Source organism: Natronoarchaeum philippinense (assembly GCF_900215575.1).
Lineage (GTDB): Archaea > Halobacteriota > Halobacteria > Halobacteriales > Natronoarchaeaceae > Natronoarchaeum > Natronoarchaeum philippinense.
Window position 1 is genome coordinate 651,209 of sequence record NZ_OBEJ01000002.1, and the last position, 55,519, is coordinate 706,727.

A 55,519-nucleotide genomic window follows, 5' to 3' on the forward strand; every position below is an offset into this window, starting at 1 on the left:
TCGAGGTCGATCTCCTCGGGTTCGATCGAGCGGTCGATCACTCGCTCCGCTGTCTCGGCGTCCTCGTCCTCGTCCTCGCCGTTTTCGTTCTCCAGATCGGCGAGGCTGTATTTCCACTCGTCGGCCGCCCCGTCGTCGCGGTCGGGCTCCCCGTCGTCGCGGTCGGGCTCCCCGTCGTCGCGGTCGGGCTCCCCGTCGTCGCTCGGCGCTGCCATGGCTACGGGTTGTACCCACAGGGCAAAAAACGATCCGACCCGCCGATCAGTGGGGTCGCTCGGGCGTCCCGTCGAGCGAGCGCTCGGCGCGCTCGCGCGCCGAAACCACGTCGCCGGCGTAGACGACGCCGCGCTGGGCGTCGATCGTCACGGTGTCGCCGTCGTCGACGCCGTCGCCGACGGCCGCGCCGCTGACCATCGGGATGTCGAGTTCGCGCGCGACCAGCGCGGGGTAGCCGGTCATCCCCGGTCGGGCGTCGACGATGCCGCCGAGCGTTTCGGCGTCTCCGGTGAACTCGCCGTCGAACGACTCGTCGAGCGCGAGAATCGCCCCTTCGGGAACGTCAGAGAGGTCGCCGTCGTCCGATCGGACGATCGGACCGGAGGTCCGCCCCTCGACGACAACGCGGCCCGCCGCGACCGAGTCGGCCGCGACGTGGACCTTGAGCATGTTGGTCGTGCTGGTGCCTTCGAGTTCGGTCATCATCCCCGAGAGGACGACGACGGTGTCGCCGCTTTCGGCGGCGTCGGAGTCGAGGGCGGCCTGCACCGCGTTCTCGATGACGGCGTCGGTTCCCTCGTCGGTGAAGGGCGCGTAGACGGGTTGGACGCCCCACGACAGCACCATCTGGCGGCGCACGCGGTCGTTCGGCGTCGCCGCGATGACCGGCGCGTTGGGCCGGAACTTCGCGGTCTTGAGCGCGGTGTACCCCGATTCGCTGGCGGCGACGACCGCGCTCGCGCCGATGTCGCGGGCGAGATAGCGCGCCGACCGGGCCAGCGCGTCGGTTCGGGAGTCGTCGGCCGCGGGGACGCGCTCGTCGCGCACCTCTCGGTACTCGCCGCTGCGCTCGACCTCGCGGACGATCCGGTCCATCGCCTCGACGACGCGGACGGGGTGCTCGCCGATCGCCGTCTCGCCCGACAGCATCACCGCGTCGGTGCCGTCAAGGACGGCGTTGGCCACGTCGGAGGCCTCCGCGCGCGTCGGCCGGCGCTCGTGAACCATCGAGTCGAGCATCTCGGTCGCCGTGATGACCGGCACGCCGGCGTCGCGGCACTTCCGGATGATCTTCTTCTGGACGATCGGCACCTCCTCCATCGGGCACTCGACGCCGAGGTCGCCCCGCGCGACCATGACGCCGTAGGCGGCGTCGATGATCTCGTCGAGGTTGTCGACCGCGCCCGCGCGCTCGATCTTGGCGATGATCGGGATATCGGCGCCGGCTTCCTCCAACACCTGATTGACCTCGTAGACGTCCTCGGCGTCGCGGACGAAACTCGCCGCGACGAAGTCGACGTTCTTCTCGGCGGCCAGTTGGAGGTCCTTGCGGTCTTTCTCGGTGACGACGTCGAGGTCCAGATCGACGCCGGGGATGTTGACGCCCTTGCGTCCCGAGAGCGGGCCGCCGTCCTCGACGCGGGCGAGCACGGCGTCCTCGCGCACCTCGGTGACGGTCGTCTCGATCCGCCCGTCGTCGAGCAGGATGCGGTCGCCCTCGGCGACGCCGGAGATCGAGACCGAGAGGCCGACCTCTTCAGGCGTAGCGTCCTCACCCTCGACGAACCGGATCTCGGAGCCGGCTTCGAGGTCGATCGGTTCGTCGAGCGGTGCGGTCCGGATCTCGGGGCCCTTCATGTCGAGCATCGCGGCGAGCGGCTCGTCTGCGGCTTCGTCGACCGCCTGAATGCGGTCGATCAGCTCCCCCCGGCTCTCGCGGTCTCCGTGGCTCGCGTTGAGCCGCGCGACCGACATCCCCGCGTCCGCCAGATCCCGAATCGTACGCCGCGAGTCCGAAGCCGGACCGAGCGTACAGACTATCTTCGCGTTTCTCATGGCCGGGTGTACGGCCGACCCACTCAAAAAACGTCCTGTTACCGGCTGAGCGTGGTACGTTTGCACAACGTACGTCGAAGAATCGTGACGAATCGGTGCCGAGCGAGCACAGCGACGAACGTCGGCGCCGCGACGCCGAGCAACGGCACTGACCGGGGCTTTCTTGCCCGACGGCGTCCCATCCACTCGCATGACCGACGACCCGAGCGTCCTCTCGTCGCTGCCGGACGCGCCGCTGACCCGCGACGTGATCGACTCGCTGACCGACGCCGACGCCGTGCGCCACGCCTCGCCGGTGCTGGTGCGAGGCCCCGGCGGTCCCGACGGGCCCAACGAGGACCACGCCGAGGACGTGTTGCTCGCCACCGGCGAGCGGATCTGGTATCTCTCGCTGGAGCCCGACGAGGGCTGGTCCGTCGAGCACGACGCGACCTACGAGGACGGCGAGTTCGAGGACGCGCTCGACGACGTTCGCTACGAGGCCTCGAAGCACGCCGAGGCGAAGTATCAGGAAGAAACCGAGTTCGAGATCTGAATCGGGCTATCCTGACGGCGCCTCGAAGAACGCGGCGATGAACTTGCGTTCGACTGCACGCAGATGCTTGAGCAGTGCCGACGCCGAGATGTCGTGTTGCTCGGCCAGTTCCTCCGCGGTGGTCTCCCGTGGCCACTCGTAGTATCCCGATTCGTGGGCAGCCGTCAGCACCTCTTGCTGGCGGTCGGTGAGACGGGTCTCGATCTCTCGGCGGAGCTGGCGCTGGTTGAACATCGGCGTCACGTGCGGTTGCGTGGCTTTGGACTCGAGGGTGGCGTCGGGATGGGCGTCGAGAAACTCCCCGACGATCTCGCCGGCGTCCTCGCCGGCCGGGATTTCCGCGCTGAGATAGCCCTCGCCCCCCTCGCCGTAGACCCGCCGCGGCAGGGCGCCGCGCTCGCTCAGGAAGACTGCGGGGCAATCACTCGACACGTCGAACTCGAAGAGGCCGCCGGAGTCGTACGTTTCGAGCAGAGTCGGCTCGGCCGACTCGTGCTCCCGAGCGAGATCGAGAATCCGGTCGGGATCGGCGCCGTCGACGGCGAAGAACTCGGCGTACGACTCCGAGCCGCGGGGGATGATCTCCTCTAACGAGATCCGACAGCCCTCGATTGCCGAGGCGCCGACGAAGGGGTACTCCGCGCTCGACATGGAAAATTCCACGCGAGTGATCGGTTCGGCCGCCGGCTGCTGTCGTTTCCCTGCCATCGCTGAATCGATCGTTCCCGATCGGGTTAAAATCCTAGCCATGCACGGTTTCCCCCGGCGTCCCCAACCGCACCCATGAACGATCCCGCGCCGACCACGTCGGACGATTCGGCGCTTCTGTGGCGCCCGATCGGCGCCGACGAGCCGTGCAGCACGGCGGTCGTGGACGCCGTTGCTGCCGCCTCGAACACCGACCAAACCGATCTGCGACCGCTCTACGAGACGATCGATCCGGACATGCTGGACTCGCTGTTTGGCTCCGATGGATCGGACGGCACCGTCCGCTTCGAGTACGAGAACTACGGCGTCGTCGTGCAAGCCAACGAGCGCATCGAACTGTACGAGCGATCCGACTGGACGCCGTCGCCGTGACGCGTCGTTACCGGACTTTCGTCCCCGGCTCGGCGTCCTCGTGAGTCGTCAGCAGGTCGGCCTGCTCGCCGGCGGCCAGCACCATGCCGTTCGATTCGACGCCGAACAGCTCGGCCGATTCTAAGTTCGCCAGCACGACGACGTTCGTTCCGGGCAGCTCCTCGACGTCGTGGAGCTGCTTGAGGCCGGCGACGATCTGTCGCTGCTCGACGCCGATGTCGACCTCTAGGCGGACGAGGTCGTCGGCGCCCTCGATCCCCTCGGCGCTCTCGATGCGACCGACCCGCATGTCGATGTCTTGGAACTCCTCGAAGCCGATGCGCTCCTCGGCGATGGCTTCGAAGTCAGCCGCCGCGGCGTCGTCGGCGTCGCCCGCAGCGTCGGCGTCACCGTCGTCGGCGCCGGCGTCTTCGTCGTCCTCGGCGGCCTCGATGCGCTCGGCGAGCTTCTCGTTGAGGGCTTCGACGCGCTCGTCCTCGATCTTCTCGAACAGTTCGACGGGCTCGTCGAACTCGGCCGGCGGCGCCTCCAGCGCGTGCTCGATCAGGGCGTCGCCGACCTGCCCGTCCTCGCCGAGTTGCGCCCAGACCTGCTGGGCCTTCTCGGGCGCGATCGGCTCGAACAGCACGGCGACGGCCTTGGCGATCTGAACGCAGTCGCGGATCACCTGCTCGGCCGCGTCGGGGTCGTCGTCGACGAGGTTCCACGGCTCGTTGCGCTGGATGTACTCGTTGCCGAACTTCGAGAGTTCGGTCACGGCGGCGGCGACCTCGCGCAGCGAGTACTCGTTGACGCCGACGCGGAACTGCTCGATGGCGTCTTGGATCCGCTCGCGGACCTCGTCGGACACGTCGGCGTCCGGCGTCCCCTCGTAGTTGCGGTAGGCAAACAGCGTGCTCCGATACAGGAAGTTGCCGACGTTGCCGACCAACTCGCCGTTGACCTTCTCTTGGAAGGCGTCCCACGAGAAGTCAACGTCCTGCTGGAGGCCGCCGGTCGTCGTCAGATAGTATCGCAGGAGGTCGGGATGGAACCCTTCGTCGAGGTACTCCTTCGCCCAGATCGCACGATTCCGGCTGGTCGAGAGGCCCTTCCCGTTGATCGTGATAAAGCCGGTCGCGGCGATCGCTCGGGGCGCGTTGTAGTCTGCGGCTTCGAGCATCGCCGGCCAGAAGATTGCGTGGTGCTGGATGATGTCCCGGCCGATGAAGTGGACGATCTCGCCGCTGTCTTTCCAGACCTCCTCCCAGTCGTACTCGTCGGCGCCGACGCGCTCGGAGTACTGCTTGGAACTGGAGATGTACTCGATCGGGGCGTCGACCCAGACGTACAGCACGAGGTCGTCCTCCGATTCGGCGCCGTCTTCTTCGGCGGCTTCGCCGCCTCCGTTTCGCTGCTCCTCCGGAGCAGCGCTGCCGGGATAGTCGATCCCCCAGTCCATGTCGCGGGTGATACACCAGTCCTGCAGACCGTCCTCGATCCACTGGCGGGGCTGGTTGCGCGCGTTCGAGGTTCCTTCGAGACCGTCGAGGAACTCGGTGAGGTAGTCCGACAACTCGGACACCTCGAAGAACTTGTGGCTGCGCTCGCGGTACTCGGCAGGGTTACCCGTCACCGAGCTCGTCGGGTCCTCGACCTCACCGGGTTCGAGGTGGCGCTGACAGCCCTCGTCGCACTCGTCGCCACGGGCCTTCTCGCCGCAGTAGGGGCAGGTGCCGACGACGTACCGGTCGGGCAGGTACTGATCGGCGTCGGGGTCGTACGCGACTTGGATCTCTTTCTCGTAGACGTACCCCTCCTCGTCGAGTGTTCTGACGATCTCCCGGGTGAGTTCGGTGTTGGTCTCGTCGTGGGTATGGCCGTAGTTGTCGAACTCGACGTTGAACTTCGGGAACGTCGCCTCGTACTGCTCGTGCCACTCTAGGGCGAACGTCTCGGGATCGACGCCCTCCTGCTCGGCGTTGACCGCCACCGGCGTGCCGTGCATGTCCGACCCGCAGACGTAGGCGGTCTGCTGGCCGAGCGACCGCAGCGAGCGGTTGTACGCGTCGGCGCCGATATACCCCCGCAGGTGACCGATGTGCAGGTCGCCGTTGGCGTAGGGCAACCCACAGGTCACCACGGCGGGGTCCTCCGTGGGGAACTCCTCGTGGCTCATACTATCGCTTGGTCGCTAGCGGGAGTAAAAGCCGCTGGTTTCGGTCGTGGCCGTGCCGGGACGTTGACGGCCGAGCCCCGATCAGGCGTCGTCCGGACGCGCGGTGACGCCGTCGGTCGGACGTGCGGTGACGCCGTCTCCCGGCCGTTATCGCTCGACTGCCACGGGCGCGCCGGCCGCCGCGCTCTCGTAGAGCGCGTCGATCACGCGCATGTTTGCGATGGCCTCGGTGCCGCCGGTTCGGGGCTCCTCGTCGGCGTCGACCGCCGCTTCGAGGTGGTCGACCTCCAGCCGGTACTGGTCTACGGCGTCGAACGTCTCGACGCCGTGGCGGCCGTCGATCTCGTACTCCAGTTCGACCGGCTCGTCGACCGGCGCGTCGAAGGCGTCGCGGACCTCGATCCAGCCGTCGACCGCCTCGACGCGGTAGCGCTGGACGAGCTGCGTGTCGAAGCCACAGGCGACGCGCGCGGACGCCCCCGAATCGTACTCCAGCACGCCCGCGAGTTCGGTGTCGACGCCGCTGTCACGTGAATCGTCGGTGTGGGCGTACGCGCGCTCGGGCTCGCCGAGGAACAGCCGCGCCGCCGAGACGGCATAGCAGCCCACGTCCATCAGGCTCCCGCCGGCCAAGTCGGGATCGAGTCGCACGTCGTCGGGGCGGCCGTACAGCGGGAACTTGAACGACGCGTTCACGGAGCGAATCTCGCCGAGTTCCTCGCGGGCGAGTTCGACCGCGCGCTCGGTTCGAGGGTGATACTGATACATGAACGCCTCCATCAGCGTGACGCCGCGGTCCTCGCAGTAGTCGACGACCTCGCGGGCTTCCTCGGCATCGACGGCCAGGGGCTTCTCGCAGAGCACGTCGTGGCCCGCGTCGGCCGCCTTCTTGGTCCACTCGGCGTGGAGGCCGTTCGGGAGGGGATTGTACACCGCGTCGATGCCGTCGTCAGCGAGCAGGTCCTCGTAGGAGCCATAGCTCCGCGGAATGCCGAACTCGTCGGCGACGGCCCGCGCGCGGTCGGCGTCGCGCGAACTGATCGCAGCCACGTCGTGGTCGCTGCCCTCCAGCGCGGGGATGAGCGACCCGCGGGCGATGTCGGCGGTGCTGATAATTCCGATGTCCATGCGACTGTGGTCGGGACGGGGGCGGAAAAACGGTCAGGTTGCGGAATTAGATGACGCCGCCGGGTCAGTAGGCCGAGTGCGCCGTTGGATCGGCAGATCGAGGGCGCCGACGATCGGCCGGCTCAGGCTGCCGGTCGGGAGACCGACTCGGTGTCGGTTTCGGAGACATCCACGCCGTCGCGGCGGCCCCACGCGCGTCCGATCACGTAATACGCCGCGACACCCGCGTAGAAGCCCACGAACGCCGCGACGAGCGGGGCGACCGCGGGGATGCCGCCGAACACGCCCGAGACGACGCCGCCGGCGAGAACGAAACCGGCGCCGATCAGCCAGGCGGTCGCGTACGACCCGCTGGTCAACACGGGGCGAAGCGTTCCGACATCGAAGCCGTCTGCGATCCGTCCCTCCTCCGCGACGTTGGCCAGCGCGGCCGGCGTCACGTACGCCGCGAACGCTGCCAGTCCGAGCCAGAGCAGTCCCCCGACGATCAGGACGACGGTGCCGATCACGCTGGCGTCGGCCGAGAGCGCGGCGGCGCCGCCGACGATCACGACGGCACCGGCGGCCGTCAGGAGAGCGTAGGCCACTGCGACGACCGTTCCGCGGACGCCCTCGCGGAACATGTCGCCCCAGTCCTCGAAGACCGGGGCGCGCTCGGAGCCGTGAGCGACCGATCGGATCACGCGCATTGCGTAGCCGACCAGCACGATCGCCGGGACGACCAGCACGCTCGTGAGCGCGAGCAGGCCGCCGATCAGGAGTGTTCGTACCGCCTCGTCGTTGCTGTAGGGATATCTGAGTGCGTCTGAAATCATGGGTTTCCGGAACGTCGGCGTCCAGACTGCAGGAAAGAACGGCGGCCCGCGTCGACTGGTTCCAAATACAATTACGCTCGCAGAGAACATAGCCCTACGCGCCGCATGCGTACGCATACTCCCGATACGCCCGTCACTCGACGGTGCTCGGAGTCCGGGCCAGCGCGTCGATGTCGGCGACGAACGACTCCAGCATCTCGCGGGTGACGTGGGGCATACAGACCACGCGCAGTTCGCCGGCGCCCGTCCGGGAGATGCGCCACCCCTCCTCGCGCAGGCGAGCGAACAGCGACCGGGGCACGTCGGCGGCCACGAGCGGGAGCGTCGGCTCGACGACATCGTAGCCCCGCTCGTCGAGCGCGTCGGCCAGCCACTCGGCGTTGTTCTGCGCCCGGACGTACTGCTCGCGGTAGCCCGCCGGCCAGAGAGCTTCCAGCGCGGCGACGGTGCTGGCGACGCCGGCACCGCTTCGCGTTCCGGTCAGCGTCGCCTGCTCGGTCGATTCGAGATACGGCGTGTCGACCGCCAGCGCGTCGAGCACGTCGGGTGAGCGGGCCAGCAGGCCGCCGGCGGGGATCGCCGCCCGACCCATCTTGTGCGGGTCGATCGTCAGCGTGTCGACGCCGACGTGATCGAAGTGCCACTCCTCGTCGGTAAACGGCAGCACGAAGCCGCCCCACGCCGCGTCGACGTGGAACAGCGCTCCAGCGTCGTCGGCCACGTCCGAGAGGGCCGCGAGCGGATCGACGCGGCCGTACTCGGTCGACCCGGCGACGCCGACGACCAGCGCGGTGTCCTCGTCGGCCAGCTCGGTCATGGCGTCGACGCGCGCCCGGTAGTCGCTGTCGACCGGCGCCGTCCGGAGCTCGACGCCGAGGATACCGGCTGCCTTCCGGAAACTGAAGTGGGCGCTCTCGGGCGCGACGACGTTCGGCGCGTCGGTCGCCGCCAGATCACGCGCGGCGCGGACGGCCTGAATGTTGGCCTCGGTCCCCCCGCTTGCGATGTACCCGTGTGGCTCGTCCAGTCCCGCGATCTCGCCCAGCGCGTCGACGGCGTCCCCCTCGAGTTCGGCGACGGTCTGGTAGGTCCCCGGATCGCCCGGGTTGGTCGCCAAGAACGTCTCGGCGGCCTCGCGCGCCGCCGGGTGCGGCTCGGTACACATAGAAGAGAGCACCCGGCTGAAATCCTGCGGCTCGGCTCGCATAGCCAAAATGTGGACGGTCAGGCGTTTAGGGATTGCGTTCTCCGAAGGGCGACAACGAGCATTCCGTTGTCGATCGCGTCCTCCGAGCGCTGGATGGGGGGACACGAACGAGTTTCGTATATCGAGTATTGGTTTATTTTGGCGAGTGCGCAATCCTATCGGTAGCCAATGGAAGCAGCAAAACCGCAAGAAGGGGACGCGGCGTCGTCGCTTACGGCGACAGACGCTGGCGATCCGGCGAGACGCTCACGCGGTTCGCGCCTCGCTGGCTCTCAACGTCTTCGTCAGGGACTCAGACGTTGACGATCTCGCGGGAACGCCGTCAGTTCGCTACGCTCGTGACGAGCTCCCGCTCAACTGTCAGCGCCGTCTCAGGGAGACAGTCGCTGTCGGTCTCGCGGGAAGAGAACGGCCTCCCGGATGTTGTCGAGGTCGAGCATCGTCATGACGACGCGCTCGACGCCGTAGGCCCACCCGGCGTGGGGCGGCATGCCGTACTTGAACATCTTGGTGTAGTACTCGAACTGGCTGGGATCGAGGCCCTGCTGTTCGAAGCCTTCGACGAGGTTGTCGTAGCGGTGTTCACGCTGACCGCCCGAGACCAGTTCCATGCGCGGGTGCATCAGGTCGAAGCCCTTCGAGAGCTCGGGGTCGTCGTCGTAGTCCTGAATGTAGAACGGCTTGATCTCGCTGGGCCAGTCGGTGATGAAGTAGTGGCCGCCGATCTCGTCGCCCAGCGCCTTCTCGGCTTCCGTCGAGAGGTCGTCGCCCCAGACGAGCTGTTCGTCGAGTTCGCCGGTTGCGTTGATGCGCTCGATGGCCTCCTCGTAGGTGAGTCGCGGGAAGTCCTCCGCGGGCGCGCTGAAGTCGTCGTAGCCCAGCAGTTCGAGCTCCTCTTGGCAGTTCTCCTCGACGGCCTGATAGGCGGCGTGGAGCGTGCCTTCACACACGTCCATCGCCTCCTCGTGGTCGATGAAGGCCGACTCGAAGTCGATCATCGTCGCCTCGTTGAGGTGGCGGGGCGTGTTGTGCTCCTCGGCGCGGAAGATCGGGCCGACCTCGAAGACGCGTTCGAGTCCGGAGCCGACCATCAGCTGCTTGAACAGCTGGGGGCTCTGGTTCATGAACGCTTCCTCGCCGAAGTAGGTGACCGGGAACAGCTCGGTGCCGCCCTCGGTGCCCGTAGCGACGATTTTGGGCGTGTTGATCTCGGTGCTGCCGACCGATCGGAAGTACTCGCGGACGGCGCGCAGGATCTCGGCGCGGATCTCGAAGATCGCTTTCACTTCGGGCTTGCGAACGTCCAGCGTCCGGTTGTCGAGACGGGTCGGAAGCTCGGCGTCGACCTTTCCGGAGGGGTCGAGGGGCAGTTCGGGATCTGCCGGGGCAACGACCTCCACGTCGGTCGGGACGATCTCGACATCGGTGGGTGCGCGGGGCTCTTCTTCCACGTCGCCGGTGACTTCGACGACGCTCTCGCGGGAGATGTCGAGGCCGGTTTCGACGAGGTCGTCGTCCATCTCGTCTTTCTCGAACTTGACCTGGATCTTACCGGACTGGTCCCGGACGATCAGGAAGGCGATGCCGCCGAGGTCGCGGATCTCGTGGGCCCAGCCGGCGACGGTGACGGTGTCGCCCGGCTCGGCGTCCGCGGTGTAGGTTCGGTCCTGCATACCTGCGGTTTCAGACGGCCGCGCCTTAAACTGCGTCGGTTCGCTACAGCCTTGCTCTCGACCGGGAACGCGTCGTGGTTCTGTCGCGTTTGGCTCGAGACGGACGGTCTGGGCCACCAGCGGTCCGATTGTGTCGTCTGGGTGTGGCACTGATGATGAGAGGTGTAACGGGCGTATAAATCATATAATGCGATATAGAATCTATGATGCGTAGAAGAACAACGACGAGAACATAGCGCTCGACGACTATCCGATGGCATCGCTGCTGAGAGGAAGCTCTGACGCGAATCTCGAAGCGGCGGTTAGGCGGTCAAAACCCGGTGAATGCGTAACAACGCGGTGAGTCCGGCGACGGTGGCGACGAGCGTGATGCCGGTTCCCGCTGCGTTTTCGGTCAGCCCGGCGGCCATCAGTGCATGGACGCCAACGTCGACGCCGGCCAGCACCACGGCTGTGAGGGCAAACAGCGACGCTGCGACCGCTTCTCGGTGAACCGCTCGCTGCGAACTCGACATTACTGATTGGTATGGAGGGATCCATCATAATCATTGTTGTGTGTTGGCACACCAACTAGGCGTTCGCCATCGAGCGCGGCGTCAATCGCCAGCCGACGCCTCGGGGCGATACGAGCGGCTGATCGCCTTCCAGCGCCCGGTCGCAAAGCGATAGTAGGTGACGACTGCGGGCACCAGCGTCTCGACGACGAGTGCGAGATACAGCGCTTCGATGCCAAGCGGCGTCACGGCGCCGATAACGGGGATCGGGACCGACGCCGCTCCGGCGTACGCGATCGGAAGTGTGAACGCGTACAGTCCGAGCAGTTGGGCGTAAAACGGCCAGCGCGTGTCGCCGCTGGCGCGCAGGGGGCCGGTCGCGCCGCCGCTGACGCCGCGAAACACGACGCTGATACAGGCGACGGCGATGAACGCCGTGGTGAGCGGTTTGACTTCGGGGTCGCTGACGAACAAGCTCCCGATCGGATCGGCCAGCACCAGCACGGCCCCCGCGATGGCGAGATACACCGCGACGCTAAACGAGATGATCTCGTGGCCGAGCCGTCCGGCGTCGTCCTCGTCGCCGGCACCCAGTTCCTGTCCAACGAGGCTAGAGGATGCCAGCGAGAACCCCCAGTTGGGCGTGTCCATCAGCGCGCGGACGCGGCGGGCGACGACGAACGCGGCGACGACGTTCTGGCCGAACAGGCCGACGATCGCCAGCATCGGGAACTGGGCCATCGTCGCGGCGCTGTTGGTGAAGACGAGCGGGACGCCGATCTCGACGACATCCCGGACCTCGTCGAGCGTCGCGTGGGGGCCCGAAAGATCGACAGTCACGGGGAACGCGCCGACGAGAGGGAGGCTGCCGGCCGAAAAGCCCCAGACGAAGGCGCCGAACACGGCGACGTTTGCGACGACGGTCCCGACCGCGGCGCCGACGACGCCCATCCCGGCGCCGAAGATCAGGATGGCGTTGAGACCGACGTTGATGACGGCGCCGCCGGCCCGGAGCACCATCGGCGTCCACGCGTCGTCGGCGCCGACGAGCGTGCGACTCCCGACGAGATTCAGTCCCGCGAACGGTACGCCGAGCGCGACGACGCGCAGGTACGTCGCGCCGTACTCGATCGGCGTCGATCCCGAGCCGATGAGCGAGATCAGCTCGTGCGGTGCGAGCGCGAACAGCACGGCCACGGGCGTCGTCACGGCAAGAACGACCACTGCGCTGGTCTTGACCGCAAGCGAGAGCCGATCGTAAGCGTCGGCGCCGTAGCGCTGGGAGACGAGGCTGATCGTCGCGCCGGCGAACCCGCCGCCGAGTGCGAACGCCATCCCCCAGAAGGGGCTGGCGTAGCCCACGCCCGCAATGGCGCCCGAGCCGAGCGCGAGACCGACCATGGCCACGTCGGCCGCGGACTTGGACATCCGCGCGATGCCCGTGACGATCCGGGGCCACGCGAGATCCGTGGTACGCTCGGCTCTTCGGGCGTCGATCAGCCCCGCCCGCGCGAGCAGGCGCCCGATCGACAGCAAGAGCCAGCGCACCGGATTCGGCAATCGGCTCGTCGCAGAAGGCACGCCACTCGGTACTCGTTCGTCCCGTTTAGGCCTTCAGATCGCGGAAGCCATCGAGAGGCGTTGTCAAGCGTCTCTCCGGCGTTTGCGTTCGATCGTTCGAGAGAGAAAGCAACCTGTTGGTCAGGCGTCTTTTGCGCCACGAACCGTCTCCTCGACGGCGTCGACGCCCTCGGCGTGGACCAGATCGCCGACGACGACGACATCGGCGTGCTCGCCCATCTGGTGTGCGGAGTCGTAGTCGTGGACGCCGCCGCCGTAAAACAGCGCGGCGTCGTCGGTCGCGTCGGCAGCGGCCTCGACGACCGCGGGGTCGCCGAGCGTGCCCGAATACTCGATGTAGACGATTTCCTGACCGAACATCTCCTCGGCGACCTCGGCGTAGGCCGCCACGTCGTCGGGGCTCAGATCGCAGTCGGCTTCGGTGTAGGTTGCGACGCTGGCCTCGGGGTTCATCACGACGTAGGCTTCGGTCGTGATCCGGTCCCACGGCAGGTCGTCTTCCATGCGCGCCCACTCCTTGTGAGCGCCGACGGTCCAGAACGGATCGCCCGCGTTGAGTACCGTCGGGATGAGGTACCCGTCGAGCGCCTCGTCGTTGACCGCGACTTCGGGTGCGCTTGGTTCGAGGTACAGCGGCACGTCGTGTGTCGCGCAGGCGTCGATGACCCGTTGCATCTTGTCGGTCGTCATCCCGGTCGTCCCGCCGATCTCGATGGCGTCCGTCCCCGTCTCGCAGACGTCTTCGAACGTCTCGCCCTCGACGAGCGTCTTGTCGGGGTCGATCTTCACGATATGGTCCCACTCGGCCCAGCGAGTCGTCATACCCGAAGCAATCTAAAGGACCGACTAAAACCCCTTCGGAACTGGCGTTCGGTTGGAGGTAAATTTATAACTGTAGGCGATCCTTTGACAGAAAACAGAGATGACCTTCGAGCAGTTCATCGGCACCGTAGCGGGGCGGGATCTTACCCTGCGAGTAGTCAACCGCACCGAACTCGATCCGGTATACGGTATGCTCGAAGATGCGTTTGGGGGTCAAGACGTCGTGGTCGAAGAAGTCGAGGACGAATCCGAACTCGAAAACGAGGTACAACTCGTCGAGTCCGGCGACGCGCTTGCGGTCTCGTCGCTCACTGAGGTGCGCGACAGCGTCCTCACGGTGAACTCCGACCTGTATATCACCGGTTCGCGCCCGCTCGAAGATGTCGACACGCCCGACGTGATCGCCGAACTCGGCGATACGACGTTCACCGTCGACGGCCACCAGAAGTACCTCCTGATTCAACTCTCGCGGGAGATCGAGGCGATGGCGCTTGCGGGCGGCGAAGGGACGGTCCACACCGGGTTTCAGTATCTGTCCCGAATCGACGACGAGCGCGGGACGCTGGCTGCCTACGAGACGCTCGGCGATTCGGACCTCGAAGTCCACGTCTATGGTGTTCCCGACGCCGATCCGTTCGTCCGGCCGGGCGTCGAACTCCACGGCATCGACGACGAGGAAATTCGTGACTCGTGGTTCGTTACCTACACCAGCGATCGCGACGATATCCGCGAGGCCGCGCTGGTCGCCTACGAGCGCGAACAGAACGTCTGGGACGGCTTCTGGACGTTCGAGCCGGAACTGGTCGCAGAAGTCGAGGAGTACATCGAGTCGGAATTCCTCTGAGCGACCAATCCGACGGTGTCCGACGCCGCAACGTCACTCCGCCAGTTCGATCTCGTCGTCACCGTTGGGCACCGCACAGATGAACGCCCCTGCTTCCTCGCCCTCGTTGCGATACCAGTGAACGGTTCCGGCCGGGATCAGCAGCGAGTCGCCCGCACTAACCTCGTGTTCCTCGTCGCCGATTCCCACAACGTACTCGCCCGAGAGCACGTACTGCTCGTGTTCGACCGCGTTGGTGTGTTTCGGCACCTCGGCACCGGCGTCAAGCTCGAATCGTCGGACGGCGAAGTTCGGCGCCGCTTCGTCCTCACCGATCAGCACGCCCTTCGATAACCCCTCCGCCGCGTCGACTGTTTCGTACTCGATCTCCTCGGCGCGTCGGATCGTCGGATCGGGATCGCTCATACCCGAGTACAGACGCCGGGGCGCCCTAAAGCTGACTCCGCAGCGGCCTCCGGCGGCGCGGTCGCGCGGTGCTGTGCGGTAGCGGAGCGGTACCGGTGCAAAAGCGGATCAAGCAGTTGTACCGCGCACGAGCGAGCGCCCGGCAGGGCGCGAGGGAGGGCGCGGATTTTTGGCCGAGATTTTTGCCGTGAGCGGTGGCGGAGCGAGGGCTTGCGGGCCCGAGCGACGCCACCCGAACGGGAAAAAGGTCGTGGATTAGGCTTTCGCCTGCCACTTCCGGATCCGGTCCTCGCTGACGCCGTCGACGTCGCCGGCGACCGCCTCGGCTTCGGCGTCCGCGAGGTCGTCGATGCTCTCGATGCCGGCGTCGGCGAGCTTCTCGGCGGTCTTGGCGCCGATGCCGTCGAGCGCTTCGAGGTCGCTGCCCGAGTCGCTCTCGCGGGCCTGATACTCGCGGTAGTTGCAGATCGGACAGCCCAGTTCCCACGGCTCGTCGCCGTTGTGGACGATCAGTTCGGGCAGGCCGTGTTCCTCGCAGTGCTCGTCGGTGACTTCGATCTCGCCGCGGCGGGGCAGGGGCAGCGAGTAGTCACAATCGGGATAGCGCGTACAGCCGACGAGTCGGGAGCCGTTGCGCAGTTGCTTGATTGCGAGTTCACCGCCGTGGTCGTCAGCACACTCCGGACACTCACCGAGGATCGGTCCCTCGCCGGCCTCGTCGGCCTTGCACTGGGGGCAGCCGTGGACGAACGTCTGGCGGCCGGCGAGCATCTTGACGTGGCGCAGGTCGTGTTCGTCACAGGTCTCGTCGAGGATCAGCGGTTTGCCTGTGCTTGGAAGCGGGAGGGTGTACTCGCAGTCGGGGTAGCCGTCGCAGCCGACGAAGGCCGACCCGCCGCGGGCGCGCCGGACGAGCAGGTCGTGGTCGGACTCGGGACAGGGCCCGAGCGTCTTGTCGGCCTTGAGCGACTTCTGGAGGTGGTCGCCGATCTCCTCGCGGGACTCGACCAGTTCCTCGAACACGCGGTCGAGCATTTCGCGGGATTCCTCGGTGACGTCGTCGAGCGTCGCCTCGCCCTCCGCGATGGCGGTCATGTCGGCTTCGAGCTCGCTCGTCATGTCCTCGCTGACGACGCGGTCGGCGTACTCCTCGGCGGCCTCGACGACCGCCATCGCAAGCCGCGTCGGTCGGGGCGGGTCGCCCTCGACGTAGCCTCGGTCGTAGAGCTTCTCGATGGTGTTGTGGCGGGTCGATTTGGTGCCGATGCCGAGCTTCTCCATCGTCTCGATGAGCCGCGACTGGCCGTACCGGCGAGGGGGCTGGGTCTCTTTTTGTTCCTCGCGGGCGTCGACGATCGGGAGCTGTTCGCCCTCCGCTACGTCGGGGACGTAGTTCTCGCTGGTGTTGAAGTACGGATACACGTCGTGGTAGCCCGCCTCGACGAGGCGCTTGCCGTTGGCTTTGAGCGTGAGCGCCTCGGTGTCGTTGGGCAGGTCGACCGACACCTCGCCGTCGAGTTCGGCGACGACCTTGAGGTGTTCCCAGACCGCCGGTTCGGCGACGGTCGCAAAGAACCGCCGCACGACGAGTTCGTAGACCTCCCACTCGTCGTCGGACAGCTCGCTCTTTTTGGGAATCTCGCCGGTCGGGTGGATCGGCGGGTGGTCGGTCGTCTCCTCGTCGCCCTCGGTGGGGTCGATCTCCTCGATCTCCAGCAGGGCTTCGGCGTCGTCGCCGAACGTGTAGTGGCCGACGAACTCGTCGAGCAGCGTCTCGGGATCGAGATCGTCGGGATAGACCGTGTTGTCGGTCCGCGGGTAGGTGATGTAGCCGGCGGTGTAGAGATCCTCGGCGACGCTCATTCCGCGCTGGGCGGAGTAGCCGAGCGCGCCCGCTGCCCGGATGAACTGCGTGGTGTTGAACGGCTCGGGCGGGCTGTCGGTCCGCGTGCGGCGGTTGACGCGCTCGACGGTCGTCGTCGCGTCAGTCGTCGCCAGCGACTCGTAGACGGCGTCGGCCAGTGTCTCGTCCCAGACGCGTTCGGCCTCGTTGCCGTCCTCGTCGCGGTAGAAGTACTGTGCCTCGAACGCGTCGTCGTCCTTCGCGAGGTCGGCGAACAGCTCCCAGTACTCGTCGGGATCGAACGCCTGAATCTCGCGCTCGCGCTCGACCAGCAAGCGCAGCGTCGGCGTCTGGACGCGCCCGACCGAGATGAAGTCGTCCCCGAGTTGGCGGGCCGACAGCGAGAGAAATCGCGTCAGTGCGGCGCCCCAGATCAGGTCGATCGTCTGGCGGGCCTCGCCGGCCGCCGCCAGATCGAAGTCCAACTCCTCGCGGTTGTCGAACGCGTCGGTGACCTCGCGCTCGGTGATCGAGGAGAAGCGGACGCGATCGATCGGTGCCTCCTCGTTGACGTCTCGGACGAGTTCGTAGGCCTCCTTGCCGATCAACTCGCCCTCGCGGTCGTAGTCAGTTGCGATGGTCACGCGGTCGGCGTCCCGCGCGAGCGAGCGCAGCGCCGCGACGATCGACTCTTGGGTGGGCGTCTTCTCGACGTCGGCGTCGATCAGCTCGACGGGTTCGACGTCGCGCCAGTCGCTGTACTCCTCGGGAAAGTCGACCCCGACGACGTGGCCGGAGAGGCCGATCACGCGCTTGCCGCCCCACCGGTAGACGTTGACGCCGTTCCGGCGGGTCGAACTCGCGGACTCGCCGCTCAGAATGTCGGCGATGCGTCGGGCCGCGTTGTCCTTCTCGGTGATGATGAGTTCCACAGGATACCACCTCCGACACCACACTGTCGGTTGTTATCTGGCGTAGGACAACCCGGCGGGTAAACCTTTCGGGGTATCGAACCGCGAGACTGCGGCGGGAGAACTGCCCCTGACGGGGGCGTTCCGGCACGATAGCGTCGAACAAAACGATGAGCGAACTATCGGAGACGAGTAGCGTTCAGACGCGATTTACTTCTCGGCAGGGAGTAACTGAACGACGCCGCCGCCGTCGATGAGAACGGTGAAGCCGGCGTACTCGAAGGAGATGCGCACCGATCCTTCGGGAGTTGCTCGGCAGATGCTATCGAGCGCCTCGGGGTCGATGGCGCCGTAGAGCGGGTCGAGTTCGAGGGGGTCGCAGTCGCGCTCTTGTGCGACCAGCGAGACGATCGCTTCGGTTGCGGAACCGTCCGCTGTCGGTTCGAAGATGGCTTTCGGGGCGTCGGTGTCGAGTTTGACACCGTCCCGATCCGCACGATCGGCATGATCTACGGAGTGCCGATGAAACTGTTCTTCATCCATACAGCGGGTGTAGACGGCGCTGCTACTTGAATGATTGGCACGCCGACACCCCCCTCGAGAGTGAGGGGCCGGCACACGGCAACTACTCGTGATCAACAACCGACTCGTCGTTGCCCGCGGCCATCTTTCGATGCTGGCTACAGTATCGCTCGCCCGGCACTGCATCCCGCGAACACCGACTGCCGGACGCCGTTGCCGCGACGCACTGATCTGGGGCCGGTGAGTCGGCGTCGGTCGACTGCGCTTGTTCGCGCTCGCCGCTGTCCCGATCGCTTGACTCGTTGGCTCGTTGCTCGTAGAACCGTCGAAAGCTCTCCTCCCACGACTCTGGATCGGGGCGGTCGCTCCGGTGTTCGACCGTGATGCCGGAGTACGAACAGCGCCGACAGCTCCACGTCTCGCTGTCCCCGAGGCTGTAGTGGATCAACCGTTCGCCGCATCGCGGACAGTCCATACCGGCTTCCCGTAGCGAACCCACAAAGGTTTATCTCCACGCTGCTGTCCCGAAACAACAGCTCGGCGGCGGGCGCTACTCCTCTAGCTCGGCCCGGAGCAGTTGGTTCACGTCGCCGGGGTCGGCCGATCCGCCGGTCTTTTGCATCACCTGCCCGACGAGGAAGTTGATCGCGCCGTCTTCGCCGTTCCGGTGGTCCTCGACGGCGTCCGGATGCTCCTCGATGGCCTCCTCGACGGCCTGCTGAACCTCGTCTTCGTCGGTCTTGCCGAGTCCTTCGGCTTCGACGATCTCGTCGGGCGCGCGCCCCTCGTCGAGCATCTCGCGGAGCACAGTCTCGCGGGCGTTCTTCGCGGTGATCTCGTCGGTTGCGACGAGTTCGACCAGCCGCGCGACCTCGTCGAAGCGGCCGTCGAGGTCAGTGATCTCCATGTCGCGGTAGTTGAGTTCCCCGAGCAGGTTGTCCGCGACCCACGTCGCGGCCAGATCGGGATCGAACGTCTCTGCGATGTCCTCGTAGAAATCCGCGACCTGCTTGGTCGAGGTGAGCTTGCTCGCGGCTTCCTCGCCGAGATCGTACTCCTGGGCGAAGCGCTCGCGGCGGGCGTCGGGGAGCTCCGGAATGGCGATTTTCTCCTTCCAGTCGGCCACCTGTAGGGGCGGGAGGTCGGCCTCACCGAAGTAGCGGTAGTCCTTTTCTTCCTCTTTCGAGCGCATCGAGACGGTGATGCCCTTGGTCTCGTCCCAGTGTCGCGTCTCTTGCTCGACGACGCGCCCGCGCTTGATGGCGTTTTTCTGCCGGGTGACCTCGTAGGCCAGCGCCTTCTCGGCGCCCTTGTGGCTGGAGATGTTCTTGACCTCCGTTCGGTTGGCCGCTTCGAGCGCTTCGGTGCTGAACTCGCCGGTGCCGCTGTCGACGTTCTCCTCGCTGCGCTCGACCAGCGAGATGTTGGCGTCGATGCGCAGGCTGCCGTCGCGGGTGCTCTCGAAGACGCCGAGATACTCAAGGACTTCCTCTAGCTTGGCGAGGAACGCGCGCACCTCGTCGGGACTGCGGAAGTCCGGCCGCGTGACAATCTCCAGTAGCGGGACGCCGGCGCGGTTGTAGTTGACCAGCGTGTAGTCGGCGGTGTCGATCGAGCCGCCGACGTGCTGGAGACTGCCGGGGTCCTCTTCGAGATGGGCGCGTTCGATGCCGATCTCGCGGCGCTCGCCCTCGACGCCGACTTCCAACCGGCCGTCCTGACAGATCGGCTCGTCGTACTGCGTGATCTGGAAGTTCTTGGGCAGGTCGGGGTAGTAGTAGTTCTTCCGGTGGAAGCGGGTCTCCTCGGGGATGTCGGCGTCGATCGCTTTGCCGACCTTGACGGCGGCTTCGACCGCCCCCTCGTTGAGCACCGGGAGCGCGCCGGGAAGCCCAAGACACACCGGACAGGTGTTGGTGTTGGGCTCGGCGTCGGTCTGGTCGGTCGAACAGCTACAGAAGATCTTCGTGTCGGTCTCGAGCTGGACGTGGACCTCCAGCCCGATCACGACGGCGAGGTCGGCGTCCTGCTGGGTCGCCTGCGCGGTCATTGCCGAGGCGTTCGGGACGGGCCCGCTAAAGACTAACGCAAGCGCGCGCACGCCAGTCGCCGCCGCGGTGTCGAGCACAACCTATTTGACTGCTCGACGGTTCCAGCCCGGTATGGTGGAGATTCCGTTCGGTCTGTCGCCGGACCAGCTACAGTCGATCGGCCTGCTGTTCGTCGGGACCGGCCTCGCACTGCTGTTGTTTTACTTCCGCGACAATGTGACGCACCTCTCGGCGATGATCGTCGTCTTCTTCGTGTTCTGTGGCGCGTCGATGATCGGCTACGGCTCGGCGCTGACGGCCGTCGAACGCAGCCAGTGGTGAGCGGCTACGCGAGTTACTGACAGAATTATTTTATTTGTCTGACGCACGTTTAAGGGTACAGAGCCACCCCTTGATTCATATGTCGAACGACCGAGTCGAGGAACTCGAAGCGACGGTGTCGGAACTGGAATCGACCGTCAGAGGGCTCACCGAAGAACTCGTCGAGACCAAAGAGCGGGTCCGGTTGCTCGAAGCCGAACTCGAACCCAGCGAGGGCGCCACGACCGGAACGCCCGCGACGGCACGGCGCGGCGCCGCCGGCCGATCGCAGGACGACGACCAGCCGGAATCGGAGGAAGCCGCACCCGAGGACGTGCAGGAGGCGGCAGCCGAAGCCGATAAGGGAGATGGGGACAACGGGGAGGACGAAACCGACGGCTCCGAACTCGGCGACGACATCATCGTCGCGTGATCGCCGGGGCCGACTGCGGGCGTCGCCCGGGAGATGACAACGCATGCATATAAAAGAGCTCGTTCTGGAGAACTTCAAGAGCTTCGGCCGCAAGACTCGAATTCCGTTCTACGAGGACTTCACCGTCGTTACCGGACCCAACGGGAGCGGGAAGTCAAACATCATCGACGCGGTGCTGTTCGCGCTGGGGCTGGCCCGCGCCCGAGGGATTCGCGCCCAGAAGCTGACTGACCTGATCTACAACCCCGGCTTCGACGACGGCGAGGAGGCCGCCGGGCCGAAAGAAGCCAGCGTCGAGGTCGTACTCGACAACGCCGATCGCACGCTCGACCGGGGCCAGATCGTCAACGCCGCCGGGAGCGAAGATGTCGGTGATATCGACGAGGTGACGATCCGCCGGCGCGTCAAAGAGACCGAGGACAACTACTACTCCTACTACTACCTCAACGGGCGCTCGGTGAACCTCTCGGCCATTCAGGACCTGCTCGCGCAGGCCGGCGTGACGCCGGAGGGGTACAACGTCGTCATGCAGGGCGACGTGACCGAGATCATCAACATGACGCCACACGAACGCCGGGAGATCATCGACCAGATCGCCGGCGTCGCCGAGTTCGATGCGAAAAAAGAGGACGCCTTCGAGGAGCTGGAAGCCGTCGAGGACCAGATCGACGAAGCGCAGTTGAAGATCGACGAGAAGCAGGCCCGACTCGACCAGCTCAGTGACGAGCGCGAGACCGCACTGGAGTACCAATCGCTCCGCGAGGAAAAAGAGGAGTACGAGGGGTATCTCAAGGCCGCCGAACTCGAAGACAAGCGCGAGGATCTCGCGGGCGTCCGCGAGACGATCGAGTCCCGATCCGAGGAGCTCGACGACCTCCAGCGCGATCTCGACGAGAAGCAAGGCGCCGTCGTCCGATTGGACGAAGACCTCGAAGATCTCAACGCCGAGATCGAGCGCAAGGGCGAAGACGAGCAGTTAGAGATCAAAAGCGAGATCGAGGGGATCAAAGGCGACATCGCGCGGCTCGAAGACAAGATCGAGTCGACCGAGGAGAAACGCGAGGCCGCCGAGAACGAGCGCCGCGAGGCGTTCGTGCAGGTCGACCGCAAGCAAGAGGAGATCGACGACCTCGAATCGTCGATCCGCGAGATCAAAGTCGAGAAGTCCTCGGTCAAAGCCGACATCCAGACCAAGGAGGCCGAACTGGCCGAGATCGAGCAACAGATCGACGACATCGACACCGAGTTCGACGAGCTGAAAGCCGAGCTTCAGGAGCGCAAGGCCGACCGCGAGGCCGTCAAAGAGGAACGCAACGACCTCCAGCGTGAGAAGGACCGACTGCTCGACGAGGCGCGGCGCCGCTCGAACGAGATCGCCGATCTCGAAGCCGAAATCGACGAGGCGCGCGAGCAGATTCCCGAACTGGAAGCCGATGTCGACGACTTGGAGAACGAACTGACGAAGGCGCGCGCGAACGCCGAGAACATCGAGGAGGTCGTCGACGATCTCAAATCCCAAAAACGCGCGCTCCAGTCCGACATCGACGACGTAGAAGACAAAATTCAGGCCAAACAACAGGAGTACGCCGAGCTGGAAGCCCGCGCCGACGAGAGCGGCGACAGTTCGTATGGCCGGTCGGTGACGACGATCCTCAACGCGAGCATCGACGGCGTCCACGGTACTGTCGGCCAGCTCGGCGGCGTCTCCCAGCGGTACGCGACCGCCTGCGAGACGGCGGCCGGCGGCCGGCTCGCCAACGTCGTCGTCGACGACGACAGCGTCGGCCAGACCTGTATCGAACATCTCAAGTCGCGCAACGCCGGCCGGGCCACGTTCCTGCCGATGACGGAGATGCACTCCCGGAGCCTGCCGTCGGCGCCCTCGGACCCGGGCGTGGTCGACTTCGCGTACAACCTCGTGGACTTCGATTCGAGCTACTCGGGCATCTTTTCGTACGTGCTCGGCGACACGCTCGTCGTCGAGGACATGGAGACCGCCCGCCAGTACATGGGCGACTACCGGATGGTGACGCTGGAGGGCGAACTCGTAGAGAAAAGCGGCGCCATGACCGGCGGTTCGACCAGCGGGTCGCGCTACTCCTTCTCGAAGTCCGGCAAGGGCCAACTCGAACGGGTCGCCGAAGAGATTCAGGAGCTACAGGACGAACGCGACTCGCTGCGCGAGGACCTACAGGGCGTCGAGGACCGCCTCGACGACGCCCGCGACCGCAAGACCGACGCGACCGATCAGGTGCGCTCGATCGAATCCGAGATCGAGAGTACCGAATCGGAGATCGAGTCGGTTCGCGAGAGCATCGGCGAGAAAGAAGATCGGCTCGACGAGCTGCGCGAGGAACGCGAATCCGTCGACGAGCGCATGAGCGAGATCGACGCCGAACTCGACGAGAAAGACGCCGCGCTCGACGAGATCGACGCCGATGTCGAGGAGCTAGAGACCGAACTGGCCGACTCGGAGATCCCCGAGCTGACCAGCGAGGCCGAAGCGATCGAAGACGAGATCGACGAACTCGAAGATCGGCTCGACGATCTCGACGCCGATCTCAACGAGTACCAGCTCGAAAAGCAGTACGCCGAGGAGTCGATCGAGGAGCTCCACGAGACGATCGAAGACGCCCAGAATCGCAAGGCCGACTGTGAAGAACAGATCGGGGAGCTCGAAGCTCAGATCGAGGACAAAGAGCAGTTACTGGACGAAAAGCGCCAAGAAGTGCTCGAACTCGAAGACGAGCTGGCGGAGCTCAAAGACGACCGCGAGGAGCTCAAAGCGGAACTGCGCGAAGCCAAGTCCGAGCGCGACCGCGCACAGGACGAGGTCAACCGCATCGAGAGCAAACTCGACGAACTACGCGACACCGAGGACCGGCTCGAATGGGAGATCGACGAGCTAGAGTCGACCGTCGGCGACTACGATCCCGAGGAAATTCCCGACCACGACGAGGTTCAAGAACGGGTAACCACGCTCGAAGCCGAGATGGAGGCCTTAGAGCCGGTCAACATGCTCGCAATCGAGGAGTACGACGAGGTCGAGGCCGACCTCGAAGAGCTGGAAGACGGTCGGGACACGCTCGTCGAGGAGCGCGACGGCATCCGTGACCGGATCGACTCCTACGAAGCCCAGAAGAAGGCGACGTTCATGGACGCCTACGAGGCGATCGACGACCAGTTCGAGGAGATCTTCGAGCGCCTCTCGAACGGCACCGGCACGCTCCACCTCGAAGACCCCGAAGATCCCTTCGAGGGCGGGATGACGATGAAGGCAGAGCCGGGCGACAAGCCGATCCAGCGACTCGACGCGATGTCCGGCGGGGAGAAGTCACTGACCGCGCTGGCGTTTATCTTCGCCATCCAGCGGTACAACCCCGCGCCGTTCTACGCCCTAGACGAGGTCGACGCCTTCCTCGACGCCGCCAACGCCGAGCGCGTCGGCGAGATGGTCGACGAACTCGCCGGCGAGGCCCAGTTCGTCGTGGTGTCACACCGGTCTGCGATGCTCGAACGCTCCGAGCGCGCCATCGGCGTCACGATGCAGGGCGACAACGTCAGCGCCGTCACCGGCATTCAGCTCGACGAGGGCGGAGGCGACGGCGAGGTGAGCGCGGATGACTGACGACGACATCCCGCTGGACATCGCCGGCCACGGGGACCGCGACCGAGATGGCGACGCCGAGACCGGCGGGGCCGGACTTCCCGGCACTCTTGGCGACGGCGCCGACGCGTCCGCCTCGTCAGATGCCGACGCGACAGCGTCGCGCGATGTCGCTGCGGCGTCGAGCGAAGACGACGACGAGGAGGTCGAACCCGTCGAGTTGCTGGTCGGACTCGCGGAGGACGGCGAGATCGACCCGTGGGACATCGACGTCGTGACGGTGACCGACAAGTATCTCGACCGGCTCGACGAGGCCGACCTGCGAACGTCGGGACGGGCGCTGTTCTACGCGAGCGTACTCCTGCGGATGAAAGGCGACGGCCTGCTCTCGGAGCAGTCCGACGAGCCACCGGAGCCAGAGCCGTGGGAACAGCCCTTCGTCGACGACGGCGGGGACGGCGGCGATGCCCCCGCCGGCCCCGATCCCGTCGCCGGGCTCGAAGCCGAGATGGAGCGCCGACTCGACCGCAAGAGCGTCCGGGGCAAGCCCGAGACGCTCGACGAACTCGTCCGCGAGCTCCGGGACGCCGAGCGCGATTCCCGGTGGAAAGAGTCCCGCGAGTACGACACGTCCGGTTCGCCACAGGGGTTCCGACGCGGCACCCAGACGCTGGATTACCACTCCGGCGACGACTTCCGGGCCGACGACGAGCCGACCGAGGACGAGGTCACGGGCAACGCCCACGAGGAAGACATCGAGACAGTCATCGAGGACGTCAATCGCGTCCTGCGCGAGCAGTACGACGCCGGCCGCCGAGAGGTGCTGTACGCCGAAATCGACGACGCCGGCGGCTCGCGGGTCGAGACGTATCTCGCGCTGCTCTTTTTGGCCAACCGCGACCACGTCCGTCTCGAACAGGACGAGCTGTTCGGCGACCTCTGGATACAGGACCCGAGTGCCGTCGAAGCCGAAGAGCCGGCGATCGCTGACTGACAGTCGAGGTTTCGATGCCGGACCGCCGATGGAATTATACTATAGTATGGCGTACGTTACCACATGACTCCAACGAAAATTCGTGAACGACTTCGGGAGTCCCGGGACAGCGTGAACCCGGCCGAGTACGTCTCCGCGCTGGAGTACGTGCGCGACGACGGGCGCGAGCGCTGACGATCCCAAACGACACCCATCCGCGCTTCGACCGGCAGTCAGTTCGACGCAGGAACCCGATCGAAGGGCCCCACGAGTCGCGGCTGTGGACGCGACGGGGCGACGAGGTGGATAGATCAAAGGGGCGTTTTAGCTTAGAGAAGATACCTAACTGTCATCTTCGTAGTGGCTGGTGATGCACCGACGACAACTCCTGACCGTCGCGGCGAGCAGTGCTGTTGTGGCCGCCGCCGGTTGCCTAGGAAGCGGTGACGAACCGGCTGACGAGAGCGACGACCCCGACGATACGAACCCCAACGAGTCAGACGACACGCCTCCGAACGGGTCGGATCCCGAGGAACCATCCGACGACGACCCCGTCGCGGAGCTGACCAACGGCTCCTTCGAGAACGACCTGAACGATTGGACCGTCGGCACCGACCTCCCCGAAGAGCCCGGCGACTCGACGGAGAAGGTCGGTCACGACGCCGAAGTCGTCACAAAGAACGCTTCGGAAGGGTCGGCGTCCGTCGAGTTTTTCCTCGACGGGAGCGCCGACGACGGCACCATCTGGGTCGCCCAGCGGGCCGACCTCTCGTCGACCGACGCGGTGCTGGTCGACGTGTACAACGACGAGAAGTCGTTCAACATCCTCACGCAGGTCGCGTTCTACGCCGGCGAGAAAGCCTCCGCTGATCTCGTCGAGGTAGACTTCAACCGCGAGAACTCCATCGAGGCCCACTCGGGGTGGAAGACGTTCAGCTACGACGTCAGCGACATCGACGGCGAGGCGACCGTTGCAGTCGGGATGAACATCATCTGGGAGACGGGCGTCCGGCACATGTTCGACAACGTACGCCTCGAAGCAAGCGAGGAGTAGCGGTCGGCAGCCACCGGGCGGTCCGACGGGACGCTACTCGACGAGACGCCAGCGATCGGCGTCGTCTGACGCCGGCTCGGCAGACGCGATCACGTCGCGCCGCTCCATCTCGTCGAGCACTTCGTCCAGACGGTCAGGCTGGGCGATCTCCATTTCGATGCGGTCCACGTCGTGGAACTCCGAGAGGTAGTGACGGATGTCGCCGCGGTCGAACGTCTCTTGGTCGGCCTTCTCCATGACGCCGGCGCTGAGTTCGATCATGTCCTCGATGAAGTTCCACGGGTAGACGACCCACGCCCACTCCTCCAGACGTTCGCCGACGAACTCCGGTTCGAACTCGCTGGTCTGGAGCAGTTGGAGCGTGGCGGTACGGACTTCTCCGGGATTGCGCTCGTTGACGTACTCGTGGGCGCGCCGGATCGACCCGCCGGTGTCGGCGATGTCGTCGATAATCAGCACGTCTTTGCCCTCGACGCTGCCCTCCGGCATCGGATAGCGAACTTGGGGCTCGTCGGCCTTCTGGCCGGTGCCGACGTAGTGTTCCATCTTCAGACTCGTCAGGTCGTCTAGGCCGAGAAAGTCACAGAGACAGCGCCCGGCGAACCAGCCGCCCCGCGCCAGCGCGACGACGACGTCGGGCTCGAACTCGGCGGCCTTGACCTGATCGCTGACATCCCGACAGAGGCTGTAGATGTAGTCCCAGTCGGAGATCGTACACTTGAACTCGTCCGGAAGGTCGGCCATAGGTAGACGACGGCGTTCGACCGCCTAAAGTGGTGCGTCTCGGCGTCACGGCCAGTGTGCTACTGCGTCAGCGGAATTGGAGGGCGTGACCCAATGCAGCGGCGAGCGTGGCAGCCGACGAAGCGGCGTCACGGCTTTCCGTCTGGTCTACGTCCGGGGGAGCATGAGCGATGCCAGCGAGATCGAGGTCGCCCTCGTCGACGCGTTCACCGACGAACCGCTGACCGGCAACCCTGCGGGCGTCGTCCCGGACGCCGAGGGACTGTCCGAGGACCAGATGCAAGCGATCGCCAGCGAGCTATCGGTCAGCGAGACGGCGTTCCTCCTGCCGAGCGGATCGGCCGATCGGCGGGTACGCTACTTCACGCCGAGCGCGGAGGTCGACCTCTGTGGGCACGCCACGATCGGCAGCCACGTCTATCTCGGCGAGCGCGGCGTCCTCCCGCCGGGCGAACACGAATTGGAGACGAACGTCGGCGTCCTCGACATCGAGGTCACCGACGAGGGCGTCGTCTGGATGCGACAGGACAGCCCGACGGTCCGCAACGTCGATCTGGACTACGATCGGGTCGCCGACGCGCTGGGGATCGACGGCGTCGCGCTGCGCGAACTCGAACGCGATCTGCCGTTTGCGGTCGCCTCGACCGGCTTGCCCGTCCTCGTCGTGCCGGCGACCTATCTCCGGCAGGTCACGAACGCCGACCCGGATCAGGCGGCGATCGAAGCGCTGTGCGACGAGGTCGGCGCGGCCGGGCTCTACCTGTTCACGTTCGACGCGCTGGCGCCCGACGCGACCCTTCACGGCCGGATGTTCGCGCCGAGCGTCGGCATCCCCGAGGATCCCGTCACCGGCACCGCCGCCGGCGCGACCGGGGCGTATCTGCGACAGACCGGCGCGTTCGGCAGCGACCTCCCCGAGGAGATGCGCTTCGAGCAGGGTCACGTGCTCGACCGCCCCGGAGAGATGCGCGTGCGCGTCGGCGATGAGATTCGCGTCGGCGGGACCGGCGTGACGAGCATGGAGGGGCGGCTGACCGTTCCCGAGATCGAGGAGGACGAAATCGTCGAAGCGTGACGCCGCCGCGGCCGTAGCGACAGCTACTGAGACGTGTTCGACGGCCGGCCGCCGGACTGGCCGCCGCGACTTCCATCGGCGGCGTCGTTGCTGGAGGCCGATCGGCCGGACGCGTTCGATTGGCTGGTTTCGGATACGCTCGTTCCGGACGCCGACCGATCGCTGCTGGACGCCGTTCCGTCACTGGATGCTGCTCCGTCGTCGACTCCCGAGCGGCCCGACGCCGCGGCGTCGTGGGCACTGACTTCGAGCGCCTCGGCGTGTTCCTCGCGGCTCAGACGACTGACCTGCCGGCGAGTCGTCTCGACATCGGCGTGGAGGTCCGAGAGCTGGTCGTCCAGCGCCGCCAGAATCTCGCTTTTGACCGTCTGCGTGTCGAACCGATCGGCCATCTCGCTCTCGGTCGCCTCGGTCAGGGTCTTGTAGAACGCCGCGGTCTTGCCGACCTGCCAGACGAACAGTCCCAGTAGCACGAGCGCGGCGCCGGGGATCGGTCGGGCGGCGCCGACCGCGCCCGAGAGCGTGCTCGCAGATGCGAACTCCATCGCCGAGGAGATGCTCAGGAGGTACGCGACGACCTCGTAGAGCCCGACCCAGACGCCCGCGAGCGCGATCGCGGCGCCGACGAGAAACGACAGCAGCGCGAGCCCGCGGTAGTACAGCGCCCATCGCAACGAGGTTGCCAGTTTCATGCTCGATGCAGTGGTGTTCGTGTCCGATAAATGTGGGTGCCGGTGCTGGATCGCGCAACGGCCACGACCGGCGCCGAGATCGCAACGATCCGGAACTGGAGAGACGGCGAGTTTACTCGAATATGTGTTCGGATTTTGCATGATTGTTCGCAAAGTTCTTAACCGGCGTCGTGGATCGGTCACACACAGATGGCAGTACTCTGGCTGGACGAGATCGGGGCCGACGACGTCGACATCGTCGGCGGAAAGGGTGCGTCGCTGGGGGAACTGACGGGCGCGGGCCTGCCGGTCCCGTCGGGATTTGTGGTCGAAGCGGCCGCCTATCGGTCGTTTCTCGAAGCGACCGGGATCGACGACGAACTGTTTTCGGTTGTCGATGTCGACGTGGAGGACTCGGCGGCGTTGTCGTCGGCCGCCGAGCGCGCGCAAGAGCTGATTCTGGACGCTCCGATACCGGCCGAGGTCGAAGCCGAAATCACCGAGGCCTACGAGTCGCTGGGCGACGGCGACGCGTTCGTCGCCGTTCGCTCCTCCGCGACCGCCGAAGACCTGCCCGACGCGAGTTTTGCGGGTCAACAGGAGACGTTCCTCAACGTCACTGGCGAGGACCTGCTCGACCGCGTCCGTGAGTGCTGGGCGTCGCTGTTCACCCAACGAGCGATTTACTACCGGCAGAAACAGGGGTTCGACCACAGCGTCGTCGACATCGCGGTCGTCGTCCAGCGGATGGTCGACGCCGAGCGCAGCGGCGTCATGTTCACCAGCCACCCCTCGACCGGCGACCCGCGCATGATCGTCGAAGCCGCGTGGGGGCTCGGCGAGGCCGTCGTCTCCGGGTCGGTGTCGCCGGACAACTACATCGTCGATCGGCAAAACGGGAGCGTCGAACAAGTCACCGTCGCCGACAAGAAAGTGATGCACGAGAAAGACGCCGAGACGGGCGAGACGGTCGAACGGCCCGTCCCCGAGGACCGCCGGGAGGAGCGCGTTCTCACCGACGAGCACCTGTCGGCGCTGATCGAACTCGGCGAGGCCGTCGAGGAGCACTACGGGACGCCCCAAGACGTCGAGTGGGCGATGGTCGAGGGCGAGATTCACATGCTCCAGTCGCGGCCGATCACGACGATCGACGACGCCGGCGGCGCCGACGATTCGGCGCCCGCCAGCGCGCTCGACGACATGAGTCTCGACGGGAAACAAGACAGCGCAGCCGACGGCGGCGCAGTCACCGAGCAGTCGGGCGGTGACGACGCCACCGGCGAACACCTGCTGTCGGGACTCGGCTCCAGTCCCGGCACGGTAAGCGGGGCGGTCCGGCTCGTTGGCAAACTCGACGAGCTGGACAAGGTCGGCGAGGGCGACGTGATCGTCACCGAGATGACGACGCCGGACATGGTGCCGGCGATGAAACGTGCCGCCGGAATCGTCACCGACGAAGGCGGAATGACCAGCCACGCCGCCATCGTCTCTCGTGAGCTGGGCGTCCCGGCGGTCGTCGGTACTGGCGGGGCGACGACGGCGCTCGACGACGGGCAGGTCGTGACGATCGACGGCGAGAAAGGCACCGTCGTGGAAGGTCGTGAAACGACCAGCGAGGAGCCCGAACCCGTCGAGGACGCGCGTCCGTCGACGCCGGTCAAGCCAATGACGGCCACCGAGGTCAAGGTCAACGTCTCGATCCCCGAGGCCGCCGAGCGCGCCGCGGCGACCGGCGCCGACGGCGTCGGCCTGCTCCGGATCGAGCACATGGTGCTGTCGCTGGACAAGACGCCCGAGCGCTACGTCAGCGAGCACGGCGAGCGCGCGTACATCGACGAACTGGTCGACGGCATCCGGACGGTGGCCGACGAGTTCTACCCGCGGCCGGTGCGGGTGCGCACGCTCGACGCCCCGACCGACGAGTTCCGCGAGTTAGAGGGCGGCGAGGACGAACCCGACGAGCACAACCCGATGCTCGGCTACCGCGGCATCCGCCGAAGCCTCGATCGCCCCGACGTGTTTGGGTACGAGCTCGCCGCGTTCCGTCGCCTGTTCGAGATGGGCTACGACAACATCGAGATCATGTTCCCGCTGGTCAACGACGCCGAGGACGTGCTGCGGGCCCGGCGGCTGATGGAAGACGCCGGCATCGACCCGGACAAGCGCTCGTGGGGCGTGATGATCGAGACGCCAGCCAGCGCGCTGGGCGTCGAGTCAATGGCCGAAGCCGGTATCGACTTCGCCTCGTTCGGGACGAACGATCTCACCCAGTACACGCTGGCGGTGGATCGCAACAACGGCGCCGTCGCGGATCGGTTCGACGAACTCCACCCGGCCGTGCTCGAACTGATCTCGACGACGATCGAGACCTGCCGCGAGCACGACATCGACACGAGCATCTGCGGACAGGCCGGCTCGAAGCCCGACATGGTCGACGCGCTGGTCAACGAAGGAATCACCTCGATCAGCGCCAACGTCGACGCAGTCCGCGACGTTCAGCACGAGGTCAAGCGCGTCGAGCAACGTTTGATGCTCGAATCGGTGCGCTGATCGGACGCCGCCATCACGCTTTTTACTGTGCCAGCCGGGTACACCCATGTGACCGACCACGAACCTAACGAGTACGTCATCGAACAGGTGGAACGCGAAGGCGAGTCGCTGCTGGTCGGCGAGTTCCTGCAGTACATCGAGCGCTACGACGACGACGCCGAACGCGGCGTCAGCGACGAGCTACTCGATGCCTACGTCGAGACGCTCAGAGAGGAGGACTTCTTCGTCCGCGGGCCGAGCAAGCCCCGCGAGCAGATCGACGAGCGCACGACCGACAGCGAGACGTGGGTCGAGCAGGACGCGTTCTACGAGGTCGGCGACGGTCACGTGAGCAACTTCCCGGAACACTGGCACGACCAACTCGGCGGCGAGGACGACCTTCGCGCGTTCGTCCGGGTAATGACCGAGGACATCGAGAGCGCCGAGGAGGGCACCGACAGAGGCGGGCAGGGAACGGGCGTCCCCGAACCGCTGCTACTCGACGCCGCCGCCATCATCGGCGCGTTCAGCCGAGAGGAGGCCACGGCCAAACTAGAGGCCGCACGCGATCGAGGCGAACTCGTCATGGACGCCGACATGAACCGGCAAGGACGCGTCAAGCTCCCCGAGTAACGGCATCGTCCGATCGGATGCTGTACGCTTATTTGTGTTCGACTGAAAAACCGCGCCGATGACTGCACGGAGACGGGATCGAGGGGGACGGCGATGAGCGAGGCGGCGACCGCGTTCGTTCCGGGTCACATCACGGGCTTTTTCACCGTCTGCGAGGACGACGACCCGACGAAGGCGGGATCACAGGGGGCCGGACTGGCGCTGTCCGACGGCGTCGACGTGACGGTGCGACCGACCGAGGAGCGGGCGGTGTATCTCAACGACACCAGCATCGGGGTCGAAGCGGTCGAGCGCGTCCTCGACGCGCTGTCGGTCGATGTGACTGTGACGGCCGAAACCGACCTCCCGCTGGGCTCTGGCTTTGGCGTCTCCGGGGCGCTCGCGCTGGGGACGGCGCTGGCCGCAAACGACGCGCTCGGACTGGCGCTTTCGGAAAACGAACTAGTCACGATCGCACACGGCGCCGAAGTCCAGTCCGGGACGGGACTGGGCGACGTGGTCGCGCAGGCTCGCGGCGGCGTGCCGATCCGGCTGGAACCGGGCGGACCACAGCACAATCTGCTCGACGCCGTTCCAGCGCGCGCACGCGTGGAATACATCACGTTTGGCGAACTGGAGACCGAAGCGGTACTGGGCGGTGAGACCGACCCGATCGACGAGGCCGGCGAGCGCGCTCTCTCGCGGCTCGTCGGCGAGCCGACGCTATCGAGTTTTATCTTCGCGTCGCGGCGATTCGCCCGCGAGGCTGAACTGTTGAGCGAACGAGTCGGTGAAGCGATCGAAGACGTCAGCGACGCCGGCGGACAGGCTTCGATGGCGATGCTCGGCGAGACGGTGTTCGCACTCGGGACGGGACTGTCTGACGCCGGCTACGATCCGGCGGTCTGTGCGACCCACCCGGCCGGCGCGATGTTGGAGTGACGCATATGAATCCTATTTATCCGCTACATCAAATCAAGTAATATAAGGTCATCTCCAGTCAGACTATGATCGGCTCTGAGAGTAATAAGCAGCCATAGACGCCGAGAGTACGGCACTGCATCGGTGTTCTGTCGGACCGACAAACGAGTTTCTGTGCAATTGCCTAGTTATCACGGATAATAATTGCCGGAAGGTTTTTTGATTGGTCACTGAAAGGGTGTATCCAATGGCTATTGATGACGCCGACCAGTCGGGTTCTGGACGATTCGACGGCGCCGATGAGTCGGCCTCTCCCGAGGACGAGGGGGAGTCGTCCGGGGGGTCGGCGCCCGCGAGCGTCGGGGGGTACACGTGGGCGGATTTTATGGAGGAGCACGGATACGGCCACGAGGTATCGACGCTGTATCCCGAACGCCCGGGCGGTGAACGGCTCGGACTCGAGGCCGGTCCCGACGACGAGAACGACGCCGAGCCGGACAAACCGTCCGGCGACGACTGGAACGACGTAGAGTTCGATCCGGTCCCGTATCTCGGATTCAATCCTGACGAGTTAGGCGGGGTGTTCGCGGCCCACGACGAGATCGCCGAGGATGTCGACCGAACGCTCTGGGAGTACATCGATCCCGTGCAGACGCCGTGTGTCAAAGGCGTCTACGAGTGGGAGCATTTCAAACAGGAGTTCTACTACGACGGACGAGGGACCGGCGTCAAAGCACCCCAAGAGGACGGCGAGACGGTTCCCTTCGAGCCCGACGAGCATCTCGGCTTCGAGCCCGACGAGGTCGAGAACAAACTGTTCGAGGGCAACTCCAAGGCCGAAGAACTGGCCGACCTCGTCGAGGAGCGGACGGTCAACGTTCGCGAAGAGATGGACGAAGACGAGTTCTTCTCGACGGTCGACGGCCACACGACGGTCGTCAATCGCTACGACCTCGAGAAGGCCGTCCCGATGGAAAAAAAGACCCACTTCCGCGAGGAGGAACGCTACTGGGTCAACAAGCCCTACGCTTTCGTCGCGCTGTTCCACTCCGAGAAGGAAAACGAGAAAAAGTACTACGTCGTCGAGCCGTACCTCAACGAGATCGAGATCGATCTGCAGGACTTTCTTACGGGGAAGCTACGAACGGCGATCAAGTACGCCGACGAGGAGATCGCAACGGCGGGCGACGAGCACGTCCGTAAGGATGTCATCGAGCGTGAGACCAAGAAACTCCTCCAGCGCTACGATCTCTTTACCGGCTCCAGCGGGGGCGGAACCGACGTGGTCGGCGAGATCAAGAAGCTGCTCGGACGGGAGGTCGACGACGGCGAAGAAGAGGACGGCTCACTCGGCGGCATCGAGGCTCGACCGGAGCCCGCGGTGTTGGAGGACGATCCCGAATCGCTCTCGGAATACCAAGTCGAAAAGCTTCTCTACCTGCTCAAGCGGGACTTCATCGGTTACGAGCGAATCGACGGCATCAAACACGACATCAACGTCGAGGACATCTCGTGTGACGGGTACAACTCGCCCGTCTTCGTCTACCACAGCGACTACGAGCAGATCATCACGAACATCTACCACGACGAGGAAGAACTCGACGACTTCGTCGTCAAACTCGCCCAGCGATCGGGGAAAGGCATCAGCAAGCGCCGGCCGCAGGTCGACGCCACGCTACCGGACGGATCGCGTTCCCAGTTGACCCTCGGACGCGAGGTGTCCGACCACGGGACGAACTACACGATCCGTCAGTTCAAGGACGTCCCCTTCACTCCGATCGACCTAGTCAACTGGAAGACGTTCTCGCTCGACGAGATGGCGTTCCTCTGGCTCTGCATCGAGAACCACAAGAGCCTGATCTTCGCCGGCGGGACGGCATCCGGGAAGACGACCAGCCTGAACGCGGTGTCGCTGTTCATTCCGAGCAACACGAAAATCGTCTCCATCGAGGACACCCGCGAGGTCGAGCTGCCCCAGCGTAACTGGATCGCAAGCGTCACCCGTCCCTCATTCTCTGACGACTCGCAGGGCGACGTCGACGAGTTCGATCTGCTGGAAGCCGCGCTCCGTCAGCGCCCCGACTACATCGTCATGGGCGAGATCCGCGGTGAGGAGGGTCGGACGCTGTTTCAGGTCATGTCGACCGGGCACACCACCTACACGACGTTCCACGCCGACTCCGTCGGCGAGGTGCTCAAGCGGTTCACGACTGCGCCGATCAACGTCTCGAAGACGATGTTCACGGCGCTGGATCTCGTCTCGATCCAGACCCAGACGCGCGTACAGGGCCACAAGGTCCGCCGGAACAAGGTGCTGACCGAGGTCAACCACTACGACGCCGAGAACGACGAGATCAACGTTCAGGACGTGTATCAGTGGCAGGCCGAGACCGACGAGTTCCTGAAGATGGGCGAGTCGAACACCTTAGACGAGATCAAGTTCGACCGCGGGTGGGGTCAAGAACGGCTCGACCGAGAACTCGAAAAGCGCCGGGTGATTCTCGCGTATCTCATCAAGAACGGGCTCAACGAGTACGCGCAGGTCGCCGCGACGATTCAGGCATTCATCAACGATCCCGAGACGATCCTGACGCTGATCGCCAACGGCGTCCTCGAAGAGAGCCTCGAAGACCTCCGGGAGATGGAGAGCGTCCTGATCGACGTGGATCCCGAGAAAGAGGAACTCGTCCCGCGTCCCGACCCCAACGAGGAAGGTCTCAACGAAGTGACCGACATCCTCGAACGTGCCGAGGAGTCGATCCTCCAAGAGTTCAAGGGCAAGACGCCGAGCGGGCTTGCAAGTGCGCTCGACGGCGTCGAGGCGGCCGCCGAACCGGAACTCGACGACGACGGCGGTAGCGAGGAGTTCGACTTCGGCGGCCCGATGCCGGAGGACGACGCGTTCGGTGTCGACGGCGACAGCATCTCCTTTGGCGACGAGGAAGAGGAGATCGAGGAGCCGGACTGGTTCTCCGGGGAGAGCGGCTTCTTCTTCGGCGACGAAGAGGGCGATGCCGACGCGTCGGCCGACGATGTCGCTCCCGAGGCCCGAGATGCGATCGACAACCTCGATACGGACACCGGCGACGACCCGGCGCCGAAGCTGGACGAAGAGACGGCGGCTGCCGACGCCCAGAGCGCCGAGACGCCCGCTATCGAAGCCCCGGACGATACCGGAGCGGAAACGACCGATACAGCGGAAGCTGCAACCGACACGGAGCGCCCGGAAACAGCCGACACGCCTGCTGAACAGATGGCTTCCGAGGGGGCGCCCGAACAGACAACCGCCGAGGAACCGACCGAAAGCGCTGCGGTGGACGCACCGGTCACGCAGGACGGGCCAGCCGAGGACGGAGACGCCGTCGGTGCAGACGCCGCAGCCACCGGAACGGATGCAGACGATACCGCGACGGCCACCGAAACAGAACGCACCGAGGCGACCACCGCCGACGCGGACACAGCGGCATCCTCCGAGGAGGCGGTCAGCCCGCCGGTACCGGACGACGATGCCAGCAGCGAGCAAGCACCAGCAGACGAACCGGCTGAGACGAGCGAAGCGGTCCCGGCGGCGGAGACAGACGAAGCCGAGCCGGCAATAGAGGTAGACGATACTGACTCCGCCGAGCCCGAATCACCCGACGCCTCGGATGCTACTGTGTCCGAGTCCGCCGAAGCGGACGAAGCCGGAACGCAACCGGCAGACGAGCAGCCCACCGAAACGGCCGATACCGGCACGGCCGACACCGACGATAACACCAGGTCGGTGTTCGGCGACCAGCCCGACGACGGCGGCGTCTTCAGCGACGATGCCGAGCCGGACGACGAAGGAGGCTCGCTGTTTGACGACGCCGACGACGGGTTCGGCGGCCCGACGACTGACGACTTCGAGACCGATTCGGACGATCCCTTCGACGGTGCCGCGCCAGCGGATTCGGAAACTGCCGACGAGGGAGTTTCGGCTACAGAGCCGACGCCGGACGCCGATGCGACGGCCGATACCGAGATGGTTCAAGAGGAGACTCCGGAGGCCGACGCTCCGGATATCGATGTGCCCGACCCCGGCGGCACTGAGACGCCGTCGGGCGAGTCCGAATCGGTGCAGCCAGACGCCGATGCCGTGGCTGCCGAGCCAGCGTCCGACACCGACGAGGAGACCGATGAACCAGAGATCGACCCAGCGTCCGAGCAGCCCGAAATCGACGCCGAGCCAAGCCAGTCGGAGGCCGACGAGCGACAGTCGGAGGCCGACGCGTCCGCGGACGACGAGGACGGTGACGCCGACGACGCGACGGCGTCGGTCTTCGACGAAATCGACGGCGACGAGGACGGGACTGTCTTCTCCGACATCGATGAGGACGACGAGGGCGACGACGGCGCCGACAAAGAGATCGAGGGCTTCGAGTACGTCGACTTCGAGCCCGAGGACGGTGATGACTAGCGATGAGTCTGGACACGGCCGGTAACGGTCCGGGCGGAAGCGGGTTCAGCACCGGCGACGGTCTCGGCGACGCCTTTTACCCGCTGTACGACCGGCTGTTCAGCGAGGACAGCGAGTTCGTCAAAGACGTCGAGCGAAAGCTCGCGGAGTCGCGGATGCCGGTTACCGTCGAGATGTATCTCTCGCGGGCGCTGGCGATCGGCGTCATCAGCGGCGGCGTGCTGTGGGCGCTGGGCATGCTGATCGGGTACGCGCTCGCCTCGATCGGGATCTTCAGTAGCACCGAGCCGCTGCTTGGGATGCCGGTCCCCAATCAGGCGGTGCTGGATCTGATCCAACTGGTCAAGATCCCCGCGCTGGTCATCGTGACCGGCCTCGTGTTCGGGGCGATCGGCTTCGGCATCGGCTTCGGAACGCTCGTCGCGGTGCCGTACTCCCGATCGTCGGCGCGGAAACGGGAGATCAACATGCTGTTGCCCGACGCCGTTTCCTTTATGTACGCGCTGTCGATCGGGGGACTCAACCAGCTCGAAATTCTCGAAGCGATGGCGCGGGCCGAAGACACGTACGGCGAGGTGGCCCGCGAGTTCCAGAGCATCGTTCAGGAGACCGAATACTTCGATACGGACTACCGCTCTGCGATCCGGAACCAGTCGATGAACACTCCGAGCGACGAGTTGAGCCAGTTCCTGACGGACATGCTGTCGATCGTCAACAGCGGCGGTGACATGCAGGATTTCCTCGACGACAAGAAAGAAAAGCACATGCGAACCGCCAAACAGCAACAGGAGCTCACGCTGGAGACCTTGGAGCTGTTCGGCGAGATGTACATGACGCTGTCGCTGTTCCCGCTGCTTTTGATCATCATTCTGGTGATCATGCAGATGATGGGCCAGAGCCGGACGGAGATGCTGTACGGCACCGTCTACGGGATGATTCCGCTGACGGGGCTTGGCTTCTTGGTGCTGGTCTCGACCGTCAAAGAAGACGAGGTCGGCGACGGGTTCTTGAACCCGAAGGGGTCGAGCCAGTGGGTGCAGGTGGACAACAACAGCGGCCTGCTCGATCTGGGACTGGTCGAGGAGTACACCGGCGAGTTCAGCGTGTTCGACCGAATCAAGAACCGCGAGGGGACCCGCGAGACGCTCAACGTCTTGCGACGACCACACATCTTCTTCCGGGACAACCCGTTGATGACGTTGGCGCTGACCGTCCCGGCGGCGCTGGTGATCATCTCGACGGCACTCGTCGCCGGGTCAGCGCCGACATCGTTGGCGGGGATGAAAGAAAATCCGGTCTGGGGGACGTTCGTGTACGTCTACCTGCCCTTGTACATCATTCTGATCCCGCTGACGGTGTTCTACGAGTGGAACGTCCACTACCGAAAGCGGGTGCTCTCGGACATCTCCGAGAACCTCCGAAAGCTATCGAGCGCCAACGACACCGGGCTGACGCTGCTGGAGTCGTTCAACACCGTCGCCGAGACGTCCACGGGCAAGCTCGCGACGGAGTTCGAGATGATGTACGCGAAGGTCAACTACGGGATGAACCTCCGAGACGCGCTGGTCGAGTTCAACAACAAGTACCACGTCCCGCGGCTGTCCCGGACGGTCAAGCTGATCAGCAAGGCACAGGAGGCGTCCAGCCAGATCTCGGACGTGCTGACGACCGCCGCGCAGGCCAGCGAAAACCAAGACGACATCGCCCGCGAGCGCAAGTCCCGCACGCGGATGCAGATGGTCATCATCGTGATGACGTACCTGACGCTGCTGGCCGTGATGGCGATCCTCCAGACGCAGTTCCTCGACGTGATGGCCGGCCTGACCGACAGCGCGGGCGGGGGCGGCGGAGGCGGCGGACCCGCGGCGCTCGGGGCAAACGTCGACACGCAGCTGATGTCGATGCTGTTCTTCCACGCGGTGACGATGCAGGCCATCCTCTCGGGGCTGATCAGCGGCTACATCCGGGACGCGGAACTGCTCAGCGGCGGCAAGTTCGTCGTCGTGCTCGTGACCATCGCGCTCGCCGTCTGGGCATTCGTCGGATAACATGATCGGACAGCACTTTCGGATGGACGAGCTGGGCGGCGACGAGCGGGGCCAGACCGTGCAGGACTTCGCGGTCGGCATCAGCATCTTCCTGCTGGTCGTCGGCGCGGTGTTCCTGCTGTACCCCTCGCTGTTTACCCCCTACGAGCAGGCGATCGCCGACGAGAGTCCCGACAGTCAGGCGGATCGGATCGCCATGCTGGTCGCGGACAACGTCTCCGGCGACGAGGCGACCAACGAACTGACCGACGAGGAGATGTCGTACTGGCTCGACGCCGACGCCGACGCACTCCGGGAGGCCGTCGGCGTCTCCTCGTCGACGCACGTCAACATGACCGTGACGACGCTCGGGACCGACGAGGAGACGCCGATCGAATACGACGGAGCGGCTGCGGCAGCCGGTCCGGACGCGGTCGGACAGGATGCCTCTGTCGCGGCGCGAATCGTGACGACAAACGACGACGAGTGCGAGCCGGCCTGCCGGCTCGTCGTGAGGGTGTGGTGACGATGCGAGGCAGCGACGACCGCGGACAGGCCTACACGCTCGAAGGAATCATCGGCGCGATGGTCCTGTTGACCGCCGTGTTGATGGCGCTGAACTCGGCCGTGTTGCTTCCCTCGACCTCGGGGACGATCGACAGAGGCGTTCAGTCCGACGTTGGCCAGCAGGCGACGGACGTGCTCAAGATTGCCGACGAGCAGGGAAGCCTCTCCGAGACGCTCCGGTGCTGGGACACGACGAACGCGAGCTTCTACGGTGCGAACGGCGCCGACGGAACCTACGGCTACAGCAATCCGATGGACAACTCGCTGGGGACGATGCTCAACAAGACGTTCTCGGAGCGGTTCAACAGCTACAGTCTTCGAGCGAGCTATCGAACGGCCAGCGGCGTCGACGGCCGGGGGCTCGACATCGTCGAGCAGGGCAACGCGCTTCGGAAGTCGATCACCGTCACCCACACCGTCACGCTGTACGAGGATCAGAACCTGACGGCCTCGTGCAACGGCGGCGACGCCGACACCGGAGAAGGACTCCGGGAGGCGTACTACGGTGGCGACGGCACCCACGACCGGGAGGACGGCGACTACCCGATCCCGCCCGCAGCGCCCGAATCGAGTAATATCTACAACGTCGTCGAGGTGCGGCTGACGATTATCTGGTGAACTATGACAGGAACACGCTCCGATCGCGGCCAACTCGTCCTCGCGGGCGCGGTGTCGTTCGCGCTGATACTCATCGCTATCGCCATCGTGTTCTCGACGACGCTGTTTACCGCCAGCGTGGGGTCGAGCGGCACCGTCGAAGCGGTGTCGGACGGGCGCGGCGTCGAGCAGTCGGTCGAAAACACGACAGTTGAACTGCTCGAATGGGTCAACGACGACGTCGAAGCGAACAACGAGACCGCATTCAAAAATAACGTCTCGACGTACGGACAGCTGCTAGCGGAGAGCAACGCCGCGTCGGGGACGACGTTCGTCGGCATCGAGGTTACGAACACCTCGGCGTACGACGAATCAGACCCAGACGAGATTACGTGGGCGGAGGTCCGCATCGTCTACGAGACACCGTCGGTCCAACGAGAGAGCACAATCAACGTGAGCGCACCATGAGCGGGAAACGTTCGTTCAGCACCGACAGACGCGGCGTCTCGACGGCGCTGACCCACGTGCTGACTATCGGCATCACGACGATCCTGATCTCGGGACTGTTCATCGGCACCACGACGCTGCTCGAAAGTCAGAAAGACCGAGCGGCCTATCAGGAGATGGAGACCATCGGCGACCGGCTCGCGGCCGAGATCACCGCCGCCGATCAGGCGGCCGAGACGCCGTCGACGGGGCAGTCGACCGTCGTCGTCGACCATCCAAGCACCGTCGCCGGAAGCTCCTATCGCGTCCGACTCGCCAGCGATCCGGCCGTCTGTGATACGTGGGCACCAGACACCTGTCTGATACTCTCAGCGAGCCAAACGTCACAGGACGTAGAAGTCCCACTCCAGACATCGAACGCGATCTCCGAGACATCGGTTACCGGTGGGCGCGTTCGGATCACGTACAACCAGAGCGGGAGCCAACGGCTCACGCTGGAGGCAGCATGATCGGACCGGACCGCGAACAGGAGACGGCCGCCGATCGAGCAGTCAGCGACGTACTGGCGTTCACGCTGGTGTTCTCGATCATCATCACCTCGGTCGGACTCGTCTACGTGTTCGGGATGGGCGCGCTCGGTGACGCACAGGTCAGCGAGCAGAACCGAAACGCCGAGCGAGCGTTCGAGACGATCACCGTCAGCTTCAACGATCTGCAGGACGGCCGCGGAGAAGAGCGACTGAGCCAACTCAATCCGCGGGGAGGACGGATCAGCGTCGAGGAGTCTCCCACAGTGACAATCAGCGCCGGCGGGAGTGCGATCGTCGACGCCGACGGCGATCCGATCGCTGATCGCGCCGTCGGCTCGCTCAACTACGCTCACGAGGGAACGACGATCAGCTACGAACTCGGCGCGGCGTTCCGTGCGGACGAGGGCAACAGCGTGTTGATCCGGCCGCCCGAGTTCGTCTGTACGACCTCCGGAAGTGGATCGGATCGGGCCGTCCTCTCGTATCCGAATCTGGCGTCGACACAGCCGTCGTCAGTGTCGACGTCCTCGACGCTGCGCATTCGGGCGACCAGTGCCCCCGCAGTCGTGACTCGCTCGACGGCGAGCGACTTGACGATCGAAATCGAGGATTCGACCCACGCGGACGCTTGGGCGAGATATTTCGAGGACAACGGCTGGACTGACGTCGACGGTCCGTCCGGTAGTACAGGCGATGTCGAAGCGACGTGCGATACCGACGTGACGTACGTTCGCGAGACGGGAGTAGAAGTAGATCTACTGTAGCCGACGCTAGATTGCTTTTTCGGCTTCTGTCTGGACGAGGTAGGCCCGGTCGTCGCTGTACTCGCCGACCTCGTCGAGCGCGTCTTCGGTGCCGATCTGGACGAGCGCCCACGCGGCGCTGGCGCGAACGGTGTCGGAGTCGTCGTCTTCGAGCACGTCCGCCAACGGAGCGACTGCGCGGGTGTCGCCGATCATCCCGAGCGCGCGGGCCGCGCGGCTGCGGATCGACTCGTTGTCGGAGTCGAGTTTGTCGGCGACATCTTGGGTCGTCTCGTCGCTGCCGATCTCGCCCAGCGCCTTGAGAACGACCTTCTGGAGGCCGGGGTTGCCGTCGCCCTCGATGTACTCGACGAGCATGTCGGTCGGCTCGTCGCTGCCGATCTTGCCGAGGATCTGGATGGCGTCCTGATCGCGCTTCTGGGCGCGCTCCATCATCGGCTCGACGGCCTCCTCGGGGCCCATCCGACGGAGGGATTCGAGGCAGTGTTCCTCCATGAAATCGGAATCGAGCATGTCGAGCGCGAGCAGGATCTTGTCGACCTCCCCGCGCTTCTCGAACACCTTCAGGGCGTGCCACTCGGGTGGGTAGTCCTTGCGGTGGTCGAGCACGTCGTAGAACCCGTGGTGGTCGAGCTTCTCTCGAACCGAGAGGTCGCTCCACGTTTCTGCGTCCTCGACATCGGCGACCAGCGCTTCGGCGTCGTCGAGCAGCGCGTCGATCGTCTCGGCGTCGTCGTCGGGATCGAGCGCGGCGTCCTCGATGCCCTCTATCGCCGATTCGAGGGCAGCAGTCAGATCTTCGGTCTCCTCGCCGGCACGCTCGACGGACTGATCGAGCTGCTCGCCGGCGGCATCGAGAAAGTCGTCGACCGCGGTCGCCAGCTCAGCGGCGCCGGTCTCGGTCCACTCGCTGCTCTCGATCTCGTCGATGGCCGATTCGATCTCGGCGACGACATCCTCGTCGTAGGGGCCGCGGGCTTCTTCGAGCTGGTCTGCGAGATCGTCCTTCTCGGACTCGATCTCCTCTTCGGGCGGCTCCTCGTCCTCGTCGTCGGGCTCGGGAAGGTCGGCCGCTTCGAGGTCTGTCTCCAGCGCCTCGATCTCGGTTTCGACCTCGTCGAGGTCGGCTTCCGTCTCGGCATCGTCGAGCTGGGACTCGATCGCTTCGAGGCGCTCGCGAAGCGACTCGACGGTGATCTCTTCGTCGGCGCCGCCGTCTTGGGCGTCGCCGCTCTCCTCGTCGCTCATGCGGACACCTCCGGGAGCGCGCCGTCGGCTCCCGTTCGGGACGTCACGCCGCGCGGACTCGTGACCGAACTCATATACACGAACCTGTGTGTGTACGCCCCCTAAGCGTTTCCTTTCGACCCCACCAGCGGCGGGTCGGGAAGGCCGTCGCGCCAGTAGAATCGCGGGCCCAGTGTGAGGTACGCAAGCGCCAGCAGTAACAGCGCGAACGGGAACGAGCGGTTCGCCCACATCGGCAGCAAGACCGCGAGCGAGTGGGTGACGCCCATGATGAACGCGTCGCGGGCCAGCAGATCGGGGTATTCGATGGGCGAAACCATCAGGTAACAAAAGGCCGCGGTCACGGCGATCAGCACGCTCGGATCGGTCATCCCCGAGAGAACGGCCGCACTGAGGATCGTCGCGGCCAGCGTGGTTGGGACGCCCTCGGTGTACTCGTCGCGGGTGTCGTAGGCGGTGTACATCCCCAGTCGCAGCACGGCCATCGCGACGAACAGCGCGGGGACGCCGAGGAGCAGCGCTGCTCGTGGAGTTGCAGACGGGACGGCCACCGACCAGCCCTCCTGAACAGTAACGAACACCAGCACCGCCGGCGCCACCGCGAACGACGCGACATCGGCGAGCGAGTCGAGATACGGACCGGCGGCCGAGCTGCCGACGTGGCGCGCGACGACGCCGTCGAGTCCGTCGGCGACGGCCGCGAGCAACAGCAGTCGCGCACCCAGTTCGACATCCTCGGCGGTGATGACGACGGCGAGAAAGCCAAGCGCCGCGTTGGCGACGGTCACTGCGTCGGCGAGACTCACCCGGCCGACGAACCGTGGCTGCATGTGGTTCGGGAATGCCCAGGCGGGACTTACGTCTTTACATTCCTCGTGATCGAATCGCGGGGCATATAGTTCCGCGTTCCCGAGTTAGAGGCATGGAGCGTCGCGCGTACCTAGCCGCAGTCGGGAGCGCAACCGCAGTGGGACTGTCAGGCTGTACCGTCCTCGGGTTCGGGACCGACGGCGGCGGCGACTACGACATCGGCATGAGCGCGAACGCGTTCCGGCCGGACACCTACGAGGTGAGCGTCGGTGACACCGTCGTCTGGCGGAACACCAGTTCTCGCGGTCACTCGATCACGGCGTACGAGGACAACATACCCGAGGACGCCGAGTACTTCGCATCGGGCGGTCACGAGAGCCAGTCGGCCGCCGAGGACGCTTGGACGAACAGCCGCGACGGCAACATCCAGCGAGGCGACACGTTCGAGCACACCTTCGAGGTGCCGGGTGAGTACGGCTATTACTGTATTCCTCACGTCCCGCAGGGAATGGACGGGACGATCGTCGTCACCGAGTAACTCCGGACCGCAAATTTTCGCCCGGCAACTTCGGCGTCGCCACTGGCGAGGCGAGCGCTCGAAAAAGATCGGATCTGGGCTGTCGCTTAGACCTCGACGTCGTCGTCGACGTCGACGGAGGTCTCCTCTTCGGCGGCGACCTCCTCGGGTCGGGCTTCCAGCGTCGTCTTCTGGATCTCGACGCGGCGCAGCGGGTAGATCTCCTTGGCCTCGCCGTAGATCGCGCTGGAGAGGCGGCCGTCGACGATGCTGTCGATCAGCTGCTCGAAGGAGCGGTCCTCGGCGGACTCCTCGACCAGATCGATCATCGTGCGGCGGATCGCCTTCTCCTGGCTGGCGTCTGCCTTCTTGGTCGTGAAGGCGACGGGCTGGACCTGGACGCGGTAGTCGTCGGTCGTCAGCACCGTGACGTAGGCCTCGACCTTCGAGGCGCCTCGGCGGACGAGGCTGCGGAGGTAGTCGCGGGTGAGTTCGTGCTTGATGAACTCGGTGTAGGCCGCGTCGCTCCCGACGTCGTTGATCTTGAACGTCAGCTTGGTGTTGTTCTCGCTGGCCTCGCTACGGAGCTCGCCCAGCGTGGTCTCGATCGTGCGACCGTAGACCTTGTCCGGTTCGTCAGCGGGGGTCTCGCCCAGCTCCTCGCGGTCGAACTGCTCGGGAGCGTGGATAGTGTACCACCGCTTTTCCTGTGCCTGCTTCGATACGGATCGTTCGCTCATGGTTGTGTGTTGGTGTGTCGGTTGGCGTGCTGTGCGACTCGTCGCGCCACGGCTACGTTGACCACGTAGTCGTCGACGCTGGTCCTGAGTCCGCCGGTCGTCTCGCGCTCGATCGTCGTGACGACGGCCCCGTCGGCGTCGGACGAAGAATCCGTTTCCTCGTCCGTCTGCTCGACGCGCGTGTCCATCTCGTCGGTGTTGTCCGGTCGGATGGCGCGTGCGATCACCGTCGGATCGTCGAGTTCGGTTCGGATCGTCGCCCGTCTCATAGTGACCCCCGGAACGCGGCGATAAACGCCTTTGTGTCGCCCTCGAACCGGGCGTAGCCTCGCGTCGCGTCGCCGGCTGCTTCGCCGCCGACCTCGTCGACGGCTGCGGCGAGCGCGGCGGCCACGTCCGAATCGCCGGTGGCCGCGACGGCGGCCTCGTCGTTCGAGACGGCCATCGCAACCGGTTCGGGCGACCGGAAGTCGCGCAGGAGGCGTGCGATCGTCCTGACGGGGGCGTTCTCCCGCGACGCGTCGTTCACGTCGGCGGCGTCCACGCGCGCGACGAACAGGCCGTCGTACCGGCCGGTCGTCGCCTCGCGCACGCTTCGATGCGCGTTCGCGGCGCGAGCGCGCCAGGTGTCGAGCGCATCCGTGCGGGCGTCGTGGCCCAACGCGAGCGCGACGCCGGTGCCGGGCGCGTCGGCGGCGACGGCGTCGAGCACGTCGGCGTACCCCTCGACGGTCTCGAAGGGCGCGCTCTCGGGTGCCGCGTGGGGTCGGAGCGCGCGCTCGACCGCGTCGGCGGCGCGTTCGGGCGCCGCGTCGGTCTCTGTCGCGTCCAGCGCGAACAGCGACGCCACGCGTCGGCGGGCATCCTCGTCGAGTTCGGCGGGAAGCCCGAGTTCGGCGAGCGTCGCCTGCGCCGGTCCCGGATCGCCCGAGAACGACGCGTGGGCAAGCGTGGTATGGGCCAGCCCGTCCGCGAGATCGGCAGTCGGCGTCCCGACGCCGGGCCGTCGCTCGACGCCGGCGTCGCGCGCGGCATCGAGCACCGGTCCGGTCTCGCCCGCGCCGGGCGTCTCGCCCGCTGCGATCACGCCGGCAAGCGCGAGCACGGGATCGGGGTCGGCACCGAGTTCCCGCGCGGTCTCGAAGGCCGAGCGGCTCGCCGGACGGTCTGTACCGGGAAGCGAAAGCGCATCGGCACGCTCGACAGCGGTCGGCGCGAGGCCGATCGTCAGCGCCGTCGCGTCACCGTCGCCCGCTTCTATCCGGGCGTCGCTCTCGGAAGCGGTCTCGACGACGGCGACCTGAAACGGCCGCCCGATGTCGTCGAGCGCTCGCGCGAGGACGCCTGCGGCGGCCAGCGCGTCACCGTCGGCGCTCGCGAAGAGCCGAACGAACGGCGCGTCGCGGAGCGCGGCGGCGACGTCACTGACCGCGGGGGCGTCGAGGTCGGTACGACCGGCGGCGGACATTGGACTCTACAGGAGCTCCTTGGCTCGCTCGTAGGTGTACTTGAAGTCCTCGTCGAGGGCGTCGCCGCGGTAGTAATCGACCAGACGGCGGACCTTCGACTCGGTGTTCTGCAGGGCGCGCTTGTTCTGGTGGTCCTGAGGGTTCTCGTCGACGTGCTCGTTCAGGCGCACCGCGCGAGCGAGCAGGTTGCGCAGGTCCTCCGGCAGGTCGTTGCCGGCGTCGTTGTCGTCGAGAATCTCGGTGACCTTCTTCCCGGTTGCCAGCTTGACGTCCGGGACGGGCGTGCCTTTGACACCCTCGTCACGGAGCTTCTGCCCGATCTGGCTCGGGTCGTGGCCCTGTTCTGCAAGTTCGACGACGCGCTCTTCGACGGCGTCGTCGTCGACGTCGCTCCACTCCGGCGGCTCGTCTGCCGTGGGGTTGTCCGATCCGGACGACCCGCGACGGCCAGTATGCATTCGTGCCATGGTTTGAGGATAGGAACCGCACAGACCGCAGACGTAGTCCGGTCTCTATGGACCGGGCGCACTTCCGCAATCCCGAGCCGGGAGAAATCCCCGGCGAGTCAGATTTACGGCCGTGCTGTTCCCGACGGAGACTTGCGCGGACGCCGACTAAAGGATTTCGTAACGCTCGGCGTGCGACGCCGTCGTCAGGGCATGAGACGCGTTCTCGACCATCACTCGCCGTCTCAGTGTGTCACTCGATGACGTCCCGTCGTCTATTTCGAGGGGTTTATACCGGAGCGGCAGGTATCGACTACTGCGTTCGAGGGCTCGTAGATCAGCGGTAGATCATCCCCCTGGCACGGGGAAGGCCTCGGGTTCAAATCCCGACGAGTCCACTTCCTTCGCTCACTACGTTCGCTCAGTCGTGGACTCGTCGACCCTCGCGAATCCTTCGGATTCGCTCAGTCCCGACGAGTCCACATCGGATTTTTGACGGCCGATTCGGTTAGTGCCGCAGATCGGCTGCTGGCGCACGCCCGACCAACGACGCAATCCCGTGTCGGCGTCCTCAACGGTTCGGACCGACATCCTTGCCGAGCACCTTCGCCGCCGTCAGAATCGGGTCCCACGTGGTGTTGAACGGGGGCGCGTAGGCGAGATCGTAGTCAGAGAGGTCGTCGACGGTCGCACCTTCGGTTACCGCGGCGACGAGAGCGTGACTCCGATGGACGGCGCCCTCGCCGTACTCGGAGACGAGGCTGCCGCCGAGGACGCGCCCGGAGTCGCGGTCGGCGGTCAGCGTCACGGTGACGGTCCCGCCGTCGGGGTAGTAGCCCGCCCGGGACTTGGCGTCGATCGTCTTCGAGACTGGGTCGAAGCCCGCGTCTCGGGCTTCAGATTCGTCGAGGAGCCCAGTGCGTGCCGCCTCGACCTCGAACGCCTTGACCGCGGCCGTTCCCGCGACGCCGCCGCCCTCCGTCGGCGTCCCGGCGACCGTCTGGCCGATCGCTCTGCCGTGTCGGTTGGCGGTCAGCGCAAGCGGCACGTAGGTCGGATCGTCGGTGACGACGTGGCCGGCCTCGGCGCAGTCGCCGGCCGCGTAGATGTCATCCACGTTCGTCTCGCGGTACGCGTCGGCGGCGATGGCGCCCGTTTCGCCGAGTTCGACACCGGCGTCCTCGGCGAGGTCCGTCCGCGGCCGGACGCCAGTCCCGACCAGCACCATGTCGACGGGAACCCGCTCGTCGGTCGTCGCAATGGCTTCGACGCGATCGCCGCCGTCGAGCGATTCGACCTCGGCGCCGAGGTGAACCGAGACGGTCTGGTCGGCCAGGTGATCGAGCACGCGCTCGCTGGTCGCGTCGCTGAACTGCTTGAGGACGCGGTCGCCGCGCTGGAACAGATGCACTTCGAAGTCGTTGGCAGCCAGCGCTTCGGCCATCTCGACGCCGATGTAGCCGCCGCCGACGATCCCCACCGGGCCGTTGCAGGTTTCGAGAAACTGACAGGCCGGCCCGCGATCGGGCTGTTGGAGTTCTTCCTCGGTCCGCGCCCGGCTGACGTACTCCCGGAGCTCCTTGCCGTCGGACATCGAGCCGAGCGTGAACACGCCCTCGCGGTCGAGCCCGTCGATGGGTGGTGTGACGGCTGCCGCGCCGGTTGCGATGAGCAGGTGATCGTACTCGACGACGACCTCGCCGTCGTCGTTGCGAGCGGTGACGGTCCGGTCGTCGGGGTCGATATCGACGACGTCGTGGCCCGTCCGCAGGTCGATGTCGCGCTCCTCGCGGAACTCCTCGGGCGTGACCGAGACGAGCGAGTCGAGCGAGTCGATCTCGCCTTTGACGTAGTAGGGCAGGCCGCAGGCGCCGTAGGACACCCACTGCCCGCGCTCGAAGACGACGACCTCGAGGGAGGGATCGTCCCGCTTTGCTTTGCTCGCGGCCGACATCCCGGCGGCGTCACCGCCGACGACGACGAAGGTGGACATGGTCAGAACTGGTCGGCAGCGCTGATAAAACCGTCCCGGGAGTGTGCGGAGGTTGCAGCCGTGATCGTGGCGTCCGTGACTCGCCCGCGACCGGTGTGTTTTTCGCCGGGGCGTCCGACCGTCCGGGCATGGACGACTCCGAGGCGCCGGAAATCCTCCTGACCAACGACGACGGGATCGGGAGCGCCGGAATCGGCGCGCTCCACGACGCCTTAGACGAAATCGGGAACGTGACTGTCGTCGCGCCCGCGGACGACCAGAGTGCTGTCGGCCGGGCCATGTCGACGGAAGTCGGGATCGAGGAACACGAACGCGGCTACGCCATCGCGGGGACGCCGTCAGATTGCGTGGTCGCCGGGCTGGAAGCCATCGGCCCGTATCCCGACCTCGTCGTGTCGGGCTGCAACCGCGGCGCGAACCTCGGCGAGTACGTGCTCGGGCGCTCGGGGACGGTCAGCGCCGCAGTCGAGGCGGCCTTCTTCGGCATCCCGTCGATCGCCGTCTCGCTGTACGTGCCGACCGGCGATATGGAGTTTCACGAGATCGAAACCGACCGCGAGGACTACGCCGAGGCGGTCCGAGCGACGGAGTACCTCGTCGAGCACGCCACCGACGCCGGCGTCTTCGAGCAGGCCGATTACCTCAACGTGAACGCGCCGCTGCCCGGCGACGAGCCGGCGCCGATGACAGTCACGCGACCCTCCCACGTCTACGACATGGACGCGACCCACAACGGCGACACGATCACCCTCCACGACCGCATCTGGGACCGGATGGCCGAGGGAGATATCGAGGATCCGGAGGGGACCGACCGCCGCGCGGTCGTCGACGGGCGCGTGAGCGTCTCGCCGCTGACCGCGCCACACACCACCGAGCACCACGAAGCGCTCGATGAGATCGTCGAGTCGTACCCCGATCGCTGAACGGACGCAAACACCGCCGAGTGTCGGCTACTCTCTATCAGCGTCCGGCGCGTCGTTTTCTTCAGAGCCGCCGCCCACAGCGTCGCCCACGTCGAACTCGTCGATCCCACCGCCATCGTCGTCGAGACCGTCGAACACCTCAGCCCCCTCGGGTCGCCGCGAGACGCCGGGGCTGTCCGATCGGTCGGGACGGGCCGATCCGTCCGGCCGGTCGGACCGGTTCGGACGCCGTCCCGGCGGGGGCGCGTCGGGATCGCCGCCGGTTCCCGATTCCGGCCGCGGGACGAACTTCCCGCGGCGACTCGCCGCGCGCTGGTCGCCGACCGCCTGCGCTCGCGTCGCGGCGTCCCACTCCTCGAAGAAGCCGTGATCGCGCATCGTCGCCATCCCGGCGATCGCCGCCCGGAGGTTGATGCCGATCAGCGGAATGTCGGCGACGGTGACGATCACGTCGGCCTGCAGCATCGCGCCGTCCCGGAGGAGCACGTCGAGCAGGTCGACCACCGCGTCGTCGTCGCGGCTCGGTTCCACGCAGGGTCACCTCGTCCCCTCGTCGTGCGGATCTTCGGCGTCGTCGGGAGATTCGGCGGCGAACTCCGGGGCGAACGTGTAGGGCGGCCACGGACCGGTGAACTCGATCTCGACACCGGGGTTGGCGGCGACCTCGTCGAGCGCTGCGCCCAGCGCGTCGACCTCGGCGTCGCGGGCAAGCGCGGCGACGCGCTGGGCCGGCTGCTCGGCGGCGTCGACGCCGTCGAGCGTCGCGCGGCGGCGACCGAGCACCTCCGCTCGCTCGACGTGGGGGGCGATTCGACGCCGAAGCGCTTCGAGCAGTTCCTGTCGGTGTTCGCGGAGCCGTTTGCGCAGTTGCTGGTCGTACTGTTTCTCCAGCAAGAACGATGTGCCGGCGTCGGCCTGCTCGGTTCGAGCGCGCAGCGACCGGAGCTCCTCGTCTTCGGCAGCAAGCTCGTCGCCGAGCCGTTCTTCGTCGAGGTTCAGCGAGATGCGGTACTCCCAGCGGTTCGAGAGTTCGTCGAGATGCACGCGAGCGTCGGCTCGGACCTCGTCGAGCCACTGGCGGACCGTCCCGTCGTCGCCGGGCAGAATCGTGTGAAAGCGAAACGGGATCGGCGTGCCGAAGGCCTCGCCAGCCTCGTCGACGACACGCTGGTGGGCGAGCAGCCATCGCCTGACCTGCCGGGGATTGTCCGAATCGTACGTCGATTCGCAAGTGTGGACGACCGCGCCGACGCCGCCAGTTCTCACCAGTTCGGTGGTCGCACCGTCGAGGCCGTCGGCGGCGACGGCATCGTCGTCGGCGCCCTCGCCGACCGCCACGAGGCAGTAGAGGTACCGTCCCTCGTCGAACTCGGCGCCAGAATCTTCGCTCGGCTCTTCGTCGGTCGGATCGTGCATCGGTGATTACTCGCTCTGGTCGGGTGACATCGGTTGGTAGTCGGCAGTGTCATCCAACGGTCCCTGCTCGACGTCGAGCCCGCGGATGGCATCGCCGACGATGCCGTCGAGGTCGCCGCGGAGGCTGTCGACCTCCTCCTCGATTCCCTCCTCGCGTTTGATCCCTTCGACCTCGGCTTCGAGTTGGGCGAGTTGCTCGCCGAGGCGCTCGATCTCCTCGTCGGCGAGCCGGCCGCTTTCCATCCGGCGGACGGCCTCGCGCTCCATCGCCTCGATCAGGAGTTCGACGACGGTGAGCAGCAGGGCCATCAGCCCGGAGCGAGCCTGATCGCCGTCGACTGAGATCTCCGTCACCGCGCGCCCTCCGCGCTCGCGCGGTCACTCCTCGTTCGCATGTTCGTCCTCCTCGCTGTCCGAGGTTGTCTCGGTTTCGGCGTCCCGTTCGTCCGCGTCTGGAGCTTCGACTTCGGCGTCCTCCGTGACGCTCGCCGTCGGGACAGGGCCGACGTTGACATCGGCCGGACCGTCGTCGAACACCAGTTCCGAAAGCCGGGTTTGGTCCTCGTCGACGCCGTCGTCGGTCGTTACGGCGGGGACGCCGGTCTGTGCCTCGACGCGCCGGCGGTCGGTGCCGCTGGGAAACTCCAAGCCGTACTTCGCGGCCGTCTCGAACGACGCGAGCGCGGCCCGGATCTTGACGCCGATGAGTTCGGTGTCGCCGACGGTCACCGCGATGTCGGCGTTGATCACGACGCCCTTGTCCAGCAGCATCTCGACGACATCGGCCAGATCGCTCTTCCCCCGCGTCGGCTGGGGGCCCGTGGTCCCGCGTCGGCTCACAGCGGATCGCCCTCCGCTGCGGTCGGTACAGTTTCCGGTGCTGGGTCTGCCTGTCGTGTCATTCGTTTTACCTCCGTCTGTCGAACCGGTTGCCGTAGATGCGCGTCCTGCTCGGCGCGGTCGAGTACGGAGATCGCTTCGGGACCGTCGAGTGCTTGGTGGCGCTGCCGCCGACCTCCGGCCGGTCGGTCGGCATCGTCGAGTTCGCCGTCGGGTTCCGCGAGTTCGTGTCCTGCCTGTCGCGTTGGCGGCGCATCTGCTCGCGGTTCGTCTCGTACAGCTCTCGAAGCGCGTCGTGGGCTTCTAGCACCCCCTCGCGGAACTCGTCGACGGCGTCCATCGCTTTCTCTTGGATCGCGACTTGGTAGGCCTCGTCGGGGAGCTCCCCGAGGGCCCCCATCTCGCCGCCGAGGCTGCCGTCGTCGGCTCCGGCGATCGACCCGTCTTCGTCGCCAGTCGTATCGCCGCCGTCGTCAGTGCTGTCGAGCACATCGTCGGTGGCGTCTGTCACGGCTTTCGACTTCGAGACGAGATCGGTGAGGTCCGCGGCCGATGCCAACTCGCGGAAGTCGATCGCCTTCAACAGGGCGGCGTAGTCGACGGCTTCGCTGGCGTCTCGCCGCCTGATCGCTTCGGGCACGTCGCCGGCTTCGAGGGCCGCCAGCAAGTCGTCGGCGTCGACGGCGTCGGGGAGCTCCGACACGTCGATCGTCCCCACGAGATCGGCGGCTTCGTCGGCGGCGTCGTGGAGCGCGCGCAGTCGCCCGAGCACGCGACCCGGATCGTCGTCATCGGCGAGGCGGTCGAGCGACGCTTCGGCGCGGTCCACCAGCGCCGAGAGTCGGTCGGCGCGAGTCCGTTCTGTCATCGGCTGATCACCTCGTCGGGGTCTCCCGCGACGACGCTGTCGTCGATCCGAACTTCGAGGACGTAATTGTTGAGCGTCGCCTGCACGGCGGAGGCGTCCCAGCGTTCGATCGGGACGCGGGCGAGCGTCTCGCGCGGGGTCCTGACCACGAGCGTCCGACGATCGTCGGTGACACCGACCGTGATGTCGGATGCGTCGACGCCCGGGAGATTCGCAGTCACCACGACGGTCTCGCCGTCGTGGCGAACCGTCGTTAGGTGCTCGCCCGTAGCGTCGGCGACACGGCGGCGGTGCCGGTCGCGCGCACGCCCGGTGCGGGCGTCGCCGAGCGCCCCCACAGAGGCATCGATATCCACCGCGAATCGGGAGGGCCTATCGCGCGAGGTGCTCGCCGGCCGTCGGCCGCGACCGCGGTCGGAACGGACCTCGCGGCCGGATCGGCCGGCGCGCTCACTCGCCTCGTCGAGAAACTCCAGCAGCGTCCCGACGTAGCCGCCGATGTCGAGGTCGAACGGCCGGGTTGGTCCTTGACCCTCGCGGTCGCCGCCGCGCTGGTGATCGGACGTGTCGGACGCCTCGCGATCCGGTCGGTCGTCGGTGCGCCGGTCCTCCTCGTCGTTGCTGTCGTGTGGCATCAGCGTTTTACCTCGATCTTGCCGCTTGTCAGTTCGTCACGAACCTGTTCGGCCAGTTCGAGTTCGTCCTCCAGCTCCGCCTTGCGGCGTCGGTACTCCGATTCGGGGCGCTCGCCGATCTCGTAGAGCAGTTGGTTCTCCTTGAGCTCGTCCTGAATGCGGTCGATGTCGTACAGTTCCTCCAGCGCCATCGTCTGGAGGATGTCGAGCAGCGAGACGAACGGCCGGACGAGCAGGTCGTCGATCACGAGCATGGTCACTGCTGGGCGCCGATGCGGATGTCGACGAAATTGTAGGGTGCAAACGGGCCGGTGTACTGCACGACGGCGTCGTCGAGATCCCGTTCGAGTTCGCCGACGGCCTCATCGAAGGCGTCCCGGTCGGCGCGCTCGACGAGGTAGGCGTCGTTGACCAGCAGCCGATCGCTGAACAGGTCGTTTTCGACCACGTCGACGGCGGTCGGTTCGAGGCGATCCCGCGTGTCCGATCGCGCGCTCGCGCGATCGATGGTCGAGCCATTGGCAACCACTTTGACGCCGAGCTCGACCGTTCCCTCGACCTCATCGAGGGCGGTCTGAAAGGCCCGCCTGCCGCCACTGAGAACGTTCCGGAGCGTTCGCTCGTCGTTGAATGCCATGCCGAAACTCATCGGCACGACGGTTCGCTCGTCGAGGACGGCGCTCAGCACGCGATCGTGGGCCGTCATCGACTCGGTCGTCCGGTCTGGATCGGTCGTGTCGGCGTCGGAGACGACCGCGGACAGCCCGCCCGCTGTGACGGTGTACGCGCGCTCGGCGCCGCCGACTCCCTCCACGTCCAGTTCGAAGTCGGCTGCCGGAACGATGCCGTAGACGTACAGATGATCGCCTGTCATGAACTCCCCCGAGTCTGCGGCCGGGTCGATGCCTGCCGCGGCACTCCTCACGTCGGAGTGCGATGCCGGAGACAATAAACCGGGGCGTATATCGGCCGTATTATCTAAAATGCTCGTGTAATCGTATCCTGAACAACCCTCTTTAGGGAACCTGTGGAAGCCACGCCCGGAGAGAGAGATGGTACGCAAAGAGCCACAGGGATCGAGTCTGGTGGAGGTTCTCGATCGGATACTCGACAAGGGCGTCGTCATCGACGTATGGGCCCGAATTTCGGTCGTGGGGATCGAGCTGTTGACCGTCGAGGCTAGGGTCGTCGTCGCCTCGGTCGA

The 55,519-nt window shown here is 65.9% G+C and carries 55 protein-coding genes and 1 tRNA gene (2 of these 56 cut by a window edge); 23 read left to right on the forward strand and 33 right to left on the reverse strand.

Annotated elements, in window-relative coordinates:
• Both CRO01_RS10160 and pyk read right to left on the reverse strand, forming a co-directional pair.
• Positions 1-215, reverse strand: the 5' portion of a protein-coding gene (locus tag CRO01_RS10160; RefSeq protein WP_097009011.1) for a DUF7312 domain-containing protein. It extends 79 nt beyond the left edge of the window; only the first 215 of its 294 coding nucleotides appear in the window; it begins with the start codon at positions 213-215; its stop codon lies beyond the left edge, outside the window.
• Positions 216-261: 46 nt separating this feature from the next.
• Positions 262-2,052: a pyruvate kinase gene (gene pyk, locus CRO01_RS10165; protein WP_097009012.1), complete on the reverse strand. Its 1,791-nt coding sequence runs from the start codon at positions 2,050-2,052 to the stop codon at positions 262-264.
• Between the two features lie 190 nt (positions 2,053-2,242).
• On the opposite strand from pyk, the gene CRO01_RS10170 reads away from it, so the two are divergent.
• Positions 2,243-2,587 carry a hypothetical protein gene (locus CRO01_RS10170; protein ID WP_097009013.1) on the forward strand — a complete coding sequence of 115 codons (345 nt, stop codon included), beginning with the start codon at positions 2,243-2,245 and terminating at the stop codon, positions 2,585-2,587.
• 6 nt (positions 2,588-2,593) lie between these two features.
• Here CRO01_RS10170 and CRO01_RS10175 read toward each other — a convergent pair whose 3' ends face one another.
• Positions 2,594-3,295, reverse strand: coding sequence for a helix-turn-helix domain-containing protein (locus CRO01_RS10175; RefSeq protein ID WP_097009014.1), 702 nt, complete (start codon positions 3,293-3,295; stop codon positions 2,594-2,596).
• Between the two features lie 75 nt (positions 3,296-3,370).
• Between CRO01_RS10175 and CRO01_RS10180 the strand changes: the two genes are divergently transcribed.
• A complete protein-coding gene (locus CRO01_RS10180) occupies positions 3,371-3,667 on the forward strand; it encodes a HalOD1 output domain-containing protein (protein ID WP_179747456.1) in 297 nt (98 codons plus the stop codon).
• Between the two features lie 7 nt (positions 3,668-3,674).
• Here the strand turns inward: CRO01_RS10180 and metG are convergent, their stop codons facing one another.
• The 8 genes from metG to CRO01_RS10220 all read right to left on the reverse strand — a co-directional run bounded on the left by metG (position 3,675) and on the right by CRO01_RS10220 (position 13,545).
• Positions 3,675-5,825 (reverse strand): methionine--tRNA ligase, encoded by a 2,151-nt coding sequence (gene metG, locus CRO01_RS10185; protein WP_097009015.1) that lies wholly within the window; start codon positions 5,823-5,825, stop codon positions 3,675-3,677.
• 147 nt (positions 5,826-5,972) lie between these two features.
• Entirely contained in the window at positions 5,973-6,953 is a 981-nt protein-coding gene (locus tag CRO01_RS10190) for a Gfo/Idh/MocA family protein (RefSeq protein ID WP_097009016.1), read from the reverse strand.
• 122 nt (positions 6,954-7,075) lie between these two features.
• Positions 7,076-7,768 carry a DUF4013 domain-containing protein gene (locus tag CRO01_RS10195; RefSeq protein WP_179747457.1) on the reverse strand — a complete coding sequence of 231 codons (693 nt, stop codon included), beginning with the start codon at positions 7,766-7,768 and terminating at the stop codon, positions 7,076-7,078.
• A 133-nt stretch (positions 7,769-7,901) separates the two neighbouring features.
• Positions 7,902-8,975 carry a tyrosine decarboxylase MfnA gene (gene mfnA, locus CRO01_RS10200; RefSeq protein ID WP_097009018.1) on the reverse strand — a complete coding sequence of 358 codons (1,074 nt, stop codon included), beginning with the start codon at positions 8,973-8,975 and terminating at the stop codon, positions 7,902-7,904.
• A 371-nt stretch (positions 8,976-9,346) separates the two neighbouring features.
• Positions 9,347-10,648, reverse strand: a complete 1,302-nt coding sequence (gene aspS, locus CRO01_RS10205; protein WP_097009019.1) for an aspartate--tRNA(Asn) ligase — start codon at positions 10,646-10,648, stop codon at positions 9,347-9,349.
• Positions 10,649-10,950: 302 nt separating this feature from the next.
• Positions 10,951-11,163: a hypothetical protein gene (locus CRO01_RS10210; protein ID WP_097009020.1), complete on the reverse strand. Its 213-nt coding sequence runs from the start codon at positions 11,161-11,163 to the stop codon at positions 10,951-10,953.
• Between the two features lie 81 nt (positions 11,164-11,244).
• Positions 11,245-12,702, reverse strand: coding sequence for an MATE family efflux transporter (locus tag CRO01_RS10215; RefSeq protein ID WP_097009181.1), 1,458 nt, complete (start codon positions 12,700-12,702; stop codon positions 11,245-11,247).
• 141 nt (positions 12,703-12,843) lie between these two features.
• Positions 12,844-13,545: a phosphoglycerol geranylgeranyltransferase gene (locus CRO01_RS10220; RefSeq protein WP_097009021.1), complete on the reverse strand. Its 702-nt coding sequence runs from the start codon at positions 13,543-13,545 to the stop codon at positions 12,844-12,846.
• Positions 13,546-13,645: 100 nt separating this feature from the next.
• Between CRO01_RS10220 and CRO01_RS10225 the strand changes: the two genes are divergently transcribed.
• Positions 13,646-14,389 (forward strand): DICT sensory domain-containing protein, encoded by a 744-nt coding sequence (locus CRO01_RS10225; RefSeq protein ID WP_097009022.1) that lies wholly within the window; start codon positions 13,646-13,648, stop codon positions 14,387-14,389.
• A gap of 33 nt (positions 14,390-14,422) precedes the next feature.
• On the opposite strand, the gene CRO01_RS10230 is transcribed toward CRO01_RS10225, so the two are convergent.
• The 5 genes from CRO01_RS10230 to gatB all read right to left on the reverse strand — a co-directional run bounded on the left by CRO01_RS10230 (position 14,423) and on the right by gatB (position 20,120).
• A complete protein-coding gene (locus CRO01_RS10230) occupies positions 14,423-14,794 on the reverse strand; it encodes a cupin domain-containing protein (protein ID WP_097009023.1) in 372 nt (123 codons plus the stop codon).
• A 255-nt stretch (positions 14,795-15,049) separates the two neighbouring features.
• The gene (locus CRO01_RS10235; protein WP_097009024.1) at positions 15,050-17,569 is read right to left on the reverse strand and encodes a DNA topoisomerase I; all 2,520 of its coding nucleotides are present in this window, start codon (positions 17,567-17,569) and stop codon (positions 15,050-15,052) included.
• A gap of 189 nt (positions 17,570-17,758) precedes the next feature.
• On the reverse strand, positions 17,759-18,091 hold the full coding sequence (locus CRO01_RS10240; protein ID WP_097009025.1) for a HalOD1 output domain-containing protein: 333 nt from the start codon (positions 18,089-18,091) through the stop codon (positions 17,759-17,761).
• An 82-nt stretch (positions 18,092-18,173) separates the two neighbouring features.
• The gene (locus CRO01_RS10245; RefSeq protein ID WP_097009026.1) at positions 18,174-18,545 is read right to left on the reverse strand and encodes a hypothetical protein; all 372 of its coding nucleotides are present in this window, start codon (positions 18,543-18,545) and stop codon (positions 18,174-18,176) included.
• A gap of 75 nt (positions 18,546-18,620) precedes the next feature.
• Positions 18,621-20,120 (reverse strand): Asp-tRNA(Asn)/Glu-tRNA(Gln) amidotransferase subunit GatB, encoded by a 1,500-nt coding sequence (gatB, locus tag CRO01_RS10250; protein WP_097009027.1) that lies wholly within the window; start codon positions 20,118-20,120, stop codon positions 18,621-18,623.
• A 112-nt stretch (positions 20,121-20,232) separates the two neighbouring features.
• Between gatB and CRO01_RS10255 the strand changes: the two genes are divergently transcribed.
• The 5 genes from CRO01_RS10255 (at position 20,233) to CRO01_RS16825 (ending at position 26,488) form a co-directional block, all read left to right on the forward strand.
• Positions 20,233-20,442 (forward strand): hypothetical protein, encoded by a 210-nt coding sequence (locus CRO01_RS10255; RefSeq protein ID WP_097009028.1) that lies wholly within the window; start codon positions 20,233-20,235, stop codon positions 20,440-20,442.
• Between the two features lie 79 nt (positions 20,443-20,521).
• The gene (locus CRO01_RS10260) at positions 20,522-20,854 is read left to right on the forward strand and encodes a DUF7518 family protein (protein WP_097009029.1); all 333 of its coding nucleotides are present in this window, start codon (positions 20,522-20,524) and stop codon (positions 20,852-20,854) included.
• 43 nt (positions 20,855-20,897) lie between these two features.
• A complete protein-coding gene (smc, locus tag CRO01_RS10265; RefSeq protein WP_097009030.1) occupies positions 20,898-24,482 on the forward strand; it encodes a chromosome segregation protein SMC in 3,585 nt (1,194 codons plus the stop codon).
• The gene (locus CRO01_RS10270) at positions 24,475-25,455 is read left to right on the forward strand and encodes a segregation/condensation protein A (RefSeq protein WP_097009031.1); all 981 of its coding nucleotides are present in this window, start codon (positions 24,475-24,477) and stop codon (positions 25,453-25,455) included. The genes smc and CRO01_RS10270 overlap by 8 nt, the downstream gene beginning before the upstream one ends.
• Before the next feature lie 349 nt (positions 25,456-25,804).
• Positions 25,805-26,488 (forward strand): hypothetical protein, encoded by a 684-nt coding sequence (locus CRO01_RS16825; RefSeq protein WP_218839167.1) that lies wholly within the window; start codon positions 25,805-25,807, stop codon positions 26,486-26,488.
• A 33-nt stretch (positions 26,489-26,521) separates the two neighbouring features.
• Here CRO01_RS16825 and CRO01_RS10280 read toward each other — a convergent pair whose 3' ends face one another.
• Positions 26,522-27,232 carry a phosphoribosyltransferase gene (locus CRO01_RS10280; RefSeq protein WP_097009032.1) on the reverse strand — a complete coding sequence of 237 codons (711 nt, stop codon included), beginning with the start codon at positions 27,230-27,232 and terminating at the stop codon, positions 26,522-26,524.
• Positions 27,233-27,395: 163 nt separating this feature from the next.
• On the opposite strand from CRO01_RS10280, the gene CRO01_RS10285 reads away from it, so the two are divergent.
• The gene (locus CRO01_RS10285; protein WP_097009033.1) at positions 27,396-28,307 is read left to right on the forward strand and encodes a PhzF family phenazine biosynthesis protein; all 912 of its coding nucleotides are present in this window, start codon (positions 27,396-27,398) and stop codon (positions 28,305-28,307) included.
• A 23-nt stretch (positions 28,308-28,330) separates the two neighbouring features.
• Here CRO01_RS10285 and CRO01_RS10290 read toward each other — a convergent pair whose 3' ends face one another.
• Positions 28,331-28,999 (reverse strand): hypothetical protein, encoded by a 669-nt coding sequence (locus CRO01_RS10290; RefSeq protein WP_097009034.1) that lies wholly within the window; start codon positions 28,997-28,999, stop codon positions 28,331-28,333.
• A gap of 189 nt (positions 29,000-29,188) precedes the next feature.
• Here CRO01_RS10290 and ppsA point away from each other — a divergent pair, with 189 nt between their 5' ends.
• From ppsA to CRO01_RS10340, 10 genes are all read left to right on the forward strand, one after another.
• A complete protein-coding gene (gene ppsA, locus CRO01_RS10295) occupies positions 29,189-31,528 on the forward strand; it encodes a phosphoenolpyruvate synthase (protein ID WP_097009035.1) in 2,340 nt (779 codons plus the stop codon).
• A gap of 48 nt (positions 31,529-31,576) precedes the next feature.
• Positions 31,577-32,140: a hypothetical protein gene (locus CRO01_RS10300; RefSeq protein ID WP_097009036.1), complete on the forward strand. Its 564-nt coding sequence runs from the start codon at positions 31,577-31,579 to the stop codon at positions 32,138-32,140.
• Positions 32,141-32,233: 93 nt separating this feature from the next.
• Positions 32,234-33,061, forward strand: a complete 828-nt coding sequence (locus tag CRO01_RS10305; protein ID WP_097009037.1) for a pantoate kinase — start codon at positions 32,234-32,236, stop codon at positions 33,059-33,061.
• A gap of 226 nt (positions 33,062-33,287) precedes the next feature.
• Entirely contained in the window at positions 33,288-37,478 is a 4,191-nt protein-coding gene (locus CRO01_RS17120) for an ATPase, T2SS/T4P/T4SS family (RefSeq protein WP_097009038.1), read from the forward strand.
• A gap of 2 nt (positions 37,479-37,480) precedes the next feature.
• Positions 37,481-39,526 carry a type II secretion system F family protein gene (locus CRO01_RS10315; protein WP_097009039.1) on the forward strand — a complete coding sequence of 682 codons (2,046 nt, stop codon included), beginning with the start codon at positions 37,481-37,483 and terminating at the stop codon, positions 39,524-39,526.
• A gap of 1 nt (position 39,527) precedes the next feature.
• On the forward strand, positions 39,528-40,031 hold the full coding sequence (locus CRO01_RS10320) for a DUF7287 family protein (RefSeq protein ID WP_097009040.1): 504 nt from the start codon (positions 39,528-39,530) through the stop codon (positions 40,029-40,031).
• Between the two features lie 2 nt (positions 40,032-40,033).
• Positions 40,034-40,690, forward strand: coding sequence for a DUF7288 family protein (locus tag CRO01_RS10325; RefSeq protein ID WP_097009041.1), 657 nt, complete (start codon positions 40,034-40,036; stop codon positions 40,688-40,690).
• Between the two features lie 3 nt (positions 40,691-40,693).
• Entirely contained in the window at positions 40,694-41,137 is a 444-nt protein-coding gene (locus CRO01_RS10330; RefSeq protein ID WP_097009042.1) for a DUF7261 family protein, read from the forward strand.
• On the forward strand, positions 41,134-41,625 hold the full coding sequence (locus CRO01_RS10335; protein ID WP_097009043.1) for a DUF7266 family protein: 492 nt from the start codon (positions 41,134-41,136) through the stop codon (positions 41,623-41,625). Before CRO01_RS10330 ends, CRO01_RS10335 begins: the two co-directional genes overlap by 4 nt.
• Positions 41,622-42,410, forward strand: coding sequence for a DUF7289 family protein (locus CRO01_RS10340; RefSeq protein ID WP_097009044.1), 789 nt, complete (start codon positions 41,622-41,624; stop codon positions 42,408-42,410). The genes CRO01_RS10335 and CRO01_RS10340 overlap by 4 nt, the downstream gene beginning before the upstream one ends.
• Positions 42,411-42,416: 6 nt before the next feature.
• On the opposite strand, the gene CRO01_RS10345 is transcribed toward CRO01_RS10340, so the two are convergent.
• Both CRO01_RS10345 and CRO01_RS10350 read right to left on the reverse strand, forming a co-directional pair.
• Positions 42,417-43,658: a HEAT repeat domain-containing protein gene (locus tag CRO01_RS10345; RefSeq protein ID WP_097009045.1), complete on the reverse strand. Its 1,242-nt coding sequence runs from the start codon at positions 43,656-43,658 to the stop codon at positions 42,417-42,419.
• 101 nt (positions 43,659-43,759) lie between these two features.
• Entirely contained in the window at positions 43,760-44,488 is a 729-nt protein-coding gene (locus CRO01_RS10350) for a protein sorting system archaetidylserine synthase (RefSeq protein WP_097009046.1), read from the reverse strand.
• Positions 44,489-44,580: 92 nt separating this feature from the next.
• Between CRO01_RS10350 and CRO01_RS10355 the strand changes: the two genes are divergently transcribed.
• Positions 44,581-45,006 (forward strand): plastocyanin/azurin family copper-binding protein, encoded by a 426-nt coding sequence (locus tag CRO01_RS10355; RefSeq protein ID WP_097009047.1) that lies wholly within the window; start codon positions 44,581-44,583, stop codon positions 45,004-45,006.
• 86 nt (positions 45,007-45,092) lie between these two features.
• Here CRO01_RS10355 and CRO01_RS10360 read toward each other — a convergent pair whose 3' ends face one another.
• Genes CRO01_RS10360 through CRO01_RS10375 form a run of 4 tightly spaced genes read right to left on the reverse strand, consistent with a single transcriptional unit; the run spans position 45,093 to position 47,661 of the window.
• Positions 45,093-45,725: a 30S ribosomal protein S3ae gene (locus CRO01_RS10360; RefSeq protein ID WP_097009048.1), complete on the reverse strand. Its 633-nt coding sequence runs from the start codon at positions 45,723-45,725 to the stop codon at positions 45,093-45,095.
• On the reverse strand, positions 45,722-45,994 hold the full coding sequence (locus tag CRO01_RS10365; protein WP_097009049.1) for a KEOPS complex subunit Pcc1: 273 nt from the start codon (positions 45,992-45,994) through the stop codon (positions 45,722-45,724). Before CRO01_RS10365 ends, CRO01_RS10360 begins: the two co-directional genes overlap by 4 nt.
• Entirely contained in the window at positions 45,991-47,193 is a 1,203-nt protein-coding gene (locus CRO01_RS10370) for an exonuclease RecJ (RefSeq protein WP_097009050.1), read from the reverse strand. The genes CRO01_RS10365 and CRO01_RS10370 overlap by 4 nt, the downstream gene beginning before the upstream one ends.
• A 6-nt stretch (positions 47,194-47,199) precedes the next feature.
• Positions 47,200-47,661 carry a 30S ribosomal protein S15 gene (locus CRO01_RS10375; RefSeq protein ID WP_097009051.1) on the reverse strand — a complete coding sequence of 154 codons (462 nt, stop codon included), beginning with the start codon at positions 47,659-47,661 and terminating at the stop codon, positions 47,200-47,202.
• Between the two features lie 305 nt (positions 47,662-47,966).
• Between CRO01_RS10375 and CRO01_RS10380 the strand changes: the two genes are divergently transcribed.
• Positions 47,967-48,038, forward strand: a tRNA-Ala gene (locus tag CRO01_RS10380).
• Positions 48,039-48,211: 173 nt separating this feature from the next.
• Here the strand turns inward: CRO01_RS10380 and CRO01_RS10385 are convergent.
• On the reverse strand, positions 48,212-49,633 hold the full coding sequence (locus tag CRO01_RS10385; RefSeq protein WP_097009052.1) for an FAD-dependent oxidoreductase: 1,422 nt from the start codon (positions 49,631-49,633) through the stop codon (positions 48,212-48,214).
• Positions 49,634-49,761: 128 nt separating this feature from the next.
• On the opposite strand from CRO01_RS10385, the gene surE reads away from it, so the two are divergent.
• The gene (gene surE / locus CRO01_RS10390) at positions 49,762-50,556 is read left to right on the forward strand and encodes a 5'/3'-nucleotidase SurE (protein ID WP_097009053.1); all 795 of its coding nucleotides are present in this window, start codon (positions 49,762-49,764) and stop codon (positions 50,554-50,556) included.
• Between the two features lie 27 nt (positions 50,557-50,583).
• Here the strand turns inward: surE and gvpM are convergent, their stop codons facing one another.
• The 8 genes from gvpM to CRO01_RS10430 all read right to left on the reverse strand — a co-directional run bounded on the left by gvpM (position 50,584) and on the right by CRO01_RS10430 (position 55,189).
• Positions 50,584-51,087: a gas vesicle protein GvpM gene (gene gvpM / locus CRO01_RS17070; RefSeq protein ID WP_097009054.1), complete on the reverse strand. Its 504-nt coding sequence runs from the start codon at positions 51,085-51,087 to the stop codon at positions 50,584-50,586.
• A 6-nt stretch (positions 51,088-51,093) separates the two neighbouring features.
• Positions 51,094-51,972 carry a gas vesicle protein GvpL gene (gene gvpL, locus CRO01_RS10400; protein ID WP_097009055.1) on the reverse strand — a complete coding sequence of 293 codons (879 nt, stop codon included), beginning with the start codon at positions 51,970-51,972 and terminating at the stop codon, positions 51,094-51,096.
• Positions 51,973-51,978: 6 nt separating this feature from the next.
• The gene (locus CRO01_RS10405; RefSeq protein ID WP_097009056.1) at positions 51,979-52,326 is read right to left on the reverse strand and encodes a gas vesicle protein K; all 348 of its coding nucleotides are present in this window, start codon (positions 52,324-52,326) and stop codon (positions 51,979-51,981) included.
• Between the two features lie 24 nt (positions 52,327-52,350).
• Entirely contained in the window at positions 52,351-52,812 is a 462-nt protein-coding gene (gene gvpJ, locus CRO01_RS10410) for a gas vesicle protein GvpJ (protein WP_259370016.1), read from the reverse strand.
• Positions 52,813-52,879: 67 nt separating this feature from the next.
• Positions 52,880-53,680 (reverse strand): hypothetical protein, encoded by an 801-nt coding sequence (locus CRO01_RS10415; RefSeq protein ID WP_097009057.1) that lies wholly within the window; start codon positions 53,678-53,680, stop codon positions 52,880-52,882.
• Positions 53,677-54,315, reverse strand: a complete 639-nt coding sequence (locus CRO01_RS10420) for an Hsp20/alpha crystallin family protein (protein ID WP_097009058.1) — start codon at positions 54,313-54,315, stop codon at positions 53,677-53,679. Before CRO01_RS10420 ends, CRO01_RS10415 begins: the two co-directional genes overlap by 4 nt.
• Entirely contained in the window at positions 54,315-54,569 is a 255-nt protein-coding gene (gvpG, locus tag CRO01_RS10425) for a gas vesicle protein GvpG (protein ID WP_097009059.1), read from the reverse strand. Before gvpG ends, CRO01_RS10420 begins: the two co-directional genes overlap by 1 nt.
• A gap of 2 nt (positions 54,570-54,571) precedes the next feature.
• A complete protein-coding gene (locus tag CRO01_RS10430) occupies positions 54,572-55,189 on the reverse strand; it encodes a GvpL/GvpF family gas vesicle protein (protein WP_097009184.1) in 618 nt (205 codons plus the stop codon).
• Positions 55,190-55,367: 178 nt separating this feature from the next.
• Here CRO01_RS10430 and gvpA point away from each other — a divergent pair, with 178 nt between their 5' ends.
• Positions 55,368-55,519, forward strand: partial view of a gas vesicle protein GvpA gene (gvpA, locus tag CRO01_RS10435; protein ID WP_097009060.1) — the 5' portion only. It continues 121 nt past the right edge of the window; only the first 152 of its 273 coding nucleotides appear in the window; its start codon is at positions 55,368-55,370; the stop codon falls past the right edge of the window.

Bases quoted from the DNA above. Each gene is read 5' to 3' on its own strand.
- pyk (WP_097009012.1), bottom strand. From the start codon at position 2,052: ATGAGAAACGCGAAGATAGTCTGTACGCTCGGTCCGGCTTCGGACTCG.
- CRO01_RS10170 (WP_097009013.1), top strand. From the start codon at position 2,243: ATGACCGACGACCCGAGCGTCCTCTCGTCGCTGCCGGACGCGCCGCTG.
- CRO01_RS10175 (WP_097009014.1), bottom strand. From the start codon at position 3,295: ATGGCAGGGAAACGACAGCAGCCGGCGGCCGAACCGATCACTCGCGTG.
- CRO01_RS10180 (WP_179747456.1), top strand. From the start codon at position 3,371: ATGAACGATCCCGCGCCGACCACGTCGGACGATTCGGCGCTTCTGTGG.
- metG (WP_097009015.1), bottom strand. From the start codon at position 5,825: ATGAGCCACGAGGAGTTCCCCACGGAGGACCCCGCCGTGGTGACCTGT.
- CRO01_RS10190 (WP_097009016.1), bottom strand. From the start codon at position 6,953: ATGGACATCGGAATTATCAGCACCGCCGACATCGCCCGCGGGTCGCTC.
- CRO01_RS10195 (WP_179747457.1), bottom strand. From the start codon at position 7,768: ATGATTTCAGACGCACTCAGATATCCCTACAGCAACGACGAGGCGGTA.
- mfnA (WP_097009018.1), bottom strand. From the start codon at position 8,975: ATGCGAGCCGAGCCGCAGGATTTCAGCCGGGTGCTCTCTTCTATGTGT.
- aspS (WP_097009019.1), bottom strand. From the start codon at position 10,648: ATGCAGGACCGAACCTACACCGCGGACGCCGAGCCGGGCGACACCGTC.
- CRO01_RS10210 (WP_097009020.1), bottom strand. From the start codon at position 11,163: ATGTCGAGTTCGCAGCGAGCGGTTCACCGAGAAGCGGTCGCAGCGTCG.
- CRO01_RS10220 (WP_097009021.1), bottom strand. From the start codon at position 13,545: ATGACGACTCGCTGGGCCGAGTGGGACCATATCGTGAAGATCGACCCC.
- CRO01_RS10225 (WP_097009022.1), top strand. From the start codon at position 13,646: ATGACCTTCGAGCAGTTCATCGGCACCGTAGCGGGGCGGGATCTTACC.
- CRO01_RS10230 (WP_097009023.1), bottom strand. From the start codon at position 14,794: ATGAGCGATCCCGATCCGACGATCCGACGCGCCGAGGAGATCGAGTAC.
- CRO01_RS10240 (WP_097009025.1), bottom strand. From the start codon at position 18,091: ATGGATGAAGAACAGTTTCATCGGCACTCCGTAGATCATGCCGATCGT.
- CRO01_RS10245 (WP_097009026.1), bottom strand. From the start codon at position 18,545: ATGGACTGTCCGCGATGCGGCGAACGGTTGATCCACTACAGCCTCGGG.
- gatB (WP_097009027.1), bottom strand. From the start codon at position 20,120: ATGACCGCGCAGGCGACCCAGCAGGACGCCGACCTCGCCGTCGTGATC.
- CRO01_RS10255 (WP_097009028.1), top strand. From the start codon at position 20,233: ATGGTGGAGATTCCGTTCGGTCTGTCGCCGGACCAGCTACAGTCGATC.
- CRO01_RS10260 (WP_097009029.1), top strand. From the start codon at position 20,522: ATGTCGAACGACCGAGTCGAGGAACTCGAAGCGACGGTGTCGGAACTG.
- smc (WP_097009030.1), top strand. From the start codon at position 20,898: ATGCATATAAAAGAGCTCGTTCTGGAGAACTTCAAGAGCTTCGGCCGC.
- CRO01_RS10270 (WP_097009031.1), top strand. From the start codon at position 24,475: ATGACTGACGACGACATCCCGCTGGACATCGCCGGCCACGGGGACCGC.
- CRO01_RS16825 (WP_218839167.1), top strand. From the start codon at position 25,805: ATGCACCGACGACAACTCCTGACCGTCGCGGCGAGCAGTGCTGTTGTG.
- CRO01_RS10280 (WP_097009032.1), bottom strand. From the start codon at position 27,232: ATGGCCGACCTTCCGGACGAGTTCAAGTGTACGATCTCCGACTGGGAC.
- CRO01_RS10285 (WP_097009033.1), top strand. From the start codon at position 27,396: ATGAGCGATGCCAGCGAGATCGAGGTCGCCCTCGTCGACGCGTTCACC.
- CRO01_RS10290 (WP_097009034.1), bottom strand. From the start codon at position 28,999: ATGAAACTGGCAACCTCGTTGCGATGGGCGCTGTACTACCGCGGGCTC.
- ppsA (WP_097009035.1), top strand. From the start codon at position 29,189: ATGGCAGTACTCTGGCTGGACGAGATCGGGGCCGACGACGTCGACATC.
- CRO01_RS10305 (WP_097009037.1), top strand. From the start codon at position 32,234: ATGAGCGAGGCGGCGACCGCGTTCGTTCCGGGTCACATCACGGGCTTT.
- CRO01_RS17120 (WP_097009038.1), top strand. From the start codon at position 33,288: ATGGCTATTGATGACGCCGACCAGTCGGGTTCTGGACGATTCGACGGC.
- CRO01_RS10315 (WP_097009039.1), top strand. From the start codon at position 37,481: ATGAGTCTGGACACGGCCGGTAACGGTCCGGGCGGAAGCGGGTTCAGC.
- CRO01_RS10320 (WP_097009040.1), top strand. From the start codon at position 39,528: ATGATCGGACAGCACTTTCGGATGGACGAGCTGGGCGGCGACGAGCGG.
- CRO01_RS10325 (WP_097009041.1), top strand. From the start codon at position 40,034: ATGCGAGGCAGCGACGACCGCGGACAGGCCTACACGCTCGAAGGAATC.
- CRO01_RS10330 (WP_097009042.1), top strand. From the start codon at position 40,694: ATGACAGGAACACGCTCCGATCGCGGCCAACTCGTCCTCGCGGGCGCG.
- CRO01_RS10335 (WP_097009043.1), top strand. From the start codon at position 41,134: ATGAGCGGGAAACGTTCGTTCAGCACCGACAGACGCGGCGTCTCGACG.
- CRO01_RS10340 (WP_097009044.1), top strand. From the start codon at position 41,622: ATGATCGGACCGGACCGCGAACAGGAGACGGCCGCCGATCGAGCAGTC.
- CRO01_RS10345 (WP_097009045.1), bottom strand. From the start codon at position 43,658: ATGAGCGACGAGGAGAGCGGCGACGCCCAAGACGGCGGCGCCGACGAA.
- CRO01_RS10350 (WP_097009046.1), bottom strand. From the start codon at position 44,488: ATGCAGCCACGGTTCGTCGGCCGGGTGAGTCTCGCCGACGCAGTGACC.
- CRO01_RS10355 (WP_097009047.1), top strand. From the start codon at position 44,581: ATGGAGCGTCGCGCGTACCTAGCCGCAGTCGGGAGCGCAACCGCAGTG.
- CRO01_RS10360 (WP_097009048.1), bottom strand. From the start codon at position 45,725: ATGAGCGAACGATCCGTATCGAAGCAGGCACAGGAAAAGCGGTGGTAC.
- CRO01_RS10365 (WP_097009049.1), bottom strand. From the start codon at position 45,994: ATGAGACGGGCGACGATCCGAACCGAACTCGACGATCCGACGGTGATC.
- CRO01_RS10370 (WP_097009050.1), bottom strand. From the start codon at position 47,193: ATGTCCGCCGCCGGTCGTACCGACCTCGACGCCCCCGCGGTCAGTGAC.
- CRO01_RS10375 (WP_097009051.1), bottom strand. From the start codon at position 47,661: ATGGCACGAATGCATACTGGCCGTCGCGGGTCGTCCGGATCGGACAAC.
- CRO01_RS10385 (WP_097009052.1), bottom strand. From the start codon at position 49,633: ATGTCCACCTTCGTCGTCGTCGGCGGTGACGCCGCCGGGATGTCGGCC.
- surE (WP_097009053.1), top strand. From the start codon at position 49,762: ATGGACGACTCCGAGGCGCCGGAAATCCTCCTGACCAACGACGACGGG.
- gvpL (WP_097009055.1), bottom strand. From the start codon at position 51,972: ATGCACGATCCGACCGACGAAGAGCCGAGCGAAGATTCTGGCGCCGAG.
- CRO01_RS10415 (WP_097009057.1), bottom strand. From the start codon at position 53,680: ATGACAGAACGGACTCGCGCCGACCGACTCTCGGCGCTGGTGGACCGC.
- CRO01_RS10420 (WP_097009058.1), bottom strand. From the start codon at position 54,315: ATGCCACACGACAGCAACGACGAGGAGGACCGGCGCACCGACGACCGA.
- gvpG (WP_097009059.1), bottom strand. From the start codon at position 54,569: ATGCTCGTGATCGACGACCTGCTCGTCCGGCCGTTCGTCTCGCTGCTC.
- CRO01_RS10430 (WP_097009184.1), bottom strand. From the start codon at position 55,189: ATGACAGGCGATCATCTGTACGTCTACGGCATCGTTCCGGCAGCCGAC.